The 57,671-nt window shown below is 41.9% G+C and carries 49 protein-coding genes and 4 pseudogenes (1 of these 53 running past the window's edge); 21 read left to right on the top strand and 32 right to left on the bottom strand.

Features of this window, described 5'->3' with window-relative positions:
• From V7L20_RS09905 to V7L20_RS09920, 4 genes are all read right to left on the bottom strand, one after another.
• Positions 1 to 1,891: two-partner secretion domain-containing protein (locus V7L20_RS09905; RefSeq protein WP_334743912.1), on the bottom strand; the 1,891-nt coding region annotated here is incomplete at its 3' end.
• A gap of 720 nt (positions 1,892 to 2,611) precedes the next feature.
• Positions 2,612 to 3,259 (bottom strand): hypothetical protein, encoded by a 648-nt coding sequence (locus V7L20_RS09910; protein WP_334743913.1) that lies wholly within the window; start codon positions 3,257 to 3,259, stop codon positions 2,612 to 2,614.
• 206 nt (positions 3,260 to 3,465) lie between these two features.
• Positions 3,466 to 4,005 carry a hypothetical protein gene (locus tag V7L20_RS09915; protein WP_334743914.1) on the bottom strand — a complete coding sequence of 180 codons (540 nt, stop codon included), beginning with the start codon at positions 4,003 to 4,005 and terminating at the stop codon, positions 3,466 to 3,468.
• 415 nt (positions 4,006 to 4,420) lie between these two features.
• Positions 4,421 to 7,318 carry an S-layer family protein gene (locus V7L20_RS09920; RefSeq protein WP_334743915.1) on the bottom strand — a complete coding sequence of 966 codons (2,898 nt, stop codon included), beginning with the start codon at positions 7,316 to 7,318 and terminating at the stop codon, positions 4,421 to 4,423.
• 177 nt (positions 7,319 to 7,495) lie between these two features.
• Here V7L20_RS09920 and V7L20_RS09925 point away from each other — a divergent pair, with 177 nt between their 5' ends.
• Both V7L20_RS09925 and V7L20_RS09930 read left to right on the top strand, forming a co-directional pair.
• Positions 7,496 to 7,813: a hypothetical protein gene (locus V7L20_RS09925; protein WP_334743916.1), complete on the top strand. Its 318-nt coding sequence runs from the start codon at positions 7,496 to 7,498 to the stop codon at positions 7,811 to 7,813.
• A gap of 74 nt (positions 7,814 to 7,887) precedes the next feature.
• The gene (locus tag V7L20_RS09930) at positions 7,888 to 8,025 is read left to right on the top strand and encodes a hypothetical protein (protein WP_334743917.1); all 138 of its coding nucleotides are present in this window, start codon (positions 7,888 to 7,890) and stop codon (positions 8,023 to 8,025) included.
• Positions 8,026 to 8,450: 425 nt separating this feature from the next.
• Here the strand turns inward: V7L20_RS09930 and V7L20_RS09935 are convergent, their stop codons facing one another.
• On the bottom strand, positions 8,451 to 8,687 hold the full coding sequence (locus V7L20_RS09935) for a hypothetical protein (RefSeq protein ID WP_334743918.1): 237 nt from the start codon (positions 8,685 to 8,687) through the stop codon (positions 8,451 to 8,453).
• Positions 8,688 to 8,949: 262 nt separating this feature from the next.
• On the opposite strand from V7L20_RS09935, the gene fbp reads away from it, so the two are divergent.
• The 5 genes from fbp (at position 8,950) to V7L20_RS09960 (ending at position 15,912) form a co-directional block, all read left to right on the top strand.
• Positions 8,950 to 10,002, top strand: a complete 1,053-nt coding sequence (gene fbp / locus V7L20_RS09940) for a class 1 fructose-bisphosphatase (RefSeq protein ID WP_334743919.1) — start codon at positions 8,950 to 8,952, stop codon at positions 10,000 to 10,002.
• A gap of 517 nt (positions 10,003 to 10,519) precedes the next feature.
• Entirely contained in the window at positions 10,520 to 11,665 is a 1,146-nt protein-coding gene (gene tal, locus V7L20_RS09945) for a transaldolase (RefSeq protein ID WP_334743920.1), read from the top strand.
• 148 nt (positions 11,666 to 11,813) lie between these two features.
• Entirely contained in the window at positions 11,814 to 13,343 is a 1,530-nt protein-coding gene (zwf, locus tag V7L20_RS09950; RefSeq protein WP_334743921.1) for a glucose-6-phosphate dehydrogenase, read from the top strand.
• Between the two features lie 356 nt (positions 13,344 to 13,699).
• Positions 13,700 to 15,067, top strand: a complete 1,368-nt coding sequence (gene opcA / locus V7L20_RS09955; RefSeq protein ID WP_334743922.1) for a glucose-6-phosphate dehydrogenase assembly protein OpcA — start codon at positions 13,700 to 13,702, stop codon at positions 15,065 to 15,067.
• Between the two features lie 476 nt (positions 15,068 to 15,543).
• The gene (locus V7L20_RS09960; RefSeq protein WP_334743923.1) at positions 15,544 to 15,912 is read left to right on the top strand and encodes a hypothetical protein; all 369 of its coding nucleotides are present in this window, start codon (positions 15,544 to 15,546) and stop codon (positions 15,910 to 15,912) included.
• Between the two features lie 99 nt (positions 15,913 to 16,011).
• Here the strand turns inward: V7L20_RS09960 and V7L20_RS09965 are convergent, their stop codons facing one another.
• Positions 16,012 to 16,644: a glutathione S-transferase family protein gene (locus tag V7L20_RS09965; RefSeq protein ID WP_442943526.1), complete on the bottom strand. Its 633-nt coding sequence runs from the start codon at positions 16,642 to 16,644 to the stop codon at positions 16,012 to 16,014.
• Between the two features lie 231 nt (positions 16,645 to 16,875).
• On the opposite strand from V7L20_RS09965, the gene V7L20_RS09970 reads away from it, so the two are divergent.
• On the top strand, positions 16,876 to 18,303 hold the full coding sequence (locus V7L20_RS09970) for a cobyrinate a,c-diamide synthase (protein WP_334744040.1): 1,428 nt from the start codon (positions 16,876 to 16,878) through the stop codon (positions 18,301 to 18,303).
• A 404-nt stretch (positions 18,304 to 18,707) separates the two neighbouring features.
• Here V7L20_RS09970 and V7L20_RS09975 read toward each other — a convergent pair whose 3' ends face one another.
• A complete protein-coding gene (locus tag V7L20_RS09975; protein WP_334743925.1) occupies positions 18,708 to 19,148 on the bottom strand; it encodes a Crp/Fnr family transcriptional regulator in 441 nt (146 codons plus the stop codon).
• Positions 19,149 to 19,771: 623 nt separating this feature from the next.
• Here V7L20_RS09975 and V7L20_RS09980 point away from each other — a divergent pair.
• Together V7L20_RS09980 and V7L20_RS09985 are read left to right on the top strand one after the other, a co-directional pair.
• Positions 19,772 to 20,449: a cadmium resistance transporter gene (locus V7L20_RS09980; protein ID WP_334743926.1), complete on the top strand. Its 678-nt coding sequence runs from the start codon at positions 19,772 to 19,774 to the stop codon at positions 20,447 to 20,449.
• A 262-nt stretch (positions 20,450 to 20,711) separates the two neighbouring features.
• The gene (locus tag V7L20_RS09985) at positions 20,712 to 21,350 is read left to right on the top strand and encodes a pentapeptide repeat-containing protein (protein WP_334743927.1); all 639 of its coding nucleotides are present in this window, start codon (positions 20,712 to 20,714) and stop codon (positions 21,348 to 21,350) included.
• Positions 21,351 to 21,471: 121 nt separating this feature from the next.
• Here the strand turns inward: V7L20_RS09985 and V7L20_RS09990 are convergent.
• From V7L20_RS09990 to V7L20_RS10010, 5 genes and pseudogenes are all read right to left on the bottom strand, one after another.
• Positions 21,472 to 21,751: pseudogene (locus tag V7L20_RS09990) on the bottom strand (hypothetical protein); the annotation flags it as partial.
• Positions 21,752 to 22,005: 254 nt separating this feature from the next.
• On the bottom strand, positions 22,006 to 24,489 hold the full coding sequence (locus V7L20_RS09995) for a single-stranded-DNA-specific exonuclease RecJ (RefSeq protein ID WP_334743928.1): 2,484 nt from the start codon (positions 24,487 to 24,489) through the stop codon (positions 22,006 to 22,008).
• 245 nt (positions 24,490 to 24,734) lie between these two features.
• Positions 24,735 to 25,376, bottom strand: coding sequence for a GNAT family N-acetyltransferase (locus tag V7L20_RS10000; protein WP_334743929.1), 642 nt, complete (start codon positions 25,374 to 25,376; stop codon positions 24,735 to 24,737).
• Between the two features lie 429 nt (positions 25,377 to 25,805).
• Positions 25,806 to 26,606, bottom strand: a complete 801-nt coding sequence (locus V7L20_RS10005) for a PD-(D/E)XK nuclease family protein (protein ID WP_334743930.1) — start codon at positions 26,604 to 26,606, stop codon at positions 25,806 to 25,808.
• Between the two features lie 158 nt (positions 26,607 to 26,764).
• Complete coding sequence (locus V7L20_RS10010) at positions 26,765 to 26,935, bottom strand: hypothetical protein (RefSeq protein ID WP_334743931.1); 171 nt, start codon at positions 26,933 to 26,935, stop codon at positions 26,765 to 26,767.
• Between the two features lie 283 nt (positions 26,936 to 27,218).
• Here V7L20_RS10010 and V7L20_RS10015 point away from each other — a divergent pair, with 283 nt between their 5' ends.
• Positions 27,219 to 27,569: a WD40 repeat domain-containing protein gene (locus V7L20_RS10015; RefSeq protein WP_442943522.1), complete on the top strand. Its 351-nt coding sequence runs from the start codon at positions 27,219 to 27,221 to the stop codon at positions 27,567 to 27,569.
• On the top strand, positions 27,566 to 27,706 hold the full coding sequence (locus tag V7L20_RS10020; protein WP_334743932.1) for a hypothetical protein: 141 nt from the start codon (positions 27,566 to 27,568) through the stop codon (positions 27,704 to 27,706). The genes V7L20_RS10015 and V7L20_RS10020 overlap by 4 nt, the downstream gene beginning before the upstream one ends.
• Before the next feature lie 63 nt (positions 27,707 to 27,769).
• Here V7L20_RS10020 and V7L20_RS10025 read toward each other — a convergent pair whose 3' ends face one another.
• Both V7L20_RS10025 and def read right to left on the bottom strand, forming a co-directional pair.
• On the bottom strand, positions 27,770 to 27,973 hold the full coding sequence (locus V7L20_RS10025; RefSeq protein ID WP_334743933.1) for a hypothetical protein: 204 nt from the start codon (positions 27,971 to 27,973) through the stop codon (positions 27,770 to 27,772).
• A 10-nt stretch (positions 27,974 to 27,983) separates the two neighbouring features.
• A complete protein-coding gene (gene def, locus V7L20_RS10030) occupies positions 27,984 to 28,547 on the bottom strand; it encodes a peptide deformylase (protein WP_334743934.1) in 564 nt (187 codons plus the stop codon).
• Positions 28,548 to 28,674: 127 nt separating this feature from the next.
• On the opposite strand from def, the gene V7L20_RS10035 reads away from it, so the two are divergent.
• Together V7L20_RS10035 and V7L20_RS10040 are read left to right on the top strand one after the other, a co-directional pair.
• The gene (locus tag V7L20_RS10035) at positions 28,675 to 29,577 is read left to right on the top strand and encodes a cell division protein FtsX (RefSeq protein WP_334743935.1); all 903 of its coding nucleotides are present in this window, start codon (positions 28,675 to 28,677) and stop codon (positions 29,575 to 29,577) included.
• A gap of 57 nt (positions 29,578 to 29,634) precedes the next feature.
• A complete protein-coding gene (locus tag V7L20_RS10040; RefSeq protein ID WP_334743936.1) occupies positions 29,635 to 30,444 on the top strand; it encodes a DUF3598 family protein in 810 nt (269 codons plus the stop codon).
• A gap of 54 nt (positions 30,445 to 30,498) precedes the next feature.
• Here the strand turns inward: V7L20_RS10040 and V7L20_RS10045 are convergent.
• The 4 genes and pseudogenes from V7L20_RS10045 to aat all read right to left on the bottom strand — a co-directional run bounded on the left by V7L20_RS10045 (position 30,499) and on the right by aat (position 32,949).
• A pseudogene (locus tag V7L20_RS10045) lies at positions 30,499 to 30,709 on the bottom strand (type II toxin-antitoxin system HicA family toxin).
• Positions 30,706 to 30,909, bottom strand: coding sequence for a type II toxin-antitoxin system HicB family antitoxin (locus tag V7L20_RS10050; RefSeq protein WP_334743937.1), 204 nt, complete (start codon positions 30,907 to 30,909; stop codon positions 30,706 to 30,708). The pseudogene V7L20_RS10045 and the gene V7L20_RS10050 overlap by 4 nt, the downstream one beginning before the upstream one ends.
• Before the next feature lie 458 nt (positions 30,910 to 31,367).
• Positions 31,368 to 32,327 (bottom strand): hypothetical protein, encoded by a 960-nt coding sequence (locus V7L20_RS10055; RefSeq protein ID WP_334743938.1) that lies wholly within the window; start codon positions 32,325 to 32,327, stop codon positions 31,368 to 31,370.
• A 46-nt stretch (positions 32,328 to 32,373) separates the two neighbouring features.
• Positions 32,374 to 32,949 (bottom strand): leucyl/phenylalanyl-tRNA--protein transferase, encoded by a 576-nt coding sequence (aat, locus tag V7L20_RS10060; protein ID WP_334743939.1) that lies wholly within the window; start codon positions 32,947 to 32,949, stop codon positions 32,374 to 32,376.
• Between the two features lie 107 nt (positions 32,950 to 33,056).
• Here aat and V7L20_RS10065 point away from each other — a divergent pair, with 107 nt between their 5' ends.
• Entirely contained in the window at positions 33,057 to 33,386 is a 330-nt protein-coding gene (locus V7L20_RS10065) for a hypothetical protein (protein ID WP_012410384.1), read from the top strand.
• Between the two features lie 63 nt (positions 33,387 to 33,449).
• On the opposite strand, the gene rpsN is transcribed toward V7L20_RS10065, so the two are convergent.
• The 5 genes from rpsN to V7L20_RS10090 all read right to left on the bottom strand — a co-directional run bounded on the left by rpsN (position 33,450) and on the right by V7L20_RS10090 (position 37,751).
• The gene (gene rpsN / locus V7L20_RS10070; protein WP_334743940.1) at positions 33,450 to 33,752 is read right to left on the bottom strand and encodes a 30S ribosomal protein S14; all 303 of its coding nucleotides are present in this window, start codon (positions 33,750 to 33,752) and stop codon (positions 33,450 to 33,452) included.
• Positions 33,753 to 33,789: 37 nt separating this feature from the next.
• Complete coding sequence (nth, locus tag V7L20_RS10075; RefSeq protein WP_334743941.1) at positions 33,790 to 34,500, bottom strand: endonuclease III; 711 nt, start codon at positions 34,498 to 34,500, stop codon at positions 33,790 to 33,792.
• 23 nt (positions 34,501 to 34,523) lie between these two features.
• The gene (gene rseP, locus V7L20_RS10080; protein ID WP_334743942.1) at positions 34,524 to 35,624 is read right to left on the bottom strand and encodes an RIP metalloprotease RseP; all 1,101 of its coding nucleotides are present in this window, start codon (positions 35,622 to 35,624) and stop codon (positions 34,524 to 34,526) included.
• A gap of 103 nt (positions 35,625 to 35,727) precedes the next feature.
• Positions 35,728 to 37,008 carry a serine--tRNA ligase gene (gene serS, locus V7L20_RS10085; RefSeq protein WP_334743943.1) on the bottom strand — a complete coding sequence of 427 codons (1,281 nt, stop codon included), beginning with the start codon at positions 37,006 to 37,008 and terminating at the stop codon, positions 35,728 to 35,730.
• A gap of 164 nt (positions 37,009 to 37,172) precedes the next feature.
• Positions 37,173 to 37,751, bottom strand: coding sequence for a DUF3611 family protein (locus V7L20_RS10090; RefSeq protein ID WP_334743944.1), 579 nt, complete (start codon positions 37,749 to 37,751; stop codon positions 37,173 to 37,175).
• A 793-nt stretch (positions 37,752 to 38,544) separates the two neighbouring features.
• Between V7L20_RS10090 and V7L20_RS10095 the strand changes: the two genes are divergently transcribed.
• Both V7L20_RS10095 and V7L20_RS10100 read left to right on the top strand, forming a co-directional pair.
• On the top strand, positions 38,545 to 38,892 hold the full coding sequence (locus V7L20_RS10095) for a PadR family transcriptional regulator (protein WP_334743945.1): 348 nt from the start codon (positions 38,545 to 38,547) through the stop codon (positions 38,890 to 38,892).
• 52 nt (positions 38,893 to 38,944) lie between these two features.
• Positions 38,945 to 39,475: a cofactor assembly of complex C subunit B gene (locus V7L20_RS10100; protein WP_334743946.1), complete on the top strand. Its 531-nt coding sequence runs from the start codon at positions 38,945 to 38,947 to the stop codon at positions 39,473 to 39,475.
• Between the two features lie 552 nt (positions 39,476 to 40,027).
• Here the strand turns inward: V7L20_RS10100 and V7L20_RS10105 are convergent.
• Positions 40,028 to 40,345, bottom strand: a complete 318-nt coding sequence (locus V7L20_RS10105; RefSeq protein ID WP_041566316.1) for a DUF3155 domain-containing protein — start codon at positions 40,343 to 40,345, stop codon at positions 40,028 to 40,030.
• 288 nt (positions 40,346 to 40,633) lie between these two features.
• Here V7L20_RS10105 and V7L20_RS10110 point away from each other — a divergent pair, with 288 nt between their 5' ends.
• A complete protein-coding gene (locus V7L20_RS10110; protein WP_334743947.1) occupies positions 40,634 to 41,986 on the top strand; it encodes a GAF domain-containing sensor histidine kinase in 1,353 nt (450 codons plus the stop codon).
• 673 nt (positions 41,987 to 42,659) lie between these two features.
• Here V7L20_RS10110 and V7L20_RS10115 read toward each other — a convergent pair.
• The 8 genes and pseudogenes from V7L20_RS10115 to V7L20_RS10150 form a co-directional block, all read right to left on the bottom strand.
• Positions 42,660 to 43,304, bottom strand: a pseudogene (locus tag V7L20_RS10115) (S-layer homology domain-containing protein); the annotation flags it as partial.
• Positions 43,305 to 44,985: 1,681 nt separating this feature from the next.
• Positions 44,986 to 45,702: a conjugal transfer protein TrbI gene (locus V7L20_RS10120; RefSeq protein ID WP_334743948.1), complete on the bottom strand. Its 717-nt coding sequence runs from the start codon at positions 45,700 to 45,702 to the stop codon at positions 44,986 to 44,988.
• Positions 45,703 to 46,445: 743 nt separating this feature from the next.
• Positions 46,446 to 47,192: a choice-of-anchor K domain-containing protein gene (locus tag V7L20_RS10125; RefSeq protein WP_334743949.1), complete on the bottom strand. Its 747-nt coding sequence runs from the start codon at positions 47,190 to 47,192 to the stop codon at positions 46,446 to 46,448.
• Positions 47,193 to 47,773: 581 nt separating this feature from the next.
• The gene (locus tag V7L20_RS10130; protein WP_334743950.1) at positions 47,774 to 49,990 is read right to left on the bottom strand and encodes a tetratricopeptide repeat protein; all 2,217 of its coding nucleotides are present in this window, start codon (positions 49,988 to 49,990) and stop codon (positions 47,774 to 47,776) included.
• A 263-nt stretch (positions 49,991 to 50,253) separates the two neighbouring features.
• Positions 50,254 to 50,433 carry a photosystem II assembly protein Psb34 gene (gene psb34, locus V7L20_RS10135; protein WP_334743951.1) on the bottom strand — a complete coding sequence of 60 codons (180 nt, stop codon included), beginning with the start codon at positions 50,431 to 50,433 and terminating at the stop codon, positions 50,254 to 50,256.
• Between the two features lie 148 nt (positions 50,434 to 50,581).
• On the bottom strand, positions 50,582 to 52,624 hold the full coding sequence (locus tag V7L20_RS10140) for an FAD-dependent oxidoreductase (RefSeq protein ID WP_334743952.1): 2,043 nt from the start codon (positions 52,622 to 52,624) through the stop codon (positions 50,582 to 50,584).
• A 91-nt stretch (positions 52,625 to 52,715) separates the two neighbouring features.
• Positions 52,716 to 53,111 carry a hypothetical protein gene (locus V7L20_RS10145; protein ID WP_334743953.1) on the bottom strand — a complete coding sequence of 132 codons (396 nt, stop codon included), beginning with the start codon at positions 53,109 to 53,111 and terminating at the stop codon, positions 52,716 to 52,718.
• 16 nt (positions 53,112 to 53,127) lie between these two features.
• Positions 53,128 to 53,467, bottom strand: a pseudogene (locus tag V7L20_RS10150) (2Fe-2S iron-sulfur cluster-binding protein).
• A 75-nt stretch (positions 53,468 to 53,542) separates the two neighbouring features.
• On the opposite strand from V7L20_RS10150, the gene cimA reads away from it, so the two are divergent.
• The 3 genes from cimA to secD all read left to right on the top strand — a co-directional run.
• On the top strand, positions 53,543 to 55,192 hold the full coding sequence (gene cimA, locus V7L20_RS10155) for a citramalate synthase (RefSeq protein WP_334743954.1): 1,650 nt from the start codon (positions 53,543 to 53,545) through the stop codon (positions 55,190 to 55,192).
• Between the two features lie 244 nt (positions 55,193 to 55,436).
• On the top strand, positions 55,437 to 56,420 hold the full coding sequence (locus V7L20_RS10160) for an alpha-ketoacid dehydrogenase subunit beta (RefSeq protein WP_334743955.1): 984 nt from the start codon (positions 55,437 to 55,439) through the stop codon (positions 56,418 to 56,420).
• A 137-nt stretch (positions 56,421 to 56,557) separates the two neighbouring features.
• Positions 56,558 to 57,671, top strand: the 5' portion of a protein-coding gene (gene secD / locus V7L20_RS10165; protein ID WP_334743956.1) for a protein translocase subunit SecD. The gene runs 305 nt beyond the window's last position; the window shows 1,114 of its 1,419 coding nt (coding positions 1-1,114); it begins with the start codon at positions 56,558 to 56,560; the stop codon falls past the right edge of the window.

Consider the following 57,671-nt stretch of genomic DNA (forward strand, 5'->3'; position numbering starts at 1 on the left):
GTTGGATAGAGTCCCTGGCGTTGACAGACACAGTTCCGCCCTCTCCTGTAGATTGTTCAGAAGTGGAAGCTGAAACCTGCGCTCCATCTTGAACAGTCAATTGCCCAGTTTCCACATTTAAGTTTCCAGCATTTCCAGAAGCTTCAGTTCCAACAAATAAGCCACTAGCTCCCATTTGCGAGGTTCCAATCAGTTGGATAGAGTCTGCGGTCACAGACAAGGTTCCTCCCCTTCCTTGACTGCGAGTATCAGCTGAAACCTGCGCTCCATCTTGAACAGTCAATTGCCCAGTTTCTACATTTAAATTTCCGGCATTTCCAGTACCTTCAGTTCCAACAAATAAGCCACTAGCTCCCATTTGCGAGGTTCCAATCAGTTGGATAGAGTCCCTGGCGTTGACAGACACAGTTCCGCCCTCTCCTGTAGATTGTTCAGAAGTGGAAGCTGAAACCTGCGCTCCATCTTGAACAATCAACTTCCCAGTTTCTATATTTAAGTTTCCGGCATTTCCAGTAGCTTGAGTCCCAACCAATAAGCCGCTTCTACTTTCACCATTTGTTCCAATAAGTTGGATAGAGTCCCTGGCGTTGACAGACACAGTTCCTCCCCCTCCAGTAGATTCTTTAGAAGTGGAAGCTGAAACCTGCGCTCCATCTTGAACAATCAATTGCCCAGTTTCAATCCTTAATTCTCCGGCATTTCCAGCACCTTGTGTTACAGTAAACAAGCCACTAGGTTTAGGTTTTTCACCTTCTATAATTGGGGAGGTTCCAATGAGTTGGATAAAGTCCCTTGCATTGACAAACAAAGTTCCTCCCCCTCCTGTAGATTGTAAAGAAGTGGAAGCTGAAATTTGCGAACCATCTTGAACAATCAACCGCCCAGTTTCAATCCTTAAGTCTCCGGCAGTTCCAGACCTTGTTGTCTCAGTGACCAAATGGCTTCCTTGCAAGAGCTCTACTGACTCCGATGCGTTCACCCCTAATGTTCCTCCCGATTTTGAGACTAGGGTATTAACCGCAATATCTGAAGCATCAAATGTAACGCGCCTGCCTTGTATTTGGATACCACCACCGCCTTCACCACTAGCACTTACTGTAGTTAAATTGGTAAGAGAGACATCTGCTCGCGCTACACTCTCAGGAAAACTTAAGCGGAAATTGTTGTTATCAATGTTCAACCCTACTGTTCCCTCTGCTGCTAATCCTCCTAATTCGATTCGACCATCTGGAGCATATACGATCGCTCCTTCTAAATTCACATCACCTCCCAATAGCACTAAATTCTGACCCTCAGGAACCGATAGAATTGCTCCATTAACTTGAATCGGCCCAACAGGCTGGGATGGAATTTGATTAAATAGAAATGCAGAAGGATTCACTCTCAGCAAGGGGTTAAGCGGATTGACAGGTGAAGTCATGGAAAATTCTCCACCACCTGAAAATTGGATCGCACTAGCTGTTGTGCCGATAAATGAACCGTTAATATTTAATGAGGCATTTTCTCCAAATATAATCCCGTTGGGATTCATTAAAAAGAAATTAGCTTTACCTTGAGTTTTAAGTGTTCCCTGGATGTCAGAGGGATTTCTCCCTGTAACTCGCACCAAAATATTATTGATGGTAGGGGCGTTTTGGAAATTGACTACCTCCTCACTTTTAATACTAAAGTTGCTAAAACTATGGAATAAATTTGTATTGCCAACGGTTGTACCCCCTGTAATATTCAAAGTAGTGTTGTCCATTCGCTCCACTTGAGTTCCCACAGAGGGATCAGCAGTGACCTGAGCGGATGTGCGATCCCCTCCTTGTATTCCAATCGCACCTGCTAGAATCACCAAGCCAGACAACCCTAAGTGGGAACCGCGACCAAACCAACTTCTTAAACTCACAGAACTTATCTCCTAACCCTTGAAAGTTACTTCATTGCAAGATAAACACCACTTTAGTAATGCTTGTGGAAACCTTTGCCTGTACCCTTCTCTAGGTAACTCTGCTGGAAGGTTAGGTTTTTGATTACTAATTTGCTGTTATGACGTAGTGACTGTATGAATTTTAAGACTTAACGTGAGTTTGACAAACCTCTTTCTGCCTTGAACTAAAGTTCAAAACTGTCCCTTTCCGAATCGGAGAGGGACGATTTTGCATAGTAAAATCTCTTAGATGTCTTTTTGATTGAGTTAATTAAGCGGATACTATAATAAGGCGTAGAATTCACGTTAAGACTTACGCACTTTACCAAATAATCATCCTGTATATCAACCTAAATACGTCTTTCAGCCTTTTCCAAATCACCCTTTATTGCTTGTGTAGGCTAGCAATAACCACAGCGAAAAGTAGAGCCAGGCGTAATAGCGGGTTTTTCGACTTGTACCCCTACTCCTAAAGCTTGCTAGCAAGAGCGTCTTTGAACAGGAAGAGCAACTGGCGGCAATGCCAAAAGCGAACTGTTAGCGCAACGTAAAGCCTACGGCATAGCTTCTCTACAAGACGCTACGCGAACGCTTAGAGCGACGCAGGAGCATCAATTTTCAAGACAGGCATCACAAAAAAGTCATTGAAAAATTAAATTAGAAACCTTAAAAACCATACCTGCTATTCTGGCTTTTCTGTCACTGTGTAAATGATGAATTGTTAGCAAAGTGAAGGTTACAAGGTAGCCAAGCTAACTGCTGATCAAGATAAAGTAGAGCACCAGTATTTGCGTTATAGCTACAATAACTAGGAAGTCCCACACCCCCACCAATTATTGTTAGTTGTGTAGATGGATTTTCTAGAGGAGGAGCAGGTTTCATGTCCTTACTCGAAACTTTTGTTGATGGTAAAACATCAGTTATAGAGTCAGTCAAGTTAATAGCATTCTCAGAAGACAAGGTGTCAATATCTTTGACACCAACGAGAATGTCATTAGCAACTCCTACCACTAAAGAGTCTTCACCTGATTTACCTATTAGAGTGTCATCACCTTGATCGCCTTTAGAGATAGCCTTATTGCTGCTAATAGTAGGGGTAATAATTTTAAGAATATCATCGTTAACTGAGAAGTCTGTAATTGTATCAATACCGCCACCTGAGTAATCTAAGACAAAGGTATCTCGACCACTACCACCAGTGAGATAGTCATTACCGCTTCCTCCTTCTAAGTAGTCATTACCTGCCCCACCTATTAGAGTGTCATTACCTGCATTGCCGTATATTTGATCGTTTCCTTGAGTCCCAACTAGATAGTTATTTCCAGAGGTGCCTTGAATAATTGCCACGTTCGTTACTCCCGGATAAATTAGTGTTTATACTGCTAATTTTAACTAGCAATTAGCATTACAGATGAGATTGGTAAAGAAACAAAACAGGGCGATCGCAACTAGAACAGCAATTCCATAATCAAAGTGCCAACCTTTCGTTTGTATATAGACAGTAGAAGGGGAGTTTGGCTCCCCCAACTCTAATAGAAAACTCTCCTGGAAAGTTAGATTTTTGATTCATCAATATTATTATTAGTTCTCGAAGCCACTACAGTAGTTGAATTCCAGTCAAGGTAACAAGGTAGCCAGGCTATCTGCTGATTTGAATAAAATAGAGCACCAGTACTTGCGTTATATGTAAAAATATTAGCAGATCGGCTAGCGGTACTCGAGCCGAGCGTTTGTGAACGAGTTGTAAAGTTAGTAGAGTCAATAGCACCATCTTCAACCTGTTCATAATTCCTCAGAGATGATGGTGTACCTATAAGATAGTTAGAAGCGCTAATACTTGAGGTAGTAACTTTAAGAATATCATTACTAACTGAAAAGTCTGTAATTGTATCAATACCACCACCTGAGTAATTCAGGACAAAGGTATCTCTACCACTACCACCAGTGAGAATGTCATTACCACTTTCTCCCACTAAGTAGTCATTACCCGCCCCACCTATTAGAGTGTCATTACCTGCATTGCCGTATATTTGATCGCTTCCTTGAGTCCCAGTTAGATAGTCGTTTCTAGAGGTGCCCTGAATATTTGCCACGTTCTTTACTCCGATAATTTAGTGTTTCCACTGTTTATCTTAACTAGCAACTAGCAAAACTGATGAGATTTGTTAAGTAATAAAAGAAGGTGCTTTCTCCAGCATTAACACTGTCAATATTGAGTTATCCTCTGTTTATCCACCGTTATAGCTGCATTGCAATTATTTTCCTAAACTATAACGTCCAACAATCGGCGCTTCAGTTTTAAATAAGGATTTGAGCCAACGGTAGACACTGCCCACCCGACAAAAATTTCTCGTTTTGAAAACAGCGTGATATTAGTGACAAAAGTCGCAATGTTAGTCACGAAAGTTGCAACGTTAGTAGCGATCGCTTCTGCATTCAGAGTGATTAAATAATTATAAATTCATAATTGATGGTCATAGAGCAACTACCCAGTCTGCAATCTAAAATCTAAAAATCGCTACGGCAATTAACTGGGTTCTGCCACGAACTATGAAGCGTGGTTGTGGGCGCATTAGCCGTGAGTACAACTTCACCTTTAGGATTTATCATCCACCCTTGCGCTTCCACAATCGGCGCTGGAATAGAACTAATTGCCTGAGTTGAAACACTTGTACTAGAGTGGTTTTCACCCTTTGGGTTGAGAGTTACCCAATCTACCTGGACTAGATCAGGAGTGAGGCGTTCGGTTGTGGGGTTGGGTGGTAAGCCACCGCGTCCGGTGATCGTAAAACTGCTTTGATTTTCACCAGGACGCACTTGACAAACTTGCGACACTTTGGTGTCAACTGGTACGGCTGGTAAGTTAATTAATCCTCGATAGGGGTCAACATCAAGAGTGTTGATATCTACAATGCCGCTTAAATTAGGACTTGTTTGGGAAATTGCTGTAATATCATTTGTCGGAAGTTGACGCGGGTCTAAATCCGTAGGGCGCAACCTTTTAAGGTCTTCCTCAGTTAGTGACGCAATTCCAAAAATCTTAGTAGCTTTAATTGTGACTCTCCCACCACTACCACTAAATGCATTGGCGGTGATGTCACTGTTTTCATTTGGTTTAGCGACGATGAAGCCGTCAGGCGCATCGATGGTAATATTACCGCCATTTCCACCCTGTTGATTAGTGCCTGCGGTAGCAGATATCCGGCTATTGCCGCTTAGTAACAATAAATCTAGATCGTGGAGTGTAATATCACCGCCATTACCGGATGCGGTTTCAGCACTGATTTCCCCTCCATTGTCTAAGCGAATGGAAGGCGATCGTACCTGAACGTTGCCAGCACTCCCTGACCCTTGAGAGCTAACAAACAATCCACTGTTAGCAGACTCATCCTCAACAAGACCCCCATCAATTCCTCGGACAAGCCGTTTAAAGGGAGCACTACCAGATATAGTTACCCTATCAGTAGCATTAACTGTGATATTACCTGCAATCCCACTGCTGCCCGTGAAAGCATTAGCAAGGATTTGTCCGCCATTAACCGCTTCCACAGTATTCGCGTTCACCGTGATACTCCCAGCATTTCCCTCACGTATAGTGCGGGCATCTACAACCCCATTGTCTGCTACCCGAAAAGCATTAGTATTAATAATGATGTTTCCTCCCTGCCCCCCTTGAGTGGTACGTGAAAATAATCCACTTACCGTTCTATAATTAATGTCAACTCCAGAAACGTTAACAGCTTCAGTTGCATTAACTTCTATTTCTCCACCTTTTCCTTGACCAAAAGAAGCACTAGATATTTGTGCGCCATTTCCTACAATTAACTGCCTAGTAATAATCTTTAAGTCACCGGCATTGCCAAACTTTTCTGTTTGAGTAGATAAAAAACTAGGGACTTGCTGCTTTTTGGATGATATTCCTGTTCCTTGTAATTCCACCAAATCGCTAGCAGCCACAAACAAATTTCCTCCCTTTCCTTGACCACGACTAGCAGTTAATACTTGTGCTCCATTCTGGACACTCAAGCGTCTGGTATTAATTGTCGAGTCTCCAGCATTTCCTGCACCGAAAGTTTGAGTGAACAAGCCGCTTTCAGCATCAATTAGTTCCACGGAATCGGTGGCGGTTATAGTCAAATTTCCCCCCTGTCCCTCGCCTTGAGTAGAAGTTGATACTCGCGCTCCTTTCTGAGAACTTAACCTTCGAGTCGTAATTGTCAAGTTTCCAGCATCTCCAGCACCTAAAGTTTGAGTGAACAAGCCGTTATTTGTTGTTCCTGCTAGCTCCACAAACTCCGAGGCGCGAACGGTAAGGTTTCCTCCGTGTCCCGTCTTACCTAAGCTATTAGCTCTGATAAATGAGCCATCCCCTTGGATACTCAACTGTCCAGTTTCAATCGTCACATCTCCTCCGGTTACAGTTGCTGTTGATAAAATATCGGCTTTAATCTGCGAACCCTCAGTGAGGCTAACTGCATTTTTTGTGTTTACAAGCACGTCTCCACCAGGCTCTGTACCTATTGTATCGGCAAAAATCCGTGAGCCTTGAGTTAGAGCCAAATTATTGCTCTGAATCTGAACATCACCACCGCCAGCATCGGTAACAGCGATATACGCTTTGTCTTCCAATCCAATATCGCCAAAATTATTTACAGAGGCGTACCCCAGTACCCAATCGTTATCTTTTTGGTTCAAGCTCACTTCTCCAACACCAGCCACACTACCTAGCTCAATCCGTCCTCCTGGAGCTGCCAAATTCGGTTGATTTAAAGCTGCTCGTTCACCTCCCTGCAACGTCAGATCACCGCCCACAAGTGCTAAAGTTTTACCAGGTTGCACTTCTAGGTCAGATCCTTCTACACGAATCTGTTCTGCTCCCTGAAATTGCAAGCCAATGGGAACACTTACTGTTAGCAGAGGTGTGTTTTGGGGAGGAAACGCGCTAAACAGAGCGCCATCTGCAAATTTTAGGTGGTTTGCTGTAGTTGCGATGAAAGAACCCTTGATGTCCAATTGGGCATTAGGCCCAAAAATAATTCCATTGGGATTGAGAAAAAACAAGTTAGCAGAACCATTGGCTTTAATCAGACCATCAATGAGAGAAGGAGAATTACCCGTGACGCGGCTGATGATATTTTGAACATCTGAACGGTTGTTGAAGTAAGCCTGACTGCCAGTGGGTACAGAAAACTGCTCAAAACTGTGGAAAAGATTACTTCCAGCTTGAGTTCCTCCTTCAATAATTCTGCTATTCCCCTCTAATTTGACAGTGGAATTATTCGGTAAAGTGCTATCAGGCGTAATTTGAGCAAAGGTGCAATCCCCAGTATTGAGGTATGCGCCACTAATAGCTAAAGAAATCATTAGCCTTAAAAGCCAGCACTTCGTGCGTAAGTTTTTAGTCATTTGATGAATTTTCCTTAATAAGAGAAATAAGTGTGATTTTTTGTGCTGTTTGGACAGCATAAATCATAAAGTTTTGTAAAGAAATGCACAATTGACAGAAAAATTTATGCTGCAACTTGGGTTATTAAATAGAGGTGATTTTACCTCTAAGGAAAAACAATCAATTGAGTGATTACTATGCATCATTCCTTGAAAATAAAAATCTGGGATTTAGACCATATTGAATCAATTGTTGAGCAGGACATCACAGATGTAGGGGCTGAAAAAATTGTCGGAGGAAGGGTGGTATGTGCTCCCAATGACTACTACTGTCTAATGAATGTACCTTCTATGCCTGACGACCCTCTTCCTTCCTGTATTATTGTTAATATTGAAGTTAATTTAACGAAAATAATCTCTAAATCACTATTGACAAAAGATTTGGTTAATGTAGCGACAAACTCAGATTTATCGCTTGATTTAAGTAAGTCGGCGTCAAAAAATCAACTTATGTAACGAAATTAAAGGATAATGTGGTCGTTTTTTAACCATTAAGTGGCCGCAGGGCAGAACTTAACACTTAAGGGAGTTTGAGACATTTGAATGCGATTGCCTTTGCCACTGCCCTTTGGGCGATCGCTCCAAATCCTGCACAACGGAATAATAAGCATTACAGCAATCCTTTGGCGGAAATTTTATCATTTAAAAGCCGCTACTTTATTCTTTAAACCATAATTTTTATGAGCCATAACGCGCAACAATTGGCACATCGGCAAATTCTGACAAACCAACAGCTTTTAACAAATTGGTTCAATCATCATTTCAGGTGCGATCGCTTGAATTAGTGCGGCGCATATCAGCTAAACTAGTTACAACATCTTGCCAAATATAATTAACAGCATAGGCACAAAGGACAAGTTCTAGTTATGTGTGGTGCGATCGCTTTACATTTCACATTATCGGCTCATTAGTTAAACCGTCACCTCAGAACTTGCACCAGTCCTCACGAACGCCTCAGAATGAATTCACCAGGCTTATAGTTAAAGTCTATCTATTGAACACTAAGTAAGGGTTGTAGTCCACGCTTAGTGGACTTGGGCTATAAGAAAAGAGAATAAATTCTCAGGTAGGATAAGCAGGTACAAGATATAACTTACCCTAAATGCAGAAACTGTCCTGGCAACATTACGACTGAAGTGGTTCCCGTTAAGTCTGAAGTGGCTCCCGTTAAGTCTGAAGTGGCTCCCGTTAAGTCTGAAGTGGTTCCCGTTAAGTCTGAAGTGGCTCCCGTTAAGTCTGAAGTGGCTCCTGTTAAGTCTGAAGTGGCTCCTGTTAAGTCTGAAGTGGCTCCCGTTAAGTCTGAAGTGGCTCCCGTCACGACTGATATCATGTCCGCTTGATTACTTACTAAACTACAAGAACCCCAAAGAGCCAAAGCTACGCTTCGTCTCCCCTCTACGGTATACACACAAGTCGAAGTAAACTACGTATCTAGGGTCTGAGTGCAGGAGTCATTGAAAATTCATTTCTTTAGTTTATCTAAAGTCGCATCTAAGTTCTCAAATTACTTTTCTAAGATAGAAGCAGCAACTATAAGTTGCCATACACGACTAAAACCCAATTAACAGCTAGTGGCTGCGGAGAACATAAAAATGGCTAAAGCGCCAGATTCAATAGAATCGCCTATCAATGATGGAATTACAGACAGATCCTTAGATCGTGATTGTACAACCTTATCGCGTCACGTCTTACAGCAACTTCAGAGTTTTTCGGCAGATGCACAGGATTTAAGTGCGCTGATGAATCGCATCGCCTTGGCTGGTAAGCTGGTTGCTCGCCGCATGAGTCGCGCTGGTTTAATGGAAGGCGTTCTGGGATTTACTGGGGAAGTTAATGTACAAGGAGAATCCGTCAAAAAGATGGATGTCTATGCCAATGATGTGTTTATCTCAGTGTTTAAGCAAAGTGGCTTAGTCTGTCGCCTAGCTTCTGAGGAAATGGAAAATCCCTACTACATCCCGGAAAATTGCCCCATTGGGCGCTATACCCTGCTGTATGACCCAATTGATGGCTCATCCAACACTGATAATAATCTCAGCTTGGGTTCTATTTTTGCTATTCGCCAACAAGAAGGAACTGATAGCGATCGCAAGGCAACTGACCTCCTCACCAACGGACGTAAGCAACTTGCTGCCGGATACATCCTATATGGTCCTAGCACAATGCTGGTTTATACTATAGGTAAGGGCGTTCATTCCTTTGTCCTTGATCCCAGCTTAGGAGAATTTATTCTCACAGAAGAAAACATTCGGATTCCTAACCACGGTTCTGTTTACAGCGTAAATGAGGGGAACTTCTGGCAGTGGGAAGAATCAATTCGAGAATATATCCGCTACGTTCATCGCACAGAAGGTTACAGCGCTCGTTATAGCGGCGCAATGGTAAGCGACATCCATAGAATTTTGGTTCAAGGCGGCGTGTTTCTCTACCCAGGCACAATTCAAAACCCAGAAGGGAAATTGCGCTTACTTTATGAAACTGCTCCTCTAGCGTTTTTGATTGAACAAGCCGGCGGTCGTGCTACTACAGGATTGGTAAATATCTTGGATGTAGTGCCAAAAAAATTGCATCAACGTACACCTTTAATTATTGGTAGTAGAGAGGATGTAGCAAAGGTGGAGTCTTTTATTCAAAACGGACACTAGTGCTGCAAGGCAAAAGTCAAAAGTTAACACTGAGCGACTTGCCTTGAACGCAGTCGAAAGGAGTCGAAGTTTCAAAAGTTAACACTGAGTCAAGTCGAAGTGTCAAAAGTCACTCAGGTTGAATTTTCGGCTTTCTGGTTGTAATGAAATGGTAAGTTTATTTATGCCGATCTTTAGTAAGTGTAAAAAGGCACAATATAGGAGCAAATAAAGCTTGTAAATAAAGCTTTTTAAACTTTTTCAACTGGATAGTTATTTTTGTCATGCTGCACTAGAAGACGGTAATAAAAGGATCAAGGATGCATCTAGCATCTGGCATTAATTAAAAGTTAATCATGGTGATTTAAGATTAGCGATGCAAAATACCACTTTTTGAAGATGTATTAAAGATTATCTCAGCTGGCTGATGCGATAAGTGATTGGCAACGCCACAATTCAAAAGTAACCATCAAATTTTGATGGGTTTTGCCAACTAACTTAGAAAGATCACTATACAGGAGTGAAACAAATTAGAGCTATGTCTACCAATCATTTACTAGAAATTAACCAATACGGTCAAAGTATCTGGATGGATAATTTGACCCGTGACATTATTCAATCAGGTGAACTCAAAGATATGATTGAAAATCAAGGTATATCTGGGATTACCTCTAACCCAGCTATCTTTGAAAAAGCGATCGCAGGTAACGCCATTTATGATGCCGATATCGAAGCCGGAGTTCGCGCGGGCTTACCCACATACAAAATTTACGAATCGCTAGTTTTTGCAGATATCCGTAATGCTTGTGATATTTTACGCCCTGTTTTTGAAGCCTCGAATAGACTAGATGGTTATGTGAGTATTGAAGTCCCACCAACTATCGCCCAAGATACTGAAGCAACAATAAACGAAGCCCGGCGTTATTTCCAAGAGATTGGTCGGGAAAATTTGATGATTAAAATTCCCGGTACAGAACCTGGCTTACCAGCAGTAGAGCAGGTAATAGCCGAAGGAATGAATGTCAATATTACGTTGCTGTTTTCTGTAGATAGCTACATAAACACAGCTTGGGCTTATATTCGTGGCTTAGAAAAACGGCTGGCTGAGGGCAAGGACATCAGTAGAATTGCTTCAGTCGCTAGCTTCTTCCTCAGCCGGATCGATAGCAACATTGACAGCAAAATTGATGCTAAGTTGAAAAAAGGCGTTGATGATATTGCCGTGGAAGCAAAGCTAACAGATGTTAAAGGAAAAGTAGCGATTGCTAACGCCAAGATTGCGTACCAGGAATACAAGAAAATTATCGAGAGCGATCGTTGGAAAGCCTTGGCAGCAAAAGGGGCTACAGTACAACGGCTACTTTGGGCTAGTACCAGCACCAAAGACCCCAATTACAACGACGTGATGTATATCGAAGAGTTGATTGGGCGAGATACCGTTAACACCGTACCACCAGCGACGATAAAAGCTTGTGCCGATCATTGTAACGTAGGCGATCGCTTAGAAACAGATGTAGATAAAGCTTACACGCTGATCGAAAACCTTAAAGATCCCGACATCAACATCGATCTTGATGCCGTAATGGATGAACTGTTAGTTGAAGGTATTGACAAATTCATTCAGCCCTTCCAGTCCTTGATGAACTCTTTAGAAGAAAAGATCAAGGTATTGTCACCAGTGTAGGGACTAGGGACTAGGGACTGGTGACTGGGGACTCTTTACTGGGGACTGGTAAACAATTTTCCTAATACTAAACCCCCAATACCCAATACCCAGTCCCTAATACCCAGTCCCCAATCTCAAAATCCAAAATCCCAAATCCAAAATTCCTATGGTTAGTCTGCTAGAAAATCCCTTGCGCGTTGGTCTGCAACAACAAGGGATGCCCGAACCCCAAATTATAGTTATCTTTGGCGCTTCTGGTGATCTCACCTGGCGTAAACTAGTGCCAGCACTTTACAAATTGCGACGAGAACGGCGGATACCGCCAGAAACTACTATTGTCGGCGTAGCACGTCGAGAATGGAGCCATGAATACTTCCGTGAACAAATGCAGAAGGGCATGGAAGAAGCACATCCTAATGTCGATTTAGGGGAACTTTGGCAAGACTTCTCTCAAGGTCTGTTCTATAGTCCTGGGGATATAGACAACCCCGAAGGCTACAAGAAACTAAAAACCTTATTGAGTGAATTAGACGAAAAACGGGGCACACGAGGTAATCGCATGTTTTACCTCTCAGTTGCTCCCTCATTTTTTCCCGAAGCAATTAAGCAGCTAGGAAGCGGCGGGATGCTAGAAGATCCCTACAAACATCGTCTAGTAATTGAAAAACCCTTTGGTAGGGACTTAGCTTCTGCCCAAAGTCTTAACCAAGTAGTACAGAAATATTGCAAAGAAAATCAGGTATACCGCATTGACCACTACTTGGGTAAAGAAACAGTCCAGAATTTACTGGTGTTTCGCTTTGCCAATGCGATTTTTGAACCCTTATGGAATCGTCAATTTGTTGACCACGTACAAATTACCGTAGCAGAAACTGTGGGAGTGGAAGACCGGGCTGGCTACTATGAAACCGTCGGCGCACTGCGGGATATGTTGCAAAATCACCTCATGCAACTTTACTGCCTAACCGCGATGGAAGCACCCAACGCAATGGATGCCGACAGCATCCGTACAGAAAAAGTGAAGGTACTCCAAGCTACTCGTTTAGCTGATGTTCACAATCTGTCGCGGTCAGCAGTCCGTGGTCAGTACAGTGCTGGCTGGATGAAGGGTCAAGCAGTGCCAGGGTATCGGACAGAACCAGGCGTTAACGCCAACTCCACCACACCCACCTATGTAGCGATGAAGTTTTTGGTGGACAACTGGCGATGGAAAGGTGTTCCTTTCTACTTGCGTACCGGAAAGCGGATGCCGAAAAAAGTGAGTGAGATTTCGATTCATTTCCGCGAAGTTCCATCTCGGATGTTTCAATCAGCCGCCCAACAGGTAAACGCCAACATTTTGACAATGCGGATTCAGCCGAATGAAGGAATTTCCCTGCGTTTTGATGTCAAAATGCCGGGAGCAGAATTCCGCACCCGTTCCGTTGATATGGACTTTAGTTATGGTTCCTTTGGCATCCAAGCAACATCTGATGCCTATGATCGCCTATTCCTTGATTGTATGATGGGCGATCAAACATTGTTCACACGGGCGGACGAAGTAGAAGCAGCTTGGCAGGTAGTAACGCCAGCCCTTTCCGTTTGGGATGCACCCGCCGATCCAAATACTATTCCCCAGTACGAAGCCGGTACTTGGGAACCAGCAGAAGCAGAATTCTTAATTAACCAGGATGGCCGTCGCTGGCGCAGACTTTAGCAAGTTAGGAGTGATGAGTTAGGAGTGATAAATTATGAGTAATGAGTGATGAGTTATAACTTATGAGTTTTTGAATTAATAATTTCAGTTCTCTAACTACTAACTCCTGTACAGATGCGATTAATCGTGTCTCTACTCTTAACTCCTGTACAGATGCGATTAATCGTGTCTCTACTCCTAACTCCTGTACAGATGCGATTAATCGCGTCTCTACTCCTAACTCCTGTACAGACGCGATTAATCGCGTCTCTACTCCTAACTCCTGTACAGACGCGATTAATCGCGTCTCTACTCCTAACTCCTAACTCCTAACTCCTAACTTATTCAACAAACAAAGCTGACAACTTAAAATTACTATGCCTCAAACTTCTACAATTTTTTCACTCCAGGCACCAAAAGATATTTCGCTTGACGAAATAGATACGGAACTGAATCAAATTTGGCAAAGCTACGGCATTACTGGCCAGGATGGTGGACTTCCCAGTGCTACTAGGGCAACAACATTTACTTTAGTGGTCTACGAACCAGAAGAAACTCAATATTTGTTGGCTGCTTTGGGATTTTACAACGGCCCAATTGATGGGATTTTAGGGCCACAGATGGCAGCAGCATTGCGAGAAGTGCAAAAAAAACATAGTCTGCCACAAACTGGAACAGCAACACTAGAAACTCTGACTGTATTACGAGAAGAATTCGCTAAAGTTCAGCGAAACGGGTCTGGAGGAGAACATCCTGGTAGTGGGATCTTAAATAATAGCGCCAGCCCTAGAATTGCCGATGAGATTGCCCTCCGTAACCCCTGCCGCATCATTGCACTATTTCCCATTGCTGGCGAAGATCAAGGGGTTAAAGCTCAAGTTTCTGCCTATTGCCCCATCCAAAAGCAATCGTCAAGGACACTTGTCTGCTGTGAATATATTACTCTTAGTGGTACTGCTGCTGCTTTAGAACGCATCGGTGGCATGATTCCAGCATTGTTGATCGGCGGCTTGCCGAAGTTTCTCTGGTGGAAGGCAACACCAGACCCTAACAACGGTCTATTCAAGCGCCTAGCAGCAGTCTGCAATAATGTCATTGTAGATTCTTGCAACTTTAACACCCCAGAAAGTGATTTACTCCACCTACAAGAGTTAGTAGAAACGGGTGTACCTTTAGCTGACTTGAACTGGCGTCGCCTCGCATCATGGCAGGAATTGACAGCTGAAGCCTACGATTCTCCTCACCGTCGCGTCGCCCTCAAAGAAATTGACCGCGTTAACATTGATTACGAAAAAGGCAATCCCGCTCAAGCTTTGCTGTTTTTGGGCTGGCTAGCAAGTCGGTTGCAATGGCAGCCAGTTTCTTATGAAAAAGAAAGCGGTGATTATGACATCACTCGCATCCGTTTTATTGCTCAAGAGCAGCGACAAGTAGAAGCAGAGTTAGCAGGAGTTCCAGTTGCTGATGTGGGCGATATTATCGGCGACTTGATTGCCTTGCGCCTCAGTTCGACAAATCCCCAGGCAGACTGTGGTACAGTTATCTGTTCAGAAACTGGCGGTTGTATGCGGATGGAAACCCACGGTGGCGCTCAATCTGCTGGTCTGTTTCAACAGGTGACTTCACTTTCAGAACAAAAGGCGGAAGCTTTGCTCAGTCAGCAGGTGCAACGCTGGGGCCGCGAGTCACTGTTTGAAGAAAGCTTGGGAGTGACAGCAAAGATTTTCAAATTGGAAACAAATTAGTAGTTCACCAACCCAAAATTGCTAGGTGGGGGCAGGTATAGGAGCAGGGGAGAGTTGTTGTACAAGTTCTTTCCCCTCTTCCCCTCTGCACCTCAAGCTTGTGAGAAATGCGGGTAAAGACCTGATTTATCGCGTCTCTTGTCTTAACCAAGAGCTATTGCCCCTTACTAGGGTGCAACTAAGTTGCATCGACTTGCAACGTTGTTATATCTAAGTTGCAAAAATGAGCTTACCTTTTCTTTCAATACCGTTCAGTTAAGATCCCCTTGCCTACAGCGATCCCTTTAAAAAGGGGGTAAAAGAGGCTTGGAAGCCCCACTTTTTAAGGGGGTTGGGAGGATCTTCAAAATATGAAAACGTTAGTCGAACCGTATTCCCTTTTCTTTAACCTTGTTTTATCTAAAAACTTAACCTTACTGATAACTTTAAGGTCGTAATGGGTACATTAATTATGTATATTACAACAGTATACTGATATGCCTACCCAAGATACAACACGCCGTTTGCGCCCTCAATTAATTAGTGAAGATGTTAATTCATGGCACGGCTTGCAAATTATTGGCACTTATGAAACAACCCGTGCTGATGCTTCTGCTACCAAATTACAGCAAGCTTATCAGACTATGTTGATCCAGCAACAAGCTCAAACCGAGAAATTAGCTTTATACCGTGCTGCTGCTGATGCTGCGCGATTGGCAGAATGGAAATTTCACAATGCAGTATTAGCGATGAAAGAAGTTGTGCGCGGACAATATGGATTAGATAGCGACCAAGCCCAAGCGGTAGGATTAAAGAAAAAATCGGAGTACAAGCGTCCTAGCCGCAAAAAGTTAGTCGCATCATAAGCTAAGAAAGATTAACACATTTTACATGTGCGATCGCTCTACATATTTACACAATAACAAAAACAAGGGTGAGCAAATAGTTGCCGACCCTTGTTTTTGTTAGAAGTTAAGGGAATATCTGCCTCCACGATCAAGCGCACGTTTGTAAGCAGGTCGCGCATGAATGCGATCAACAAATTCTTTGAGCTTTGGCCAGTTTTCGGCCTCTTCCCTTTGCATAACTATTACTTCGAGGGGAAAGCTCATTTGGATATCGGCGGCGGTGAATTCCTCCCCTGCAAACCATGTACTTTTACGAAGTTCACCTTCTATGTAGTCAAAATGAAGTTTGATCTGAGGCCCGACGAATCCATTAACAACGTTGCTGTCTCCTGCCCCGAAATTGTTCAATACTATCCACATTACCAGAGGTGGCATTGCAGAGCCTTCGGCGTAATGCAGCCAATATGTATAGCGCAGATGCTCAGGTGTATCGGATGCCGGAACTAGCCGACCATTGCCGTAGCGATTAATGAGGTATTCGATGATAGCGCCTGACTCAGCGATGGTGAGGTCTGCATCTGTGATCACTGGTGACTTACCAAGGGGATGGACTTGGCGCAGTGACTCCGGTGCTAGCATCGTTTTTGCATCGCGTTCATAGAATTTGATCTCGTATTCAATACCTAATTCCTCAAGCAACCACAGCACACGCTGCGATCGCGAGTTGTTAAGATGATGCACAACTATCATAAAACGTTCTTCTTCTGGTAGTTTATTGCTATCTGAGTCTCGGCTAAATTTCAACTATATTATTAGACAAATTTGTTCAGCCTAACTCTCCTAATTGGCTAGTTTTCTTGTTTCTAATTGGTATAAGTTTGAGTTAGTTGGTTTTAGATAAATCACAAACTGGCGCATCTGCTTTTGCAAAAAGCGACGATAGACGCACAGGCAATACTCAATTATCCGTTTGTTTCATTTATGGCTTTAGTCATTGCCGGGGAACGTAGTGGAGTGGGCAAGACAACAGTCACACTCACCCTTTTAGCATCTTTACGTCGTCGCGATCGCCTGGTGCAATCTTTCAAGGTAGGCCCAGACTACATTGATCCCATGTTTCATCAACACGTAACTGGCCGTCCTTGTCGCAATTTAGACCCTGTACTGACTTCTGAAGCCTACGTTCAGCAATGTTTTGCTCGTCATAGCCAACTGAGTGAATATGCCCTAGTGGAAGGGGTGATGGGATTATTTGATGGAGTTAAGGGGAGTAGGGATGAGGGAGTAGGGGGAGCAGGGGAAGAAGAATTATTGATTAATGGCCAATGCCTAACAGATTTTGCGAGTACGGCACACATTGCGCGGCTTTTAGATTTACCTGTGGTATTGGTGATTGATTGTAGTCGTTTATCTGGTTCTGTGGCTGCGATCGCTCACGGCTATCGGTCTTTTGATCCCAGAATTAAAATAGCTGGGGTAGTATTAAATCGTGTGGGGAGCGATCGCCATCTCTCTCTACTGAAAGATTCTCTCGAACCTTTACAATTACCCATTCTCGGCGTGCTGCGTCGTCAAGATAACATCACAATTCCTGATCGCCATTTGGGTTTAGTACCCACAGCAGAACTTCCCGAACTCAACGCTTTAATTAATCGCCTCGCCGATTTAGGAGATACTTGCTTCGATTGGCAAAATTTATTACCTTTATTAAAATCAGAACCATTCCCCAGTACAGAAGCGATTAATCGCGTCTCTCCCTACTCCTCATCCCCAGTCAGGATTGCAGTAGCCCGCGATCGTGCTTTTAATTTCTACTACCAAGACAATCTTGATTTGCTGCAACAACTTGGCGCAGAACTGGTTTTCTGGAGTCCCTTAGAAGATGCTGCACTACCAAAAGATGTGCAGGGAATGTATTTTGGCGGAGGTTTTCCAGAAGTTTTTGCCCAACAATTAGTAGAAAATTCCAGCGTTCGTAATGCAGTGAAAACAGCAATTTTTCAAGGAATGCCGACAGTTGCCGAATGCGGAGGATTGATGTATTTATGTGAGCAAATTATCGATTTTGAGGGTAAATCTTGGTCGATGGCGGGAGTTTTACCAACATCTGCTGTGATGGGTGGGCGTTTAACTTTAGGCTATCGCCGGGCAGTAGCTTTGCAAGATAATTTGTTAGTGAAGGCAGGTACAACTGTTTACGGACATGAGTTTCATCGTTCCGATTTAACCTTGACTCCGATTCAGCCCTTATTTAAAACTTATCGTTACGATTGTGACGAAAATATGGGATGCGAGGGATGGGGTTTGCCTGCAAATATTCATGCTTCTTATGTACATCTGCACTGGGGAGAAAGAGGAGAAATTCCCCAACAGTTTCTTAAAGAATGTCGCAAACTAGCATCTATATAAATAAACGTGGGTTTACAGCGCTTTTCAAGTAATTGAATTACACCACTCCCTACTCCCCATACCCCTAATCCCCACTTCGTGGGCAGGGCTGTTTCATTCCATTTCAAACAGGATTTGTCAAGATGGTTAGCGATAAAATTGTAAGTAAGGGTGACAATAATATGAACATTTAAGCCCTTAAATATCACTAAAATAGTTCATTTTCTCGGCACGCTGGGAACAAAATAACCAATTTTTAATTGCTAGAACCCTTGATTTTTAAAGCTCTTTGGGGAATGAAACAGCCCTGCACTTTGTGGGGGCCCCGAGTTCCCCACTCCTCGTCTCATCTGTGGTCTAAATACCTGAAAAATGCTGTAAACAAGCGCAAAACCTAGTAATATGAATTAAAAACTATCAGAGAATTAACTCCGCAAAGAGGTGACACTGAGATCGTCATTCAACTTGCGAATCAGACGGGATAACTCACGAATAATATTCACCGCAATTTCGGGAGTTTCTTCGATCGCATCATACAGCTGCTCTTGCGTCAGTTCCAAAAATTCGCAAGGTTCCAAAGTCGTTGCACTGGCGGAACGAGGTTGAGTATCAAATACTGCCATTTCACCAAAGTATTTTCCCTGTTCCACCTCTGCCAACTGTTTATTGCCAATGTGAACTTTTACTCGGCCTGACACAACAATATAGAGCGATCGCCCTTCTTCTCCCTGCCGAAAAATCGTGTAATTAGTTGGAAATGACAATTCGTTCATTACTGAAGTGAGCCGCACAATAAAATCATCCCGCAATTCCTTAAAAATTGGGACTCGCCGGACAAATAATAAACGGTCAACACTGGTTAGCATAATTACAAGTTAAATATCAAACATTACTGTAAATTTTAAAACTTAAGCTAGGGCGCGATTAGTCATATTAACCGATGTTGAAGGCTACCCGTCAAGAATATCTTAAATTTTACCAACACAAAACCACTTACCATCTCTTCAATCAAAGCGATGCCTACGGTGGTCACTGAGCCTATCGTTCGCGCAGCGTCTCGTAGAGAAGTGCGCTAAACTACACACATAAACTTCTCAAACTCAGTATTAGGTATTCTCTCGTTCCCATGCTCTGTGGCTGATTAAGGCTGTTTCGCATCAAACATTGAGTCAGAGTGTCAATGAATACATTACCATGCGGAGCATAAGAACGAGGGAAACATAAAGGGTTAAGTTATTAATCACTTTTATTTATCGTATTAAAAAACAAGAGTATTTGCTTTTATTTGGTTGTCAGCCCTAATATTTAGTTCATGAGCTCCAAGGTACCTTGCTGAGAAACAAAAATCACCAATTTCATTAGAGGCAATAGCTTCTAAAAACTGGGGAACTGGCTGGTAAAACAGTCAGAAAATCTCCTGAACTGCCCTGACATCGGGGAGCAGAGAAGGATTAGGACAAAAAGCATTGAATTATCGTGAGCAACAATTATGAGTTGGTTAATTAGTACATTAATTATTGGAATCTCTACTGCTTTTGCAACCACCTTTGACGACAATTTATATTTGACAGCTTTCTTCGGAAAAGTCAATCGCAGCTTTCGTCCTAAGCATATTGTTCTCGGTGAATTTCTGGGGTTCACAGCCTTAGTCTTTGCTAGTCTCCCTGGTTTCTTCGGCGGTCTGATTATTCCTAGCACCTGGATTGGTTTGCTGGGTTTGCTTCCCGTCGCCATTGGTATCAGTAATCTCATCAGTCAAGAGGAAGAAGACACAGTGCAAGCTGTGTCAATTGACTTAACCTCTCGTGTCAAATCTGGACGCCAGAAGAAATCACTATTGGAAACCATCCGCGATCCGCAAACCTACCGCGTTTCTGCTGTCACCATTGCTAATGGAGGAAACAACATTGGGATCTATGTACCATTGTTTGCTAGTAGCAATCTTCCAAGTTTGGGTGTAATTCTGTGTGCTTGCTATTTCACTGTTGGGATGTGGTGCTTACTCTCTTACAACCTGACTCGTAATCCTCTCATGGCTCCCGTTTTAACTCGCTTCGGTCGAAAAATCTTCCCCTTTGTCTTAATTTACTTGGGACTCTCTATCTTAATTAAAAGTGAAACATATCGGCTTTTACCTAGTCTGGCAATGCTTTCTCATTATGGATGAGGCGATGTCTACGACGGGCTACGCCTACGCACCCGCTCTGAAAACTCGAAATTCTTGATGGGTGCTATTTTCCTGATGTAACCAAAAAAATCAGCGATAATTTCCCATCTGAAAAGATTTTTTAATCACTTTAATTTATCAATTTGAATCACAATAATATTTGCTGTTATCAATCAATTTATCTAAAGTGAGAATAAAGCACATTATTGATGCCTCTTATAAAAGCAAGCCCAGCACTACGAATCATCAAAGGAAGGAACTAATGAATAAACCAAATCCAAACAAATTAACTCAGTGGATCGTAACAGCAGTATTTCTGCTACTTGTAGCAGGATTTTCACTCCTTGACCAGCAAGCAGTTAAAGCTCAAACACTAACACCATCCATACCTACAGAATCTGAATTCGTTCCCGTAATATCTCCGGTTACACCGCCAATGGAGTCTGTTACTTCCCCAGTAATATCTCCGGTTGCATCGCCAATAGTATCTGTGGCAGAAAACGTTAGACATTTATTACAAACCAATGAATGTATCGGATGTAATCTGACTGGAGCAATGTTAAAGGATGCAAATCTGCAAGCGGCAAACTTGAAGGGTGCTAACTTACAAAATGCAGACTTAGAAAGGGCTAACTTACAGCAAACAAATTTACAAGGGGTAAACTTTCAAGGAGCAGATTTAGGTAAGGTAAACCTTTTGGGAGCAAACCTTGTAGGAGCAAACCTATTTGATGCAGACCTAGAGAAAGCTAACCTGTTGGGAGCAAATCTGCAAATGGCTAATCTACAGGGCGCAGACTTGGAAAAGACAAATCTCACAAATGCAAACATCCAAGGAGTTAACCTGATGGGGGTTGATTTAGAAGATGCAATCAGACCGGAAGGATTCACTGTTCAGTGATTAAACTGAAGTTATCCGTGCAAACTTAATAAAAAAGTTCAATTGCCTGATTCAGTAATGAATACAGGCTTTATTTTTTAAAATGTAAGTTAGACGGGATTATTTTTACTAACAGGATACCGTTACTTCGCCATGTCGGATCTGTATCATACAAAATCGCCAAACTCATAGCAGGTTTCGCAAATTTGTCAAAAATTTGCAGGTTGTAAGAAAACATTCTTTATGCAAAAGTATCTTCTGATTTTGCTTGGATCTCTACATGGATTAATAGCCAAGTTTATTGTCCTTGAATTTGCCAGACTTTAACTAATTTATCTGCATATCTCCTATCAAGTTCTGCTTTGCGGGCAAGTTGATTGAAATTCCTTATCGAGAAATTCGTGGGGACGTTCACAATTAATTAGTTATGCTGTTTTGGGAAAGAAAAATTGCATTGCTTGGGGAAAGTAAGCTTCTAAAATTTCTTTCCACGGGCTATCATGATCTGCTCTTTCTAGTTTCTCGCTCATCAGTTGATTGCTATATGAGCTAGTAATCCTAAATCATTTGTGAACAACAAGATCCCCGATTTTTTAGAGAAGTCAGGGATATGAGGCTAGTGATTTTCATCAATATAAAAAGGATTTGCACGAAAATAGCAGTCGAACTCACGTTTTTAAAAGTTTGTACCCATGTAATTGTCGGAACTTGCGATCGCCACAATAGTAGATAAAGGAACTTCCGCAAAATATTGTCGCTGAAATTGTTCTTCTCTGACAGCAGCTAAAAATCTTTCCACTGCTGCCTCAGTCAAGTTTTCTGCACTATCGCTTGGATGCCAGGTGATTTGCAAATAACGGTCTTGTCGTTTGACTGTGAACCCTAAATATTTTAAAGCTTTGATGCCTACAAATAAGGTTTGGTGGGTGATGCCGATTTTTTCTAAAAGTTGGACGCGGGTAACTAGTTGATTTGTGCGACTAAGATATTTGGCAATTCCGACAAGAGTCAGCCAAATTTGATTAGGTGGTTGGAGGTTGGGTTTAGACCAAGCGATCGCTAATTGTTGGGAACTACTTATCGTTAGACATCGCCGCAACCACGCGCGTAAATCATCCCAATTTGTCGGACAATCTTCAAGCAATAGTGGGGGAGACGCGATTAATCGCGTCTGTACTTGGGAGTCAGAAGTGGGGAAGTTACGCCAGTCTAAGATAAGTGGTGTTAGCGATAGCGGGGCGTTTAGCCCATTTTGAGTGCTGTTAGCGGTAGCGGGGCGTTTAGCCCGTGCTGAGTTAACACTGGGACACACGGCAATTAATCTGATTTCATAACGTTTTTTGAAGGTGTTGTAGTCTAGTTCGGCTATGCAATCACACCTTCCTATGGGTAATTCATCTTTGTAGTGTCCCCACCATATACCCGGAAAAGCACTTCTGCTGGAATCATCCCGAATATCAAACTCGGTTTTAATGTACTGTACCTTTTTCCCTTGCCAATCCTGCTGATTGCGATGCCAAGAATTTTCAAACCAGCAGTTTTGAATTAGCAATTTCGGAACAGGATTACCCATTCCACAAGGTTCTAGCAGTTTGAGTTCCAAAAATAACTCTTTTCCCAAGTCTGCAACTGTTACCGTCAAGTCTGCTTGCACAGTTGGCGTTAGGGTTGTACTACCTAAAGATTGCCGTAACTGCTGATTAATCGCTGCTGTAAATAAAGGAATATTCTCTACTAGCAAACTCAAACCTGCTGCAAAAGGATGTCCCCCAAAGCGATGTAACAAATGTGCTTGGTCTTTCACCAATTGGTATAAATCAACAGAATTCACCGAACGGGCGGAACCACGAGCTAAGGATTGGGGACTTGTACTGAGCGACTTGCCTTGAGCGAAGTCGAAAGGAGTCGAAGTATTGGGAATTGGGGATTGGGAAAATTCCTCCCCAGTCCCCAGTCCCTCTGTACTTAATAAAATAGTTGGGCGACCTGTTTCTTGTGCTACCTGTCCAGCAACTAAGCCCAAGACACCCGCAGGCCATTGGGCATCTTCTAGAACAATGACGCTAGTGGTTGATAAGTCTAATTGAGTAAGTTTTTGTGCTACTTGCGCTTGCACATCCTTTTGCAAAGATTTGCGGCGGGTGTTTGCGAGTTCTGTAACTTCGGCTAGTTCGTTACAACGTTTGACATCTCGACTAGTTAATAATTCAACGCAAAAACTAGCATCGCCTTGGATGCGGCTGACAGCGTTAATTCTTGGCCCCAAACCAAAGGAAATATCTGTGGGGCGATCGCCACTTTTCTGACACAATTCTAATAATCGCCCTACCCCCGGACGCCGACGCGCTGCTGCTGGCTGTTGAAAATCTGCTTGCAATCGTTGAATTCCCATCTGTGCTAAATAGCGACAATCTCCACTTAACTGCACTAAGTCGGCAATTAATCCGACTGCTACTAAATCTAATAAATCTTCTAACGGATGTTTTGCAATATTAGGCAGACTTTGATATAATGCTTGCACCAACTTATAAGCTACCGCTACCCCAGAAAGATTGAATAGCTGATGTTCTCTGGGTAAATAACGAGGATTAATTATTGCTGCGACGGGTGGACGTTCGGCGGGTAAGGTGTGATGGTCTGTAACTATTACGTCTATACCTAGTTGGTTGGCATAGATAATTTCCTCTATGTTTGTGCTGCCTGTGTCACAAGTAACAATTAATTTGCAACCTTGTTTTGCAAGGTGATCAATCTCTTGATTATTGAGTCCGTGAGATTCTTTCAGGCGATTGGGAATGTAATAAATTAACTGAGTATTTTGTGTAAAAAATTGCCCCAATCCATCCCAAAGTACAGATGTGGCGGTAATCCCATCAGCATCAAAGTCTCCCCAAATGGCAATTTTTTCTTTGATGTTATATGCTTGTTGCAACCGGGTGATCGCTAAGTGCATTTCTTGCCCAAACTCAAACGGATTCGCTGGTTGATAAGCTTTGTGGTTAATAAAAGCTGTTAATTGTTGACGATCTTTAATTCCCCGTTGCCACAACAATTGTGCTGCATATATTCCACTTGATGCGGGTGTATGCTGTTTCACCGCTTGGATGAACCACTCTGGAGGTTGTTCGGTTGCTGCTATAGTCCACTGTTGTTCTGGCATAAAAGAAAGTTAGGAGTTAGGAGTGGGAAGTTAAAAATTGGAAACTGAAAAGTGAGAGGCTATTTATAAACAAAATATTAAGTAGAGTGTGTTACGGCAAAAAGTGAATATAGATATATAGCAATTCTCATTTTAATGAGATACACGGGTAGGGACATGGCAATGCCGTCTCCCTACGAGCATTTTATAAATAGTTTCTTAAAAGTTTTAACTCCTAACTCATAATTCCTAACTCCTAACTTTTGTTAAATTGATGATTGATCGTCGATTGTTTGAGATTCACTCACTAGGGGATTTAGAACTACTTCATTAGCGACGCTATCGGGTTTGCGGGCGCGAATTGCTGGACGCGATCGCCTGTAACCTGCTCTTTCAGCTTTTTGGTGCTCGTAATCAATTAATCTGCCATAATATTCATGCTTGCTTAAATTCATCGACAAGAAAATATGCTGGCGGATATTACCAAAACCTTTGCGGTTAAAAAACTTTAATGCTGAAGTATTGGTAGGATCAGTGTCTACCAGCATAAACCGCGCCCCATCTTCAATCATCCGAGCAACAACTTTATCAACCAACTTGTCTGCTACTCCCCGACGCTGAAACCTCGGGCTAACTCCCAGCCATAAAATGTATCCATAAGTCCAAGATGCTTTGGTAATAATAGTTCCCAAAATGAATCCTGCTAATTCTCCGTCTGTTTCAGCCACAAGACAATATTCTGGGTCGGTGTTGTAAAGTCCAATCACTTCCCATTCGTCCCAGGTGCGGTATAAATAAGGATATAAATCGCTGGTAAATAACCCTTCTCCCAAGTGATAAATGGGAGCAATGTCATCAATTCCTAATTCGCGCACATAAATGGCTTCAGTTTCGTCAAAGCTTGACATAAATTTAGAATTTGTGATTATTTATAGTGAAGAATTTTAAATTTATTAATTTGTTGTTTATTGAGAAAAATAATATTTATCGAGCTTAGTTATTTTAATTAAAATATTTTTAATTACCTTAAATTTAAAAAAAAGACTTTATATTAATTTTTAACTTTCGATAATAATGAGTATAAGGAATCTATTTTAATAAGACAATACTACAGATATAGCAGTCCTAAATCATTTGTAAAAATTATATATATCTCTTCTTTTTTCTTTCCTTTGTGTCCTTCTCTAACGAGACCTACAGGTTCGCGTAGCGTTCCGAAAGAAAAGCGTTCTTCTCTAAGAGACGCTGCGCGTTGGCGGAAGCGGAAGTCTCTTGTAGAGAAGGTGGTTCGTTTCCTTATCTATATTTTTCAGGACTCATTTAGGATTGCTATAGAATTAAAGTGAGACTTCTTGAATACTATCAAAATTGGGCAATGAGTCTTTCATTGCTTCTTCAATAACTTGTGTGCGATCGCACCGTTTGGCAAACTGACAATAATCACAGGTTTTGCTACCCTCCACCACTTGCGGAAACTGCTGGTTGTTTTGGTAATTTTCCAGCCAAATAGTTAACTGGCTTAACAGTCGATTAAGTTTCTTTGCTATTTGTGTATGTTGAACAGTATTGTAATTAAACTTAATATTTTGCGGTTTCCCCTCAGATTGCACAAACCAGTAAGTCATCGAAATATTTTCTGGCAAATAGTCGCTAGTTTCTGCCAATACATAGAGATAAAGCCGTGTTTGCCAGTTGGATTCTAACTTGCGTTTATTGGGTGGTTTAGGATAAGTTTTCCAGTCGAGAATTTGGGCTTGTTGATTATCTGCAATCAATAAATCATAGACAACCGTCAGCAAATAATCCTGAACTTGCAGAGTTCGGTAGTGTTCACTCTCACGGAAAGTTTGATTATCAGATACAGCCGTTAAAATTTCTGGGGCAGCATCAGCAAAAGCTAGCATCCAGCTTTGCAGTTTAGCATCTGCTTGCAGGAAACTATCAATTGGCAGACCCATTTCTCGCTGCTGCATTAGCAAGTGAAAGCGACTACCCAAAGTTTGCCGTTCTTCTTGTTCAGGATTTGAGGGCGAATTGAGTTGTTCTAGGTAGGTATGTTGAAATTTACGCGGACAAGCTTCTAGTAAGTTGAGTTGTCCTTGAGACAGTCGCAGTAGTTGAGTGGAAGTTGACAGCATTCTTCTATTTTAGAAGCAAATTATAATCTACAACTCACCTTTGGCAAACTATCTGTAAAAAACAGTGATTTTTTTACTGCCTTCACAGATAGTTTTCATGTCTGCTATTTCAACTCATCCTGATCTACATTATCCTGGTTATTGGAATATTTAGTTTTTTATTGAGACTTGATTGAGCCAAAGCTATAGACCATAGCTATTTTAACTATGTCAAAATATGCTGGGTGATTAGCTTTGTTAACGATCGCCAAAGAAATTGACCCTGCCACTAAGATGATTAAAAGTGGCGAAAGTGTTTCTCCCCCAGAGCCGTTGCTGTTGTTTGACATGATATAATCTCCTAGTGGGAAGCCTAGTCCTAACTTGCACTTAACCCAAGAAAGTTGCTAAAACTTCACTACGAACCTAAAATTGCAATTTTGTTGCTGATGATTGGGTGAGGAATCAACTCCAAGACTTAACAATCATGGCGATCGCAAATAGACAAAACGGAGTTTATTTTTTTATGGGCGTGCAGATGAATTATCCCGACTAAAGCGTTGGGTAGTTCAAGAACACTGCTGACTCATAGCACTACTAGGTATGGGGGGAATTGGCAAAACGGCCTTGTCTGTGAAGCTGGCAAACGAAGTTCAGGAGAATTTTGGCCACATCATTTGGCGAAGTCTTCGCAGTGTTCCACCTGTGCAAGAGATGTTGCTAAACTTGATCCGATTTGTATCTGATGAGCAAGAAAAGGATTTACCAGAAACTGTAGATGCTCTAATAACGCTGCTAATTTATTATTTACGAGAGCACCGTTGTCTTGTGGTCGTGAAGTTATCGAATGTACGTAAAGGTAAGTGTATCAAGACTTTCCAAGGGCATACCAAATGGATCTGGTCAGTGGTCTTCAGTCCTGATGGCCAAATTCTCGCTAGTGGCAGTGAAGATGAGACAATTCAGTTTTGTTTTGGGAGGTGACAACAGGCGATTGTCTGAAAACTTTCAGACCCGATAAACCCTACGAAGAAATGAATATTACTGGGATTACAGGGTTAACATCGGCACAGATAGATACTCTCAAAGCCTTGAAAGCCGTAGAACAATCGAAAAAATAAAAGGTAAAAGGGTGAATTTTACCAAGTTCCTTCATCCTTTTACCTTTTTTATGTACCTGATGCTTATTTCATGTTAGCCCTTGCGTCCTTCACTGCGGCAAAGAAAAATAATCCTGTGAGTGGAATGCTCAATGCCAGGATAATCGCAGTGGTCGTGAAACCAAAATCTGGTTGCCCGTAACTGAGTTCAAAAATCGAACCGACAGCTGCGATCGCACTTACACAAGAACCACCGAGAAATAAACCGCTTTTTGGAGTTAAATACACAACTAGCCCCCTATTTTATTGGTTTCACGGTTTGATACGAGAAGCCATTCTTAGATAGCTCCTGGGCTAAAGTCAAGGAGTTTTCCACACGGTCTACAAATACCACGCCGTTAAGGTGATCCATCTCGTGCTGAATGCAGCGTCCCAAGAGGTCATTAGCCTTTAATGTCCGGGGACGACCGTATTCGTCTTTATAGGCAAGTTCTACGACTTCAGGGCGCTTTACGTCTAGGTATACGTTAGGAATACTCAAGCATCCTTCTTGGGCTACGGAGATGTCGCGGCTTACTTGTTTTATGGTGGGGTTAATCAGTACCAAAGGTGGATTAGCTGCATTCTCTGGTTCCAGGTCGATGACAATTAGTTGTTTGTGAATTCCCACTTGGGGTGCAGCCAAACCAATGCCATCTTTGCTATACATAGTTTGCAACATTTCGCGCACTACTTGGCGGAGTTCGTCATCAACTTTCGCAACTCGCTTTGCAGCTTGACGTAGGACGCGATCGCCTAAATAATGCAGCTCCAAAGGTGGATTTTTTAACTTTTTTTTCTCTACAGCAATTTCAGAGGGCATGAGTCTTTATGGCTAGATGGTGAAAATTCCTACTATCTTAATTCTATCAATCTCGTAACTAGTGAGTGCTGAGTCATGAGTTATGAGTTATGAATTATGAGTTATAAATTTTTGACTGAGGTAATTTGTGTTTAAATTTTTCACGAAACTTGACTACCTGCTTAAAGAAACTTTCCTGGGTTTACTGCGGGGAGGTTGGATGAATTGGGCAGCTGTAAGTACTGTTACGGTGCTACTGTTTTTATTCGGCTTGAGCTTGCAAACCTCTTGGCAAGTTGAAAAACTCCTTTATCAGTTTGGTAATCAGCTAGAAGTTTCAGTTTATCTCGAACCGGATACGCAAGCCCAAACCATTGAGCCACTGATCGCAAAAATGCCAGAGGTAGCGGCGATACAAAGCATTACCAAAGAGCAAGCTTGGACTAAGTTAGTTAAGGAAATGAGAATTTCTGATATTGAGGGGGCTACACAGCAGCTAGGTGATAACCCCTTAGTTGATGAAATGAAGGTGAAAGCGAGTAATTCTCAAGTTGTACCAACTTTAGCAACGCAGTTGGCTAAATTGCCGGGAGTTGATACGGTGGAATATGTGGATGAAGCAGTTAAACGCATTGCTCAATTGCACCAAGGTCTGAACTGGATTACTTTAACAATTACGATTATTCTGACTTTAACAGCGATCGCAGTGACTACTACGACAATTCGGCTGATTGTCATGGCGCGACGCCAGGAAATTGAAATTATGCAACTAGTGGGAGCAACCTCTGCTTGGATTTACCTCCCGTTTATTTTACAAGGAATTACCTTCGGCTTAGTTGGTGGTGCGATCGCTTGGAGTTTCATTTCAGTGATTCAACAGTTTCTCGGTAAGTTGCTAGCCAATCAACCCGAATTTATTCAAGCTATTACCAACGGGGTGCAACTCACCCCAGCCCAAATTTTACTCTTGCCCCTGATTCTCTTAAGTTTCGGTTCAGCTGTAGGATTAATGGGAAGTTTATTCGCTGTCCGACGTTTTGCCAAAGGTTAGTCATTAATCATTGGTCATTGCAAAGGACAAATGACTAATGACTAATAATAAAACTTTATGAAATCGCAATGGGAATGTTTTCTGCAAAATCTTGGTGTATGGGAAGGTTCATTTACCAACTTTTCTCCTGAAGGTACACTTATAACCGATACTCCTAGCCATCTTTCTCTAGAAGGGTTAAATAATAACCAGACAGTGCGTCTAACTCTGAGTCGTTCGGGAAGAGATGATGTAATTAAAGAATATAGTTCTGTGGGAGGGGGTCTACTTTTTTTTGAAAATGGTTCATTTTCTGAAGGTTCAATTCAGCTAGGACCATTTTCAGAATTCGGTGCGGAACTCGCTTTTGTTTATGAAAATCGCCGCTTACGTCTGGTGCAATTGTTTGATAAGACTGGTAATCTAAGTAAACTAGTTCTAATTCGAGAACATCTAGCCAGAACCTCAACAACAGAATGTCCACCTTTGCAGATAAATGACTTGTTGGGAGAATGGCAAGGCCAAGCAGTAACAATATATCGAGATTTGCGATCGCCTGATATTTACTCTACAACTTTGAAAATACAAGTTGATGATACTGGGCGATTAATTCAAAGTACTTCTTTTGAAGAACGTACAATTACCTCAACTGCTACCATCAAAGGTTCCATCGTTCTCTTTGACCAAGATCCCCAAAAGCAAGTACAAGTATTATTGTTACCTGATGGCGCTTCTGCAACTTCTCCTTTAAAGGTGCAATTACGTCAACCATTATTTTTGGAAGCGGGTTGGTTAATCCAGCCAAACCTGCGCAAAAGGATGATTCGCAGTTATAACGATAAAGGCGAATGGGTTAGTTTAACATTGGTTACTGAAGAAAAAGTGTAAGGGATTTGAGAGTGCGATCGCTTATCCCCGGTAATTTCGATCAACACTTTCTAATCAGACTAAATCTTCTTCAGATAACTGGGCTATTTTCATTAAGGTTCGCAACGTTCCAATCTTTAAATCTTGATTGCGATGAATAGGAATTGACAGTATTTTGTCTACTTCAGAGTTTTCATAGATTATGATGACTGCCAGTAATTCTTCGCAAAACCCAACCTTTTTGTTCTACAATTTTGCACAATTGTTTGCCAGAAACAGATTTCATACAGCAATTTCAACAACTTGATCGGTTGAATCAACTGCATTACTACTGTTGGCAACATCAAGCCAACCTTTTATGGCATCCTTCAGATTAGCCATAACCTCTTCCATCGTGTCACCTTCAGTAATGCAACCGGGAAGCGCGGGAACCTCTGCCCAATAGCCCCCTTCTTCTGCTGAATGAATGATTGCTTTTATGTTCATTTTCTTAACTTATTGATCCATCTGTAAAATAACAAATAGCAGTTAAGCCCATTATCGCTTATTTCAGATGAATCATAAATCTTGCGACGCTGAATAGCCCGTCGTAAATATCGCACTTATGATGATGGAAGTGGTTAAGATTGTGAGTGGAAAAAGATGTTGGGTTTCCTAGCGTTAACCTAACCTGCAATATTAGCGATCGCACTAGAACATATTTTCATCGTACCTGAAGAGAAAATGAGCGATCGCCCTATCCATCTCAGATAGATTATGTTGCTTACTCAACACCTTTACAGTTCACCAGGGGCGTATAAGCAGTAAGCATTTCCTTTGTCAATATAAAGGACTGCGTCACCGAACAGCCGATCGTAGACATCGCTTCATTACTCATCTGCAAACCACTTTTCGTAGTTGCAACTCATCAGCATTTGCTTGACGGAATCAATGACCTAGAATGCTCATCCAGGCTTTACAGTTATCCGAAATGCACCGACGTTATCTGAGTACCAAATAAGTGGAATTGATTCTTGAGGTATTTTGTAAAGACTACTACCATCGCTAGCTAGTTTATCAGAAGCTTTGACTAGAGCGTCAAAATACTCTTTTGAAGCATCAACTTCCGAAAATGGAGATATGACTGCATCATTAATAATAAATGTCAACCATCCGTTTCTGACCGCAGTTAATGTTGACTGGTTAAGCTTTGTAACAACTTCTAAATCACTCAGTTTTAAACTGTAATCATTTATTAAAACTTTAACTGGATCTTTCGTTGCTAGAGATTGATCAGGCTTTTGTAATTTTTCCCCTGGTAGCACTACCGCCAACAACATACCCCAGTTCAAATCGTTGCGAAGTTTACACTGATCAAGACGGAATGGACTTTGAATATCTTCTCCATCGGGACCAGTCCAATTTCGACGAAAGACTTTATCTTTCTTAAGTCGGTCTTTGACTCGTGGAGATCCATAGAGTTGCATATCTTCACTAGGAACTTTTCCAGTCTCCATGTTTTGAACGATGAAATACCTTACTTGGTCTATAAAATTAACAATTTGATCTGATGCAAGATGGACACGCCCTTCAGATTCTAAAAGTACCTTTTGACCTTTCTCTAGATAAATTCCTGAATTTTGTAATCCGGCGGTTGCATCGATTGTTACATGACCACCTAAAGTGCTGTTATTTACGAATAATGGATCTCGTTCTTTGGCAATGCCAGCAATGAATGCAATAACGATAAGTGTTAATAAGAAAAGACTTGTGATGATGAAAACTCTCTCTCTTTGTCTTGGGTCTGCATTCCTGAAAAATATGAAGGCAACAAAAGTAAAAACGAGCGCAACCAATGCAATTATCCCAAAAAAACTTCCTGATTTTTCGATAATTGCGGGAATGTTTTGTACAAGACTATCCACATTACCTCTCTACACAGACTATTGGAATGTTTTTCTTACTACACATTTATACCAAGGAACAAGCACGTTGCAACGCTTGCTTAAGTAGCTTTTGATATTTTTTATCCTCAACCCGATAAGCCCCAAACCTCTCCAAATGCGGATTCATCATTTGGGCATCAAAAAACACAAATTTCCTCTGGCGCAATCTTTCCACCAACTTTACCATCGCTACCTTCGAGCCTTCAGGAATTCGGTAAAACATCGACTCTCCAATAAAAGCCCCACCGATAACAATCCCTAAAATTCCCCCAGCTAATTCGTCACCCTGCCAAGTTTCAAAACTAAAAGCATAACCACTCTGGTAAAGTAGCCAGTAAATCTTTTGTAATTCCGGTGAAATCCAAGTTGTCTCGCGGTTAGCACACCCAGCCACCACTGCTTGAAAGTCCCGATTAATAGCCACACTAAAACGCTCTTGATTCAAGACACGCTGCAAAGACTTAGGGTAACGGAACCGTTCATCCAGAGGAATAAAAGTTCGATCGCGACTTCCGTACCAACTCAGGCGATCGCTATCATCAGCCATGAGAAAATAGCCTTGTGCATAACCCTCAACAATAGCCGCGATATCATATTCCATAAATAAATATAAAAAAACACTCTTAGAAACGCAATTTGATGCTATCAATCATCCTTTGCGTTCCTGTGCGTTTCCCTTTGCGTCCCTCTGCATTTAAAATAAAAAAGATGACTCAACCAATTCCACCCATTACCCTACCACCGCCTGAAAATCCGTTGCTCGAAGGTGAATGGTTACGAGAACGCTTACAACGGTGGCTGGATACAGAATTTATCCCCGAAGCAGTCAACCAAAATATTGCCCAACGAGCCGCACAGATTTTTGTGCGTCAACGGATGGAAGGAGAAAACGACCTTGGTTCTCTGGTAATTGCCATTGTCACAGAGATGCAGTCGTATGATTTTTCCAATAGCTTTTATGGAGAGTTTGCGATCGCTAACGCCGTCAGCGATCTACTCTTAGAAAGTCTGGGAATTGATAAATGTTGTGGTCAATAATATTTTGTCATTAGTCATTTGTCCTTTACCAATGACTAATGACTAATGACTAATGACTCTTGACTACCAACTAGACTTAACAACTCCGGGTAAAAGACCTTCATGCGCCCATTCTCTCAGCACGTTCCGAGACAGTCCAAAATCGCGGTAAACACCTCTAGAACGACCAGTCAACCAGCAACGATTGCGGTGGCGAGTGGGCGCACTATTCCGGGGTAGCTGTTGAATCTTCCGGTGGATTTCCAACTTATCTAGGGGAGATGCTGCACTTTTAAAATCTTCCAAAAGAGCTTCCCGCTTGTCAGCATACTTTTCTATCAACTTGGTGCGCTTTTTCTCGCGCTCAATCATGCTCTTTTTTGCCATATATTCTCTAACTTATTTAAAGACACCGTTTTCCATTCTACCCTCTCTCCATCAATTCTGCGGTTCTTATAGTCGTTTCCCCTATAATCACTGGATTATTAGCAGCAGGACATAAATCAGCAAGTTCACAAGCAATGCAGACGGGAGAGCGGGCTTTACAAATAGCACGACCGTGATAAATTAGCCGAATTGACCAATTTTCCCAATCAGGCTGAGGCAATAAACTCATTAAATCTTGCTCAATTCGAACGGGGTCTTTTGCTTGAGTTAAACCCAAACGTTCGCTAAGGCGCTTGACGTGAGTATCTACCGTCACTCCAACATTAATGCCATAACCATGACCCAGGACTACATTTGCTGTCTTCCGCGCTACACCTGGAAGCTTTAATAATTGCTCCATTTGGTTAGGCACAACAGAGTCAAATTCGCTAACAATCATTCGACAGGCGGCTTGAATGTTCTTGGCTTTATTGCGATAAAACCCTGTTGAACGCACCAAGCTTTCTAATTCTATCAAGTCAGCGATCGCTAAACTCGCAGCATCAGGAAACCGATCAAATAAAGCTGGTGTAACCTTATTCACTCGTTCATCAGTACACTGAGCAGAGAGAATCGTTGCCACCAACAATTGTACTGGTGTTGAGTAGTTCAAAGAGCAAGTAGCATCTGGATAAAGACGCTTCAGCCGAGCTAAAATTTCTATCGCTCGTTGCTTTAAAGGTAAAAGTTTCTTTTCCCTATTCCCCACTCCCTACTCTCCACTCCCTATTTTTACTGAAACAATCTTTGTACCCACTCCAATTGGCTAGTTAATTGGGTGGTTTCTTTGACTATCAGAAAAATTCCTAACCCTAAGAGTAACACCAAACCTGTTTGCATTACACCTTCTTGAATCCTCGCAGGTATAGGCTTCCCGCGTAAACCTTCAATCAGCAGAAAAGCGAGTTGTCCGCCATCCAAAGCTGGTAAAGGCAAAATATTGATAATAGCCAAGTTAATACTGATAATTGCCGCAAAAGATAACAGGTTTACGCTATTGTCATCAGCTAATTTTGCACCAATTTTAACAATATTAACTGGCCCAGAAACTTGTCCAGCAGTTTGTTGAAAGTTGGTAATCAACTGCCCAAAACCGCTAAGTGTACCAACAAATAATTGTTGAAACCTGTTAGCAGCAATGCCAAAAATTTCAAAAGGACTATTAGGACGGCGATAAACTGCTGTAGCATTTGGACTAAGTGCCACACCTACTACACCTTTGCCATCGGCTCCCAGTTTTGGTGTTAATTTCAGAGTTTGTTGTTGGTTGTCACGTAAAATTTTCAGTTCGATTTGCTGATTGGGATGAGTTTGAATTTCTTTTGTCAGCAAAGGAGTTGACTTTTCAGAAGCGGGGAGTTCTTGACCGTTAATAGCCTGAATAATATCTCCTTCCCGAATTCCTGCTTGATAGGCAACAGATTCTTGATTAATAGGCTGTACAACAACACCTGCTTGATAGTTTAATTCTTTGGGAATGCCGACGATACCCAATTGCAGAACTAACACCAAATAGGCAAATATTAAATTTGCGATCACTCCGGCACTGATAACAATCGCCCGGTCTAAAACTGGACGGTTACGCAGCAGATTTGGGTCATTGGGTGGAACATCGCTATCGGGGTCATCATCGGGAAAGCCCACAAAGCCGCCCAAGGGAAAAGCGCGGACAGCGTATTCGGTTTGTGAACCTTGGTACTTCAAAAGAACTGGGCCAAAACCTAAAGAAAAACGGTTAACGAGAATGCCTTGAGAACGGGCTGCAACAAAATGTCCCAACTCGTGTACCAAGATCAAAACAGCCAAGACTGCGATCGCTGCTAAAACTGACATAGAGTAAATTAGTGAAAATATTAAGCTATAGTTATCTCCATTCTAATTGGGCATTGGGCATGGGGCATTAGGCATTGGTAAAAGACAAATGACAAATGACTAATTACAATACTTCACGCCCCAAGTAAGGTTGCAGCGCTTCTGGTATCCTCACTGTCCCATCAGGTTGTTGATAATTCTCCAAAATTGCTGCCATAGTCCGTCCCACAGCTAAACCTGAACCATTTAGAGTGTGTACGAACTGAGTGCCTTTCTTCCCCGCCTCTTTGAAACGAATATCAGCCCGTCGTGCTTGGAAATCTATAGTATTGGAACAGCTAGAAATTTCGCGGTATTTGCCAGAAGAAGGCAACCAAACCTCTAAATCATAAGTTTTGGTAGAGGCAAATCCTAAATCCCCAGTACTTAAATTTACTACTCGATAAGGCAACTTCAACGCCTGTAAAATTGCTTCTGCATTCTCTACCAATTTCTCCAATTCATCAAAAGAGGTACTGGGTTCGACAAATTTCACCATTTCCACCTTGTTGAACTGATGGAGACGAATTAATCCCCGCATATCGCGCCCATAGCTACCAGCTTCGCGGCGAAAACAGGGAGTAAAAGCACAGTGGTAAATAGGTAAGTCTTCAACAGCGAGAATTTCACCTCGGTAGAGATTTGTAACTGGAACTTCCGCCGTCGGAATCAGCCACAAGTCATCATCAGCGCATTTAAAGCTTTCTTCCGCAAACTTGGGTAACTGACCAGTCGCCGTCAAAGAGTCGGTATTCACTAACAGAGGCGGACTGACTTCCACATAACCAGCTTGAGTATGGAGAGTCAGCATAAATTGAATTAATGCCCTCTCCAATGCCGCACCAGCGCCTATCAAAGTCACAAAGCGACTTTGGGCAACTTTCACAGCCCGCTCAACATTGAGAATACCCAGCTTTTCGCCAATTTCCCAGTGAGGGAGAATATTCGGATTTTGGGGAATATACTCATCACCCCAACGGCGTACTTCTACGTTATCTTCCTCATTTTTACCAAGGGGTGTAGAGTCGCTTGGTAAGTTGGGAAGTGCCAACACAAGTTGGGCAATTTCAGCTTTGAGGTTTTTTTCCTGGGGTTCGAGTTCGCTCAATGTAGCTTTGACAGAGTTACCTTCATCCCGCAAAGCTTGAATTTCTGGGTCTTGAGGATTGATGCCAGATTTAATCTTCTGCCCGACAATTTTACCAATTTCGTTGCTACGAGCTTGGAGTTGACTGCGCGTTCCTTCAAGTTCCCGTTGTTGCCGATCTAACTGTAATATCGGTTCAATGTCGTATTTACCACTACGACTATTCAATCGTTCTTGAACTAATTGCGGATTTTCCCGTATTTGCTTGATATCCAGCACAGATTTTTCTCAGTTTTTAGCCTATTATCTTCCTGCCAACACATCAGCATATACTGATTTTGGCTTGCACGAGCAGAAAAGCAAACATAAAAGTTGTGCCCTGCCAATCTTACCAGGGCTAGAAAAATTTAAAATCCAAAATTTGATATTACTCCTCTGATTTTCTAAGGACGGTTAATGCGATTGAGCAACCAAAGCGATGCAATAACCCCTGCAAAATGTGCTGAAACAGTGTTAGTGTTTGCCTGCACCACAAGCATATCTAGACCACTAATAATTCGGGTGGGATCAAAAAATTGCGTAGTTATAGCTTGTGGGGATATGGATCTTGCTACCAATGTACCAACGATCGCTTGCGCCCCCAAAAGAGTTACCAGCGTTCCCCCTAAATTCACCCACAGCCCTAAGCGTAATACTTGCACAGTCTCGCTTTTGCGAGGGCGGTTGCTGGGATTAGAGGATTCCAATTGCTTGCCAATTCTAGTGTAACGGTAAGCTAAATAAATGCCCCCGCCCAAAATAACCAGTCCACAAATTGCTAAAAATACACCAAAGCCAGTCCCAGGATTATTAGTAGAACTGCTAGTTCTTTGATTAAAGATGGCGAACAGCAGCACAATTATGCTAGAAATAACGCCTAGTACTAGCTGAATCCAGAAGCTAATCCAGCCTATAAGGCGAAAAGTTTGAGCAATTGCCCGCAGAGTTGAGGAAGATGATGGAGCATCGGGAGTTTGTGACATAAACTGTAATCACCAATATGCTGGGCGCTTGATTAAGGAACGCGAGGACAAAAGGACGCAAAGAGTTCTTTACCCACATCCCCGGGTTTCCCCATCTTCTTTGTGACAATTCAGGTCATCTGGAAAACCTCACTTCTATTTCTCTCTCCTTGTAGGCGAAAGACATTGAACTTCCCCCTTTGCGCGTCGGGAAGGGGGTTAGGGGATTAGGGGGTTAGATTAATCGTTCGCTTTTCCATATAACCTGAATTGTCAGGTCTTCTTTGATAAATTTACTATCACGCTTGCCATAACAGACAAAAGATTCTCTTGTTCAGAAAATTAGTGATGGTTACTGCTTAAGTGTTTTCACTGGCGTAACAGCTTTAACCCAGACATATCCCTGAGCGTAGGCTTTCAAAATTCGCATTAGGAAAATCACTGTAAAACAAAGTGTTTATTAACTTTTACAGACAAAATAGCATTTTACCTGTAAAATTTCTTCGATGGCATTTTATTGCTTAAGCAGTTCTAACTAGTTTGGCATCACTTAACACCAAGATAGTGACTTTGCCAGTGTCTGTTCGCTCCTCAACACTCGTATCGAGTTTGAGTAGGGATACACTATTTTGTGCCCCTAAAACTCCCAAACTCGTCCCACAACTTCACAGGCGTGGGTAATTATTTCTTATTTACGCAATGGATATCTAGTCTAAGTAGCTTTATATATATTACTCACTTAGAGTAGCACTATATACTGACTACAAGGATTGTAGACCCTACCTTAAGGCATTTTTTTAGCCATTCACTAACCATGAAACTTGAGGATATATATCAATTCTTTGAGAATCCTCCGCCAACTTACCTTTGTCAGGAAGTAGCAGTTTGTTACATACTGTCTGTTTTGTTACAAGGTGAATCTTACGGAACCGAGTTAATTGAGCAATTAGAAACTGAATATCCAACCTATAGGCTTTCAGATACCGTACTTTATAGTGCAATCAAATTTCTGGAAGATGAAAGGGCAATCACTGGATATTGGAAGAAACTCGAAGGACGAGGACGCCCCAGGCGAATGTACCAAGTTTCTCCAGAATGGCAAGTTCAAGCGCAGGATTTAGCTTTTCAATGGCTTGACTACGTAAACAGGAGGATAAAGTAACGAATAATTGATAATGAATAAGTCTCTTCCAGTCAAACAATAACAATTAGTTATGGATACTGCTATTCTGCCATCTACGTTCCTGCTCACCTTGTTGTTATCAGTTGGGCTGTTTTTCTTTATTCGTGCTTCGACTAAAGACCGCATAAAAACAGCACAACTGGTATCTGAGCAAGACGAAGCTGCTTTAATGTCTCAATTAAAAGAGTATTTTCGCTCGCGGTCTTACCGAGTGGCAGAGGTAGACCGAGAACAAAACAGAGTGATTTTTGAAGGTAATGTCCGCCCCAGTTGGTTTTTAGCTATATTTTTAACTCTGCTGGCAGCGACTGGTATTGTTTGTCTATCACTAGTCGTATACCTGCTTTTTCCTAACCTCAGTACCTTTGTTCTGGCTATGGTACTGCTGTCGCCTTTAAGTGGTCTATTTTATTGGAAAAAATCTGGAAGACTTGAGAAGGTGTCGCTCAAAGTAGAATCAACTCAGAGCAAACAAACATCCTCAAGTAAAATCACTGTAGTTGCCCATCGAGATGAACTCAGCGAGTTACAAAGGATTCTACACCTCAAGGCTGGTGAATAATTGTTGGTTTTTATAACCATCTCTTAACTATGATATGCAGACTTCTGACCTGACATACTCTTTGGGCAATGGAAAGTAGGAAGGAGGAAATCAAGACTTCTACTTTGTCAATTTTCCCCACGACACAAGTCGTGGGGAAAAATTTAAATTCATTAACTTAAATTTGTTGACAGAGCTTGGTTAACAATTTACGGCATAAGAGCGCAACTTCACTAGCGCTTTTGCAGGCGCTTGCCTCTATACCTACTCCTTGTGTACTATTCACACTAGTACAGGTCGGCGGAAATAAACCTACCATTTCATTACAGCCAGAAAGCCTAAAATTAAAGCATGAGTGACTTTTGAATTTTGACTTTTGCCTTACAGTACTAGTATTAATCCATGCAATCTAGCGTGGTTTGACACAAGTTGATTTTCCAACTACCTGGACTAGCCTTAAAAAGCAGATCAGCTCCAAACTAAAAAAAAATTAAATTTTGCATAAACTTAGCAAATTTGCCAGTTAATGATAGTCAGGAGCCACATTCAATGCGCGAGATGATCGTTTATGGTTCACCGACTAGCTAAAGCAAGAGGTTCTTGACCTGGTGAAGGTTCTAACACCCTCAAGCTAGGAAACAAAAAATGGTTTTCCTCTACGTATTGAGCACCAAAGAGTCCCTTTTCTGCCCAGAAATAACGGTCTGTGGTGTGTTCATTTCGCTTTACGAGTAGCAACGCAGGTGGCAAAATACCTTCAGCTTGAATAAATCTTCTCGCTGCTGTCACAGGTTTTTCTTCGCCACTTTCGATGCTATATTGAGGCACATGTTCCAAAATTCGCCGTCCTTCCTGACGACGACGACTCTTCCTTTTGCGTCTCCTTGCCAATCTACTGTCCTCCTCTTTCAAGCTATAGATTGTAGTGATAGCTACAAAATCCGTCGTCATTATATAAGTTCTAGTTCAAAATATCAATAGTTTTTAACCTTTTAATTTAAAAAAATTAATATCTTTAGAGATAGGGAAAACAAAACTACCATTCGGATATAATCCCTTGGTACAAACCATCACTAAAAAGATTTTAGTTAAGCTTTATTAAATGGGTGAGGTAAAAACTAAGTATCCTCTTTTAATTATGATGCCTCAAAATCTGTAATATTGAGCAAAAGCTAAAAAATGTTAATGTCTGCCAGTTCCGATTTTCTTGCTCTATGTCGAGAGCAAATAGCGCTGCTAACCCAAGGGCTGGGAGCAACTTTAAGTATTGTGTACCTGACACAAGAATTGGTAGAGACTCCTTTGGGTGAGGCCAAACTGATTCCTGTGGTAATTTACCCAGAAACTGCATTATTAGTACCAGGGGAAAAGACTACTGAACCGACAGTACAGAAACAACTTCAAGTTGAAAATGTGTTTATATTACCCAATCAACAAAGAAGGTTATTGACAGCAGGATCGGAATCTCCAACCTCGTCATCGAAGTCTGAGATACCAGATGCGTCTCAACCTCATCTAAAAGAGGAATACCTATTTAGTGGTAACCAAATAGTCTTACCTCTGGTTTATGAGGGTGTGATGATGGGGTTATTAGTGACGGGTAGGAAAGATCGGGTATGGAATGAACACGAGGAAAGTCAGATTCAACGGATAGCCCAAACACTGGCGATCGCTTGTATTTTAGATCAACGGCGAGCATGGTTTGAGCAGCAGTTACATGAGCAACAAGTTCTCCAAGAAAAACAGCGAGATTTGCTGGATAATTTGTTGCATCAGTTTCGTAACCCTTTAACGGCATTGCGGACTTTTGGTAAACTGCTATTAAAAAGGCTTAGACCAGCAGACACCAACCGAAATGTAGCAAATAGTATTGTGCGAGAAAGCGATCGCCTGCAAGAATTGCTGCAACAATTTGATCAAGTAATTGACTTAACAGAGGCAGATTTAGCATCACTACATCTCCCCCAAGAAGTATTTGTGGAAGCAACTATCCAAAAAGACGCTAAACCGCCGTTATTATTGCCGGGAACAGGAGATAAAGCAGTTGATAGCTCGTTAGCAGATATATTAGAACCATTATTTATATCAGCCAAAGCGATCGCACAAGAGCGAAAGCTAAAACTAATAACTGAAATTAAACAAAATTCACCTCTAGTACGTGCCAACGTCAAAGCATTACGAGAGGTATTAACTAACATTATTGATAATGCTTTGAAATACACTCCTACGGGGGGTAAAATTTTGATTCAGGCGGGGCAAGAAAAGGCTAATTTTCAGGGAATTGTCATTAGTGACAACGGACCCGGCATTCCCCCTGAGGATTTAAAACATCTTGGAGAACGGCATTATCGGGGTGTACAAGCGCAAACAGAAATCCCCGGCACTGGTTTAGGGTTAGCGATCGCTAAACAATTAATAGAGCAAATGCAGGGCGAAATCGAGGTTTTCAGCCCTGCAATCAACTCTAAGCTAACTTCACCTAATGCGCCGGGAACTACATTTATTATTTGGTTGCCGAAAGTTGGAAGTTAGTTAGGAGTGAGGAGTGAGGAGTTAGGAGTTTAAAGTTAGGAATTTGGAGTTAAGAGTTTTCAATTAAACGTTGAACTTTAGTGTTACCCAACAATTACAATACTTTGATCCATTTCTTTATGAGGCTGCGCCAAATTTTCTTTCTTCCTTTGTGTCCTTTGCGTCTTTGCGGTTCGTTCCTTATATAATTTGGCGCATCATTATACAGAATTGGTATGAGATGTTGGGTTTCGTCCATCAACCCAACCTACATTCGGCTCATATTTTTTGTGAAATGGTATAAGCTATTAAAAATCAGAAAATACCTGCCAGCAGAGCTAGCAAAAGGAAAAAGTTTAATAAACTCATTATCGATTAACGATATTAAATAAGTAGATCGGTGTAAATATTTATCGTTAGGATGAGGCAGAAAGCAGGAGGAAAGAGGGTTTTACCCTCATTTATTTTTCTTAACATAGTTGTGTTTTTTCCGACCGATTTACTTAAGTATTTTAGAAAATATGAATATTGAGTGAGACGATAGAGAGATTGAATAGTTGCTGAAAAATAGATTTTTTAGGGTTAAAAATGAAGGCGATCGCCGACTATAGTTAAAGTGGCGATCGCCTATTAGAGGTAATTAAAATCACGACTTGAATTGAGTTACGACATAAGGCAATTAATTGTTAGGGTTTGACACGACATAAGGCGAATTAATTGCTGGGGCTTGATTAGAACTAACCAGTGCTTGGTAGATAAAAGCTGCAACCTGGGCGCGAGTAGCAGTTGCAGTTGGATTTAGGGACTTCACATTTGGATAGTTCACCACAATTTGTTTCTCTATTGCTGCTGCGATCGGGCTACGAGCGTAGCTAGCGATGTTAGAGGCATCGTTGAAATACCTCAGAGTGCTTTGGGTATTGCCACCAAAAGTATATCCCAGACCGTTGGCGAGGGAAACTAAAACCTGCTGGCGGGGAATAGCCTGGTTAGGCTGAAAGCGATTACCAGGATATCCTGCTAAGAAACCAATACTATAGGCTTGCCCAATGGCACTGGATGCCCAATATTTACTAGGCACATCAGAAAAAGCGATCACCTGCCGTTGCTGTGATTTTCGGAAAGCTTTATCGATCATAGCGGCAAATTGAGCGCGTGTCACAGGTTGTTCAGGGCGGAAAGTACCATCAGGAAATCCGGCAATAACACCTCGCTGTGACAATTGTTGAATAAATTGTGCCGCCCAATAGTTAGATGAAACATCAGAAAAAGCAGTAGTTTGAGCCGAAGATGAATTAGCAGTTTGAGCCGAAGATGTCGGAGAGCATCCTGCTTGAATGGGTTTATTTTGCACAGTATAAGTTATTGGTTCACAAACTATGCTTGCCGACCTAGACTCTACATTCCGCGTTGGCGGATTTTGTTTATCTAGCTTTGAGTTCCAATCACTATATATTTTTTCTATAGTGGGATGCTTATTCAAAAACTCTGAGTCGGCAACAACATCGTGAGGTCCCTTAACACTTATCTTAGAACTATTAAGGTAAATATTATAGTCATAACTAACGTTTTGAGTTTTAAAATTAGTGTTAATAGGCTTGTCCGGATATGCATAGAGAATGTTATTTAAAATTTTGACATCGGATGAATTATTAGCAAATATTTGCCCATCTTGAATTTCTGCACTCTGATTGTTTAAAACAGCAGTGTTATTTACAACATCAACATGATCGCTTAAAAATGCATGAATACCGGAACCACCATTATTATATGAAAGGTTGTTTTTAACTAAAGTACGTCCTGTATATGGACTCAAGTTTAACTTTCTCTCACCATTTCTTGAATTATCAATAATGATGCCATTTCCGTCTGTGATCCTTCCGACTGCTATCCAAGGGATATACATTCGATTGTTGTAGCTCTTGTTGTTGGTAACAAACATCTTATATCCCTGGTTATTGTCAGAATTCCAATTGTTCAACATTGAAATGCCACTGTTACCATAAACACTATACCAGGCATTATTAAACACCACGTTATTATCTACTGTGACATAGTCGGATTGAATCGCTGAAATACCTGCTCCTCCACAGTCATGCACTTTGTTGTTCACAATCCGAATGTGATGACTACGACCATTGGTTCGTCCGTCAATGTTGATGCAGTTTCCATTAGTCAGTGGGTTTACTTTGTTAGTCTTCTGACTCATCGCATAATCAAGGGTGATATTGGCATTGTTCCCTATGACCTCCAGCCCGTTGATCTCTATATATGAAGCTCCATTTGAAATCAGAATACCATTCCATGTATTGTGTTGAATTTTTGGGGAATGCCCAGGATATGCCTTATACCTAATCCATGCATTTGCAGTTCCAGAACGTTTAATATTTACTACACTCCCAGCTTTGGCTATATTTTTGTATACGCCGTTCATAATCAATACTGTATCGCCAGGGTTAGTAAGGTCTGCTGCCTTTTGAATTGTCCTAAATGCCGATGAAGTAGAGAGTCCGCTCTTTTTGTCGTTTCCACTACCACTAACATAGTATGTTTTCGGTTTTGAATTAGCGCTAATTAGCTGGTTGTTAGATAGGCTCATTTCCTTATTAGTGGATACCTGATGGGAATTTTGAAATAAAAATCCTTTTATCTTTTGTCCTTGAGTTAAAATAATTAATACTACGGGAATTGCAAGATATGCGCCTATACCGAAACGTCGAATTTCCACAAGCACAAGCTCCTTTATTGCCACTATTTAACAAAAATATCAGGATATTACGTAATTTTGAATACTCTTTTGGATAGAGAAGAAAATAGAGATGATTTTCCTAACTTCCCACATCACGCAATTAAATCAGGATTCTAATAAATATTAATAATGATTTAGACAATATAGAGGTAGAATAGTTGCTATTAAATATAATTTTTTACTATGAAAATTTAAGGCGATCGCCCAGTACATTTAAAGTTGCGATCGCCTATCAGGGGTAATTAAAATCACGACTTGAATTGAGTTAAATCTAGTAGCGGGATTGTGGTACTAAATTTAAGTTAGAATTCAGTGTGAGCTTCAAATCCTGTGCGGGTCTAAGAACAAAGGCACTTCCTTGTTTTTTCCTCAACAGCACACTTGCTCCTGCACCCGCAGCCCCACCAAGAACAGGTTTTAAATCGTCAATTTTGCGGTTACCAGTCACTAGTGAACCTAAAATACCAGCACCAGCACCGATAGCTGCATCAGTCAAAACTTGACCTGTGCTTGGCCCCTGCGAAACTTTTTGAGTTGTGGTATATGTGCGAGAACTTGCATTAATTGGCTGACGCTGACCATTAGAAAATTCTAATTCTTGAGCTACAAACCGCACACCTTTTCCTTGATTATCATCTGTAGTTCTTGAATAATAACTATCAAGGTCAACAGATTCTAGTCGTCCATTTACTTTAGTACCGGCGGGAATCAAGACATTTCTATTTCTGTCAATAATGTCATTTGCTATTCTCAAGGTCAAAGATTTAGTTTGCCCAGGAGCAATAGTGATTGTCTCTTTCTCGTAGGTAACAGGTAAAGCAACCCCAGAAGGAATGGTAACGTTTCCATATTGCCCAATTCTGTCTTGCCCAATTCTGTATTGTGCATTAGCAGGAGCTAAAGTTAACAGTGGGGCAGTCACGCTTGTGGTAACGGCTATTGCCATGAGCGCAGCAGTGCCAGATTTCCATTGATGTAGGCGAGTCATAAGTGGGTAAACCTTTGTGTATGCGATGTATTGAATGACGTGGATTCACTGAGTTTGTTTCTAAAATTTATGAAACTATAGGAGCCATTTGTGTGGACGCCTTAAGAGGTTGAGCAAACTGGCGTAACGTTGGTAGGATTTCTCATAGGTACGAGAACCGCAACAAACCTCGTTTTAGAGCCGAAAGATTTTCTAGTGTAATTGCATCCTCAAGGGCGAACACAAGCAGATGTTTTAACAGCTAATCCCTCTTTTGTCACTCTGGGGAGAGAAAAATATTATCCTTATCTTGAGACTCTGACATAATCAAGAATTGAGCGATCACATCCCTATTTTTTCATTGAAATTACCTTGTTACAAAAAAAACGTAAAAACAAGGGTTTGAGATTATTCTCTGCCGAAAGTGACAAAAGAGGGCTAATACCAATTCTTTATGAAGATGCACAGAATATTAAACGAACCGCCCTTCGGGTGACACTCCTTTGTCGCTCATAGCGTTGCTATGCAGTACCACTTTATGGAAGTAAGCGGGAGCAAAGCGTCTTTGATAGGAGAAGAGAAGGCTTTACGCTGCACTAACACCAGTGGCTTACGGTGGCAAACCTTCCTACAGCGCTGGTGAACCAAGTACGCCTTCTCTGCAAGAGGCTTTGCCAACGGGTAGCGTCTCGTTAGAGAAGAGCGCCAAGAATAGGAGTTACTCATTTAGTGCAGCTTTACATTAAATTGGTATAAAGCTCTGACTATTTCTTCTCCAGCAATTTTTTACTAGATATCAGGTACATCCCTACAAGGAATAGACTTGCTACTGTTGTCGGTTCAGGTATTGTTTTGATTTTGGCATAAATAGCTGTTTTAGTTGTCTCTCCTTCAAGAGCCTCAATACTTATTTGGCGAAGTTCTGGATTAAAACCAGTTACTTCAAGCGTGTATTTATTGCCTTCAAAGGTAAAAGTGGGATTACTCAAGTTTTCGTCTATAAATACAAAATCTGCATTCTCTTCTTCTGAATTTGTTAGTTTATTAAGTGTATTTACTAGATGTAACTTGAAGTCAAAAACTTGGCTAATTCCAACGGGGGGGCTGAAGGATACATTAAGATTTAAGGGTACATCTTCAACGCTTGTACCATTAACTACCGTTCCATTAAAATAAGCTAAATCACCTATTTTGAATACAGAGTTAATATCAGTTGAAAACGAATTTCCCGTAAAGGTAAGTTGATTTGGGGCTGTTATTCTACACTTACTAGCAGGATTGGGATTTGGTAAACACACATTAGCATCACCCCAAGTAAATGTGTTGTTTCCCACACCTGTGTATATGGGATTGGGATTTGTATCGGTGTTTCCTGGATTAGGTTCTCCCCATCTACCAGTAAAAATACCAGAAAAAGTTAAAGCATCTGCTTGGTCAGAGAAACCAAGTGCTATGGTCGCACCCATAAGAAAACTAGATATAGCAGTCGCAAAAACCAAACTTAGTTTCATAACTTAAGTATCCAAATTTAATTTTGGAGCTTTTTTAAACTATATATTCAGTCTAAACTAGTAAATTTACTTAAAACGCGCTGATATCTTACTGAATTTAGACATTACAAAATATTATTAAAAAATTTATTTTATTAAGTTAAGGTTATGATGTTACAAAAAAATGTTTTACTAATTTGTAATTAGTAAAAAAGTAATTGCGATCGTTACCTTACTTGGTTCTTCAATAAATTGTCAAGTCAATATAAAGTTACTTTTTTTTACAATCCCCGCGCTATTGAGACGAATGTGATTCATTGGTCAAATTCAAGGAGAACCAACTGCAAGGGATAAAAAAGCGTGTAATTCCAACCGAATCTTAAGAATTTGAACAACAGCTAAGGCAATACGGTTCAGTTAAGAAATTTATGCGTTGAGGTAGGCAAGGGAGGAGAAAAAAGCTTATCTCAACCGTATTGAAAGCTAAGGGAGTAGGGTAGAAGACAAGGGGAAAAATTCGTTGCAAGTTTTCACTCAAGTCACCTTGTCCTCTTTTCCCATTATCTCCCCTCCCTCTTTTTCAAGGGTTTTCGGTATATGCTTTATAGCTTTGACAAAATCTTTGGCAACAACTGACTAGGAACTTTAGATAAAGCCAGATTTTGTCCCTGTATGCCTAATTCATTATGAAAAGCACGAATAGTTTTCACTATATAATTAAAGGTTGTTTGATAAGCTTCGGGCTGTTTGCTTAATCCGTTTAAGGCTTGTAAATGCTTATCTAATGCTACTTCTAGGTGTTGAGAACGTATTGCTTTGTCACCATTAAATGACTGATCTATTACTAGCTGATAATGTGCCAGTCCCAAGCTATTATAAGAGGCAAGCAAATCAAAACTTAAAGGAGTACCGCTAAGTGAGTCAGCCAAGGCTATGGCCTCTTCGTAAGCGCTGATACATAGTTGCAGATATTTTTGCCGTACCTCTTTAGTTGTCTGAGATAGGTTTGCTAAATGCCAGTAGGCAGTACCGAGATTGTTTTGTGTAGCAGCGCAGGCGCTAGGAACATTGGCTGGAGTGCGATACTTGAGAGCTTCGGTGTAGACATCTATAGCTAGCTGAAGATTTTGGGTAGGTTGTTCGTATTGTGCTAGATTCCAACAGGCGGTGCCGATGTTGTTTTGAATCATGCCATACTTGAGTGGTTCCTGTTCGGGGTTGTAGTGTATAAGTGCTTCGTTGTAAGCTGCGATCGCCTTCTTTAAATGCACAATCGGTTGGTTGTATTGCCCTAAATGCCAGTAAGCAGTACCCAAATTGTTTTGGCAAGCCGCATACTTTAATGAGTCCATATCGGCCGTACGGTAGCTAAGTGCTTCATTGTAAGCTAAAATTGCTTGCTGCCAATTTTCAGATGGGTGAGAAAAACGAGCTAAATCACCATAAGCTGTCCCCAAATTATTTTGCACACGAGCGTAAGTTTCTGAATGTGTCTGGGGCGAGATCATCTTTAACGCCAACTGATAAAATTCTATTGCCTGCTCTATATAAGTTTGTCCTTCCTCAGAATTGGGCGGTGTACGGTATAGTATCCAGTAGAGTGTACCCAAATCATTTAAGATATCTGGGAGTTGTGGTGAGGTTTCGTCGTAGCTAATTGCCTCTTGATAGGCAATAATTGCCACCATCAGATTTTCTAAGGTTGACTCTCCTTGCTCAATACGAAGACGGTATAAGCTGCCCAAGCGATGATAAGCTTCTGCTAGTACTTCTCCTGGAACTTGCTTTTGGTGTAATTCTTCAATCTCCAACAAAAGCTGCTGCGGTTGTAAGTAATCCTCTGTACGTTGAGCAATATTTGTATTTATTGTTGCTATTACTAGCTCTGTTAACTCGCTACTAATATGAGATAAAGACGACAGCGATTGATTATTATTTCCGCTACCAGACCTATTACTAGATTCCTGCTGTTGTGGTGGCGCAGCTTTCAATAAATCAGCTGTTGATGGCGAAACTTCCTGGGTTTTATATCCGCCATTCCCTTGTGTTTCTGCCGAAAAATCGGAATTAGTCTTCAAATTGAACTTGTTACCTGTGTTTCTGAGTTCTTTTTGGGTAACTGATTCATCTACAATCGACTTATCAATATAGCCTAAATCCAAGCTTCTGGGACTAGAAAAACGTTCTGGATAACCTGAATTCTGAGTCGCTGGTGTGGGTTCTCCGGCAAACACAAATACGCCAGTCCGACAACGCCAAAACTGTGGTGCTGATTGCTTGATAGCAGATAACCAAGGACGCGGTATCCACAACAGCAAGTTAGATTCAAAGAATTGGCTAGATTCTTGTCCAGAGAAATATTGTTCGCTTAAGCGGAGATGATGCAAAAATAACCGTTGTGTAGCGACTGGTTGCTTAGTGAGATGCTCCACGCCGACAATCTGAAATGCTGGTATTGGAAAAGGTCTTCCAGGGGTATCTTTTGATGCTCCAACAATTGGCGGTGGATAGTTTGCCAACCATTGATTTATTTGAAGTATGGGATTGGGATCGTTTAAATTCAAACGCAACGTAACTAATCGCGGATAAGCTAAAGTGCTATTTTCCTGGGCATTTGATGGTTGAGATAGCACTTGTCCAATAGGATAAGCCAATGTAGAATGCAAACGAGTCGCTACTTGATTTCTCAAGTGTAAATCATCACATACTAATAAAAAAAGTTGTCGTCGTAAGCCAAGACTCAGAGCAAGCTTCAATCGTTGGTATACTTGCCGATTCCAAGTATAATTATCACTTTGTCTAGTATCATTCACGCTCATGGCGGCTAAAGAGCCAAAACACAATACATATTACCTTTCTCGGCGTATCCAAGTGGGCTAATCTCATCATAGAAATGATTTTTAACCTAATGCTGTGCTGCTTAGGATAAATTGAGCTTTTCAGTTTTAGTAAAATAAAATAGTATATAATTATACTCTAATTTCTAATTCAATTTTAACAAAAAATAAAAAAGCAGGCTCCTTTTAAAATCGGAACCTGAAAAAGTATCAAGAAAATTAAATTTTATTAAAAATTTTTGTGATCAACCGCTCTTAGAAACAAAGAAAGCAACTAGAATCAAGCCGCCAACCAGAACTGTAGCAGCGATTCCTAGTAAAAGATAAATTCGCTTTTGGCCTTGTGTGAGGGGTTCTGCTTGATAAATCTTTGGTTCCCGAGCAAAATTATTTAGAAGGCCGCCTTCTTCGTTTGTATAGGGCATGAATTAATTCCTTTATAATTATTGTTCATTTAATGTTACATAAATGCTAGATCCGCCCTCAAACTGCTAGACAAATCGTTACATTGGGGATTGGGGATTGGTTATTCCCGTTGTCTCCCTTGTCTGTCTATTCCCCAGTCCCCATTCCCTAACTAGTAATCGTCCCTGTCAAAGGTGAACTAGGGCTGGCATAGTCTTTGATAGGCATTCTGCCAGCAAGGTATGCCAAACGACCGGCAACTGTTGCTAAATTCATAGCACGAGCCATTACTGGGGGGTTGGGAGAAAGTGCGATCGCACTATTAATCAACAAAACATCTGCTCCCAATTCCATTGCTTGAGCGGCTTCTGAGGGTGAACCAATTCCAGCATCTACCACCACTGGCACACCCGCATTTTCGATGATAATTTGGATGTTGGCGGTTGTTTTTAGTCCTTGTCCAGAACCAATCGGCGATGCTAAAGGCATTACTGTAGCACAGCCTACTTCTTCTAAACGCTTGGCTAACATGGGGTCAGCGTTAATATAAGGCAATACTGCAAAGCCTTCTTTAACTAGTTGTTCTGCGGCTTGCAGCGTCCCAATTGGATCTGGGAGTAAATACTTAAGATCAGGTATTACTTCTAACTTGATAAAATTATTATCTTCCTGCCCTAACAATTTCGCCATTTCTCGCCCTAAACGCGCCACTCGAATTGCCTCTTCAGCAGTTTGGCAACCTGCGGTATTAGGCAACATCCAGATTTTTGTCCAATCTAAGGCTTCAGCTAAACCTTCATGTCCAGGGGCCTTGGTTTGTACCCGTCGGACTGCCACGGTGACAATCTGGCAATCACTGGCGGCGACGCTTTGCTGCATTTCTTCAATGCTGCGATACTTCCCGGTTCCAGTCATCAAACGCGATTGGAAGGTTTTACCAGCAATAATTAGTGGTGAGTCTTGAATGGGGAGTTGTGGCTGCTGTGGCAATATGGCAGGACGATTCCCGTTGGAGAAATTGGCAGAGTGAGTCAGCATTGGGGTAGAGGTAAATGGCTTGGACTGGAAGCGTGAATAGTGGAAATTAGCAAGTAGAGGGTGAGACTTTTGTTCCAAGATGAAATCGGCAATCAATGCGGCTGTTACAGGTGCAAGTAGAATCCCGTTACGGTAATGACCTGTAGCAAGGGTTAAATTTTGACAGTGGCTAGAGCCAAGGATGGGCAACTCATCGGGGGTGGCTGGGCGAAATCCCCACCAGAATTCTTGGATGGGATAATGCTTGAGTTGGGGATACAGCCGGATGGCAGCTTGTAGTAATGTTTGAATGCCTTCTGGGGTGTTGTTGGCAATGAAGCCAACGTCTTCGCTGGTTGCGCCAATCACAAGGCGATCGCTTCTTGGTACGATATAAATATCCTGCCCAAACAAAACCCGCTTCAAGGGCAATTCCGGCGCAAATTCTGGTATCCGCACACTCAGCATTTGCCCTTTTCTGGGACGCACAGGTACTGGTAATAACTCATTTGACCAAGCACCTGAAGCTAAAACATAGTGCGCGGCGCGAATTATTCCAGCATTGGTTTGCACGCCAACCACTTGTCCTTGCTGCTGTAAAAATCCTTCTACTGTAATCCCGTCTTTTAGTTTAACACCAACAGACTCAGCCGCCGTCCGCAATAGGTGAGCCAGAGCTTTATTATCAACTTGTGCGTCTTCAGGATACCACCAGCCACCAACTACCTCTGCTCCCAATCCTGGCTGATATTGATGAATTGCTTCTTTGTCTAACCAGTAAGCCGAAGACTCTTCGCTAGCAGAGGGGCAGAGGTCTATGGCAGGAACCCATAACGCGGGACGGGGGGACACAGGGGCACAGGAGAGGACTTCTTCTTTTTCTTCTGTTCCCCTGCTTTCTTCAAAAACGGGTGCGAGGATACCACAAGGACGGTAGCCAGTATTTAAGCTGGTTAGTTCTTCTAGTTTGCGCGTCCAGTCGGGATATAAAGCACGCGATCGCCAACACAATGAACGCATTGCCCCATTAGGGATTTTTTCTGCATCTGGTGCTAACATCCCAGCAGCAGCGTGGGTAGCAGCAGCCTGAAAGTCACGACAAAGCACGGTGACACTTGCCCCGCGCAGTTTTAGCTCAATGGCGATCGCTAAACCAATAACGCCGCCACCAATAATTACAGTCTCACTAGTCATTAGTCATTAGTCACTAGTCATTAGTCATTAGTACATAACTAATAACTCATAACTTATAACTTATAACTCGTAACATAGACGGATCTTATCGTTACCACAAGGCGCGAATTGGTTCGTTGCCTTGATTTGTATTGCTGGGCGTATTTGTTTGTGAAGAATCTGTATTGTTGTCTGTTGTAGTATCAGAAGGTGATGTTGAGTCCTCAGAAGTATTCTGAGCAACGTTACTCCTGTTCTCAGGTCTTGGAGCTACTATACTGCGTCTGTTTGCGTTTGTTTCAGTTGTTTCATTTCCTTCAGTTGCAGTTTCTTCATTCTTGCTGCCAGCACTGCTATTAACATTGATATTAGCTGGTAGGACTTGTGATTTTTTGTCACTAGGAGCATTAGCGGTTTGTACGCCCATCGGAAAGTTGATGCCCAGTAATGTACCAAGCAGAATGGCTAAACCTCCAGCCATTAAAATTAAGGGTGTCCATCTACCCATCTTGTCTTACTCCTTTTTAACCTTTTGGTGTCCACACTATTCGAGAACCTTGTCCCCAAAATCCATCAAACTTTGTCACTTTCACATCGCCTAAAACCTGAGTCTGGCAGTTTCTTACGTAAGTCTGTTGTAGGAGAATGAGGAGGAAGCGAACGCCGTGAGCGATCGCGCCAATTCGCTGCTGATACTTCATCCTCTACCTTAACCGCGCAGGTTCCACAACTGCCAATGTCCTGACAGTTGATTACCTTAGCTCCGTCATTGTAGAGGTCAATACCATTTTGCAGCAAAATTGTTCGGAGATTGCTTTTGCTTACACACTCAATTGTTTTACCTTGAGCTAGTACCTTAGGCATTTTTTAATTGCCAAACTGGCGTTTTGTTGTATATTGACACATTGCCTCGAAAGTTGTCTCGTCGGTCCCAGTTTTATGACCACAAATTCTTCACCTCAACTTTGGCTCTATGACACTACATTACGAGATGGCACTCAGCGCGAGGGGCTATCAGTATCGATAGAAGATAAGTTACGCATTGCTCGTAGACTCGATCAACTGGGAATTCCCTTTATTGAAGGGGGTTGGCCTGGTGCTAATCCCAAGGATGTACAATTTTTCTGGCAACTCCAAGAAGATCCGCTAAAACTTGCTGAAATTGTCGCTTTTTGTTCGACTCGACGCCCCAATTCCACTGCTGCAACCGAACCGATGCTACAGGATATTTTGGCTGCGGGGACTCGCTGGGTAACGATTTTTGGTAAGTCTTGGGATTTACATGTCACAACAAGCCTGAAGACGACATTAGAAGAAAATTTGGCGATGATTCGTGACACGATTGAGTACCTCCGTTCTCAAGGGCGTCGAATTATCTACGATGCCGAACATTGGTTTGATGGTTACAAGCACAATCGAGATTATGCTTTACAGACATTAGAGGCTGCGATCGCATCTGGTGCTGAATGGCTAGTCCTTTGTGATACTAATGGTGGCACTTTACCTCATGAAATTAGCCAAATTGTTAAAGATGTGGTAGGTATGACTGGGGAACTGGGGACTGGGAAAGACTCTTCCCAATCCCCAGTCCCTCAAATTGGAATTCACACTCATAACGATTCGGAAATGGCGGTTGCTAACGCAATAGCCGCCGTGATGGCAGGGGCAAAGATGGTACAGGGGACAATTAATGGTTACGGTGAACGTTGCGGTAATGCCAACCTCTGTTCGTTAATTCCCAATTTACAATTGAAGCTGGGTTATAGTTGTATCACAGAAGACCAGCTAACACAACTTACAGAAGCTAGTCGTTTTGTGAGTGAGGTGGTCAACCTCGCGCCAGATGAACACGCTCCCTTTGTGGGACTTTCGGCTTTTGCCCACAAGGGCGGTATTCATGTATCAGCCGTAGAACGTAATCCCCTGACTTACGAACACATTCAGCCGGAACAAGTCGGGAATCATCGCCGCATCGTGATTTCTGAACAATCTGGACTTAGCAATGTTTTAGCCAAAGCCCGCAGTTTTGGAATTGACCTCGACCAACTCAAGGTACAAGCCAAGCAAATTCTCCGGCGCCTCAAAGATTTGGAGAGTGAAGGATTTCAATTTGAAGCAGCAGAGGCCAGTTTTGCGCTACTGATGCACGAAGCTTTGGGAGGTCGCCAGAAGTTTTTTGAAGTTAAAGGTTTTCAAGTGCACTGTGACTTGATTGAGGGGAAAGAAGCTAGCAATGCCCTAGCTACGGTTAAACTTGCTGTTGACGGCAAAAATATTCTGGAAGCGGCGGAAGGTAACGGTCCCGTGGCAGCTTTGGATGCAGCTTTACGCAAGGCTTTGGTGAATTTTTATCCCCAAATAGCAACCTTTGATTTGACAGATTACAAGGTGCGGATTCTTAACGGACATACGGGTACTGCGGCGAAAACTCGTGTGTTGGTAGAGTCGGGCAATGGTCGTCAACGCTGGACTACATTAGGGGTTTCTACCAACATTTTGGAGGCTTCTTATCAAGCGGTGGTGGAAGGCTTGGAATATGGTTTGTTGTTGCACTCCCAAGCAGAAGCAGCTTTGAAAGCTTCTAGTTAATCAAAGTCACTATGTTTGTGTATTGGAGGTTACATGAGAACCTAGCTGTAGCAAGAGGTAATTCCAGCTTCTAAATTACCTCTCGCTAACGGGAAAATAGCTTTGATATAGTTATGGCAATTACTCGCTCTATGCTTAAGCGGTTCATTTAAACAACCTAAACTCTAACTAGTGCGATCGCTCACCGTATTTGCGACAGCAGCACGATAAAATTCTAAAACTATAATCCTACTAAAAGGTCTAAATGGCAGAAACATTATTCTTCAACGCCCTACGGGAAGCCATTGATGAAGAAATGGCGCGTGATTCAAGCGTGTTCGTTCTCGGTGAAGATGTTGGACATTACGGCGGTTCCTATAAAGTTACCAAAGACCTGTACCAGAAATATGGGGAACTCCGCATTTTAGACACCCCCATTGCCGAAAATAGCTTTACCGGCATGGCAGTGGGAGCAGCGATGACAGGGTTGCGTCCGATCATTGAAGGCATGAATATGGGCTTTTTACTGCTCGCCTTCAACCAAATATCTAACAACGCTGGGATGCTGCGCTATACTTCTGGCGGTAACTTTAAAATTCCGATGGTAATTCGTGGCCCTGGCGGTGTCGGACGGCAGCTAGGTGCAGAACATTCCCAGCGACTAGAAACTTACTTCCAAGCTGTGCCAGGGTTGAAAATTGTTGCCTGCTCCACACCAAGAAACGCTAAAGGACTACTAAAATCCGCTATCCGCGATGATAATCCAGTGTTGTTCTTTGAACACGTTTTGCTTTACAACTTGAAAGAAGATTTACCAGAAGAAGAATATTTACTACCTTTAGATAAAGCAGAAATTGTGCGTCAAGGTAAAGATGTCACAATTATTACATATTCTCGAATGCGGCATCATGTGCTACAAGCAGTAAAAACTCTTGAAAAACAAGGATACGATCCAGAAGTTATCGATTTAATCTCTCTCAAGCCATTAGATTTTGATACTATTGGTGCATCAGTACGCAAAACCCATAAAGTCATTGTTGTAGAAGAATCGATGCGAACTGCGGGTATTGGAGCAGAAGTCATCGCCTCAATAAACGATCGCTTATTCGATGAATTAGATGCGCCAGTACTGCGGCTTTCTTCCCAAGATATCCCCACGCCTTACAACGGCAACCTGGAACGGCTAACAATCATCCAACCAGAGCAAATAGTGGAAGCTGTGGAAAAAATGGTAGCGTTGCGAGTTTAAAAGTTAGGAAGGAAAAGTTAGGAGTGAGGAGTTAATAATTTAATGAATTTACAACTCCTAACTCCTAACTCATAACTCATAACTCATAACTCCTCAAAAGAGCGCTATTATAGCGTTTGTCAGTTGCGAGTTATGGTATGCAAAGACAGCGATCGCTATTAATTTTGATTTTAGTCCTGATAATCGCCGGGATTACGGTGATTGCCACAATTCCGATACCCCTTGGGCTGGACTTGCGCGGAGGTTCACAGCTTACAATTCAGGTAAAACCATCAGCAGATATTCCCAAAATTACCGAACGAGAATTAGAAGGTGTAAAGAAAGTTGTCGAAGGTCGGATTAATGGTCTGGGTGTTTCTGAGCCATTGATCCAAACAGTCGGCTCAGATAAAATATTGGTGCAACTACCAGGAGTCAACGATCCAGAACAAGCTGAACGGGTGCTAGGCGGTACGGCGCAGTTAGAATTTCGCACCCAAAAACCGAATACAGAAACTCAACTGATTGCTTTTCAAGCATCTAGAACCGAATTGAAAGGCAAGCAAGAAGAGTTGAGAAAGAGTAATGACAAAGCAGCAATTGTCAAGAATCAAGAAGATTTACAAAAAAATAATCAAGCGATCGCAGAATTGTTTGAAAGTACTAATCCACCACTAATTGGCAAATACCTCAAGGATGCCTATGGTGAACCCACTCAAGGTAACAACTGGAATGTTGCTATTCGCTTCGACCAAAAGGGTGGTGAACTTTTTGCCAATTTGACGAAAAATCTCGCTGGTACTGGGCGTAGCATTGGTGTTTTTCTGGACAATGAAGTTATTAGTGCTCCCACCGTGGGTATAGAATTTGCCGCTACTGGCATTACTGGTGGTTCTGCCGTGATTACAGGACGTTTTACCGCCCAACAAGCCAATGACTTAGGCGTGCAGTTACGTGGTGGCGCATTACCCGTACCAGTAGAAATAGTTGAAAACCGTACCGTCGGGGCAACTTTAGGTAAAGATAGTATTCAACGCAGTATTTACGCTGGTATTGGCGGATTATTGTTAGTATTAATTTTTATGTTAGTTTACTACCGATTACCAGGGTTAATTGCCGACTTTTCTTTAATTATCTATGCGCTATTGACCTATGCCACCTTCGCTTTACTAGGCGTTACATTAACTCTCCCCGGTATTGCTGGGTTTATCCTCAGTATCGGTATGGCAGTTGATGCTAACGTATTGATTTTTGAGCGCACCCGTGAAGAAC

It is taken from the genome of Nostoc sp., from assembly GCF_036916735.1.
Lineage (GTDB): Bacteria > Cyanobacteriota > Cyanobacteriia > Cyanobacteriales > Nostocaceae > Nostoc.

Coding starts and splice junctions, on each gene's coding strand:
- V7L20_RS09920 (WP_334743915.1), bottom strand. CDS start 7,318: ATGACTAAAAACTTACGCACGAAGTGCTGGCTTTTAAGGCTAATGATT.
- V7L20_RS09925 (WP_334743916.1), top strand. CDS start 7,496: ATGCATCATTCCTTGAAAATAAAAATCTGGGATTTAGACCATATTGAA.
- V7L20_RS09935 (WP_334743918.1), bottom strand. CDS start 8,687: ATGATATCAGTCGTGACGGGAGCCACTTCAGACTTAACGGGAGCCACT.
- fbp (WP_334743919.1), top strand. CDS start 8,950: ATGGCTAAAGCGCCAGATTCAATAGAATCGCCTATCAATGATGGAATT.
- tal (WP_334743920.1), top strand. CDS start 10,520: ATGTCTACCAATCATTTACTAGAAATTAACCAATACGGTCAAAGTATC.
- zwf (WP_334743921.1), top strand. CDS start 11,814: ATGGTTAGTCTGCTAGAAAATCCCTTGCGCGTTGGTCTGCAACAACAA.
- opcA (WP_334743922.1), top strand. CDS start 13,700: ATGCCTCAAACTTCTACAATTTTTTCACTCCAGGCACCAAAAGATATT.
- V7L20_RS09960 (WP_334743923.1), top strand. CDS start 15,544: ATGCCTACCCAAGATACAACACGCCGTTTGCGCCCTCAATTAATTAGT.
- V7L20_RS09965 (WP_442943526.1), bottom strand. CDS start 16,644: ATGATAGTTGTGCATCATCTTAACAACTCGCGATCGCAGCGTGTGCTG.
- V7L20_RS09970 (WP_334744040.1), top strand. CDS start 16,876: ATGGCTTTAGTCATTGCCGGGGAACGTAGTGGAGTGGGCAAGACAACA.
- V7L20_RS09975 (WP_334743925.1), bottom strand. CDS start 19,148: ATGCTAACCAGTGTTGACCGTTTATTATTTGTCCGGCGAGTCCCAATT.
- V7L20_RS09980 (WP_334743926.1), top strand. CDS start 19,772: ATGAGTTGGTTAATTAGTACATTAATTATTGGAATCTCTACTGCTTTT.
- V7L20_RS09985 (WP_334743927.1), top strand. CDS start 20,712: ATGAATAAACCAAATCCAAACAAATTAACTCAGTGGATCGTAACAGCA.
- V7L20_RS09995 (WP_334743928.1), bottom strand. CDS start 24,489: ATGCCAGAACAACAGTGGACTATAGCAGCAACCGAACAACCTCCAGAG.
- V7L20_RS10000 (WP_334743929.1), bottom strand. CDS start 25,376: ATGTCAAGCTTTGACGAAACTGAAGCCATTTATGTGCGCGAATTAGGA.
- V7L20_RS10005 (WP_334743930.1), bottom strand. CDS start 26,606: ATGCTGTCAACTTCCACTCAACTACTGCGACTGTCTCAAGGACAACTC.
- V7L20_RS10010 (WP_334743931.1), bottom strand. CDS start 26,935: ATGTCAAACAACAGCAACGGCTCTGGGGGAGAAACACTTTCGCCACTT.
- def (WP_334743934.1), bottom strand. CDS start 28,547: ATGCCCTCTGAAATTGCTGTAGAGAAAAAAAAGTTAAAAAATCCACCT.
- V7L20_RS10040 (WP_334743936.1), top strand. CDS start 29,635: ATGAAATCGCAATGGGAATGTTTTCTGCAAAATCTTGGTGTATGGGAA.
- V7L20_RS10050 (WP_334743937.1), bottom strand. CDS start 30,909: ATGAACATAAAAGCAATCATTCATTCAGCAGAAGAAGGGGGCTATTGG.
- aat (WP_334743939.1), bottom strand. CDS start 32,949: ATGGAATATGATATCGCGGCTATTGTTGAGGGTTATGCACAAGGCTAT.
- V7L20_RS10065 (WP_012410384.1), top strand. CDS start 33,057: ATGACTCAACCAATTCCACCCATTACCCTACCACCGCCTGAAAATCCG.
- rpsN (WP_334743940.1), bottom strand. CDS start 33,752: ATGGCAAAAAAGAGCATGATTGAGCGCGAGAAAAAGCGCACCAAGTTG.
- rseP (WP_334743942.1), bottom strand. CDS start 35,624: ATGTCAGTTTTAGCAGCGATCGCAGTCTTGGCTGTTTTGATCTTGGTA.
- V7L20_RS10090 (WP_334743944.1), bottom strand. CDS start 37,751: ATGTCACAAACTCCCGATGCTCCATCATCTTCCTCAACTCTGCGGGCA.
- V7L20_RS10095 (WP_334743945.1), top strand. CDS start 38,545: ATGAAACTTGAGGATATATATCAATTCTTTGAGAATCCTCCGCCAACT.
- V7L20_RS10100 (WP_334743946.1), top strand. CDS start 38,945: ATGGATACTGCTATTCTGCCATCTACGTTCCTGCTCACCTTGTTGTTA.
- V7L20_RS10110 (WP_334743947.1), top strand. CDS start 40,634: ATGTTAATGTCTGCCAGTTCCGATTTTCTTGCTCTATGTCGAGAGCAA.
- V7L20_RS10120 (WP_334743948.1), bottom strand. CDS start 45,702: ATGACTCGCCTACATCAATGGAAATCTGGCACTGCTGCGCTCATGGCA.
- V7L20_RS10125 (WP_334743949.1), bottom strand. CDS start 47,192: ATGAAACTAAGTTTGGTTTTTGCGACTGCTATATCTAGTTTTCTTATG.
- V7L20_RS10130 (WP_334743950.1), bottom strand. CDS start 49,990: ATGAGCGTGAATGATACTAGACAAAGTGATAATTATACTTGGAATCGG.
- psb34 (WP_334743951.1), bottom strand. CDS start 50,433: ATGCCCTATACAAACGAAGAAGGCGGCCTTCTAAATAATTTTGCTCGG.
- V7L20_RS10140 (WP_334743952.1), bottom strand. CDS start 52,624: ATGACTAGTGAGACTGTAATTATTGGTGGCGGCGTTATTGGTTTAGCG.
- V7L20_RS10145 (WP_334743953.1), bottom strand. CDS start 53,111: ATGGGTAGATGGACACCCTTAATTTTAATGGCTGGAGGTTTAGCCATT.
- cimA (WP_334743954.1), top strand. CDS start 53,543: ATGACCACAAATTCTTCACCTCAACTTTGGCTCTATGACACTACATTA.
- V7L20_RS10160 (WP_334743955.1), top strand. CDS start 55,437: ATGGCAGAAACATTATTCTTCAACGCCCTACGGGAAGCCATTGATGAA.